A 57671-nucleotide genomic window follows, 5' to 3' on the forward strand; every position below is an offset into this window, starting at 1 on the left:
TCACCTTGGACGGCATGTCGGGTTCGGCCAGCAGGGCGATATCGTCATGGGCGTGGGCGTCGATGAAGCCGGGCGCCACGATGCAGCCGGTGGCGTCTATTTCCACCTGCCCGCGTTGGCCGGCGAGATCGCCAATGGCCGCGACCCGGTCGCCGTCCACGGCCACATCGGCCCGGAAGCGCTTGGCGCCGGTGCCGTCGATGACATGACCATGGCGGATGAGGATATCGTGCGGCATGCTGGTGCTCCCGGTTGTGTCGTATTCTATCAAGTCTGTGGCGACTTGTCTCAAGCCCATCAGGTTTGGTATCAGCACTTCTAGCGGATCACGATGGAATTGGAATCCCCTTAAGATGAATAGCCTCACCAAGCGTCAGCAGAACATCCGGCGCCTCTTGAAGCCGCGCCATGTGTGCATCATCGGCGGCCAGGCGATGGCGGACTCGATCCGCCGCTGCGCGCAGGCGGGTTTTGCGGGCGAGGTTTGGGTGGTCAATCCGAAGTATGAGGAGCTGGGCGGGCGCAAATGCTATCCCTCGGTGGCGGCCTTGCCGGAAGCGCCGGATGCGACCTTCATCGCCGTGCCGCGCGAAGCGACCATCGAGATGCTGAAGGAGCTGAATGCGCGCGGTGCTGGTGGCGCCATCTGCTATGCCGCGGGCTTTGCCGAAGTGGGCGGCGAGGGTGTCGGGCTGCAGAAGCAGCTGATCGAGGCGGCGGGCGATCTCGCCGTCGTGGGACCCAATTGCTACGGCATCCTCAATTATCTCGACGGCATCGTGTTGTGGCCGACAGGCCATAACGGGAGCCGCGTGGAGACCGGCTGCGCGCTGGTGGCCCAGAGCGGCAACATCGCCCTCAACCTCACCTGCAACGACCGTTCCGTGCCGTTCGCCTATGTCATCACCTCGGGCAACCAGGTCGTGCTCAACGTCGCCGATTTCGTCGATGCCCTGGCCGACGATCCCAAGGTGAGCGCGATCGGCCTCTATATCGAGGCGATCAGCGACATCTCAGCCTTCAGCCGCGCCGCCGCCAAGGCGCTTGCCAACGGCAAGCCGCTCGTCGCCTTGAAGGCCGGGAAGTCGGAGCTGGGCAGCCAACTCGCCATGAGCCATACCTCGTCGCTGGCCGGCAGCGACCGCATGTACGACGCCTTGTTCGAGCGCCTTGGCGTCATCCGCGTGCAGTCGATCCCGGACCTTCTGGAGACGATGAAGCTCATCTCCATCGCCGGCCTGCCCAGGGGCAAGAGCCTCGCGGTCTTCACCTGCTCGGGCGGTGACGGGCTGATGACGGCGGATCTGGCGGAAGAACTGGGCGTGCCGCTCAACCCGCACAGCCCCGACCAGGTGGCGGACCTCAAGCAGCAGCTGCCGAACTTCGCAAGCGTCACCAATCCGCTCGATTACAACACATCGCTGTGGAGCCATGAGGATCTGCTGACCAGATGTTTCGGCACGGTGATGCGCGGCGACTACGATGCCGGAATGCTGATCCTGGATTACGCGACGGATGGCGAGGCCAGCGAGAAAGCCTGCGACGCCTCGGTCAATGCCATCATGGCGGCCTGCGAGGCGCATGGAAAGATGCCGATCGTGACGGCGACGCTGCCCGAGCTGCTGCCGGCACGGGTACGCGACCGCATGGCCGCAAAGCATGCCGCACCCATGCAGGGCCTGCCTGAGGCGATGCGCGCTTTTGCTGCGGCCGCCTGCTTTGCCGACCGGCGCGATCACCTGTCCGCTGGCTCGGCCGATGGCCTCGTCATGCCGAAGACGCCGGTCCTGGACGGTCCGACGCGCATCATGTCCGAGAACGACGCCAAGCTGGCCCTGGCCAAATATGGCCTCCAGGCACCCGCCAGCCGTGTCGTGGCGCCGGAAGATGCGGCCAAGGCCGCAGCGGGCCTGGGTTTCCCGGTGGTGGTCAAAGTGGCGGCGCCGGTTATCGCCCACAAGACGGAAGCGGGCGCTGTCGCGGTCAATCTGAAGTCGGCGGAAGAGGTCGGGGCGGCGGTCGCGCGCATGCAGGCATCGGTTGCCGGCTACAAGCCGGGCCTAAGTATCGAAAAGGTGCTGGTCGAGGCGATGGTGCGCGACGTGGTGGCGGAACTTATCGTCGGTGTGAAGCGCGATCCGCAATTCGGCCTGGCCCTGATCGTGGGTGCCGGCGGCATCCTGGTCGAGATGGTCGAGGATTCGGCGCTGCTGCTCCTGCCCACGGATCGCAAGACCGTCGAGAAAGCCATCCATGGGCTCAAGATCGCCAAGCTGCTGCGTGGCTATCGCGGCAAGCCGGCCGGCGATATCGGAGCCGTTGTAAACGCTGTCATGGCGGTCGCGGCCTATGCCGAGGAACACCGCGGCGATCTCATCGAGCTCGACGTCAACCCGTTGATGGTGCTTCCCAATGGCGCGGTTGCCGTGGACGCACTAATTATCCAGTCGGACAAGTAACAAGTCGCACACCACTTTCTCGCGGATGTCGGCGTTCGGTCATTGATCGGCGTCGTTTTCGGGCCAGCCGGCATGTCGCCGGCGCTTCACGCTGCCCCCCACGACAAGCATCAACAGCAGGGCAGTGCGATGACTTACCAGTCCGGGCGGCAGTTTCTACAGATTCCGGGACCGACCAATATTCCCGAGCGTGTGCTGCGCGCCATCGCTGCGCCCGTGCTCGATCATCGCGGTCCGGAATTCGCGCGGCTGGCGGCGGAAGTCCTCGCGCGCATCAAGCCGATTTTCAAGACGTCGCAGCCGGTGCTGATCTTCCCGGCCTCCGGCACCGGCGCCTGGGAGGCGGCGCTTGTGAACACGCTGTCTCCCGGCGATAAGGTGCTGGGCTTCGACAGCGGACAGTTCGCGCTGCTGTGGACGAACATGGCCAGGAAGCTGGGTCTCGAGGTCGAGACGCTGGCGACCGATTGGCGCCGCGCGCCGGATCCGGCGCTTATCGAAGCGGCCCTCGCGGAAGATCGCGAAAAGAAAATCAAGGCGGTGCTGCTGGTCCACAACGAAACCGCCAATGGCTGCATGACGCGGGTGGCCGAGATCCGCCAGGCAATGGATCGCGTGCGCCATCCGGCCCTGCTGCTGGTCGATACCATCTCCTCGCTCGGCAGTGCCGATTTCCGCATGGATGAATGGGGAGTCGATGTCGCCATCGGCGGTTCGCAGAAGGGCTTGATGCTGCCGGCGGGCCTTGCCTTCTGCGCCGTGAGCGAGAAGGCGCTGGCCGCCTCGAAGCAAGCGAAGCTGCCGCGCAGCTATTGGGATTGGGACGCGTATATGGGCAGCAACTTCCCCTATACGCCGGCCTGCAATCTGCTCTTCGGACTGAAGGAGGCGCTTAACCTCATCAATGCCGAGGGTCTGGAGAACATCTTCGTCCGCCACGCCCGCCATGCCGAGGCGACGCGCCGCGCCATAATCGGCTGGGGCCTGGAGATCGTCTGCGCCGAACCGAAGGATTACAGCCGGTCGATCACGGCAGCCTTCATGCCGGAAGGCCATTCCGCCGATGCGTTCCGCAAGCAGGTGTTCGAGCGCTTCAACATGCCGCTGGGCGGCGGGCTGGGGCGTCTTGCCGACAAGGCTTTCCGCATCGGGCATCTTGGCGATACCAACGACCTGATGCTGGGCGGCGCGCTCTTCGGCGTCGAGATGGGCCTTGCCGCCGCGAAGATCCCGCACAAATCCGGCGGGGTGCAGGCGGCCCTCAATTATCTGGCCGATCAATCGGGAAGTGCGACGCGCCTCGCGGCCGAATAGCACTTGCCATCCTGACGCGACCCGGCCGATGCTGCGACCCCGAAGATCGCAGTCAAAGGCCGGGTCATGCAGGTATTCTTCTCCGACATCCAGTTGCATCACGCGCCGCGCGAATTCCTGGTGCGTGGGCAATGGAAACCCTGTCCGGAACAGCCGGGCCGCGCCACGGCGTTGAAATTGGCGCTGGCGGAAGCGGGGCACGGAATCAGCCTGCCTCCGGCCGGCGACAGGGCCGCCATCGCCGCCGTGCATGATGCGCGCTATCTCAGCTTTCTGAAGACCGCCTACCAGCGTTGGCGGGCCCTGCCGGCGGCATCGGAATCGATCGTTCCCAACATCCATCCCAATGGACGCGGCCTGGGCTATCCGCAATCGGTCGTGGGCCAGGCCGGCTTTCACATGGCCGATACGGCTTGCCCGATCGACGGCGACAGCTGGCCTTCGATTCTCGCCAGTGCCGATTGTGCCATCGCCGCGACGAAGGCGGTGCTGGGTGGTATGGGGTCGGCATATGCACTGTGCCGCCCGCCCGGACATCACGCTTTCAGCGATATGGCCGGCGGCTTCTGCTTTCTCAACAACAGCGCCATCGCCGCGGAGATGCTGCGCGGCGCATATGGCAAGGTCGCCATCGTCGATGTCGATCTGCATCACGGCAACGGCACGCAGGGTATCTTCTATGAACGCGGCGATGTGCTGACCGTCTCGGTTCACGCCGATCCGAGCAATTTCTATCCCTTCTTCTGGGGCTATGCCGACGAGGTGGGGGCAGGCGCCGGGAAGGGTGCCAACCTCAACCTGCCGCTGCCGCTGGGCAGTGGCGACGACGTTTTCCTGGCCGCACTCGATACGGGCCTTGCCAAGGTGCGCGGCTTCGGTGCCGAGGCGCTGGTAGTTGCCCTTGGTCTCGATGCTTTTGCCGGCGATCCCTTTGCCGGCCTTGCGGTGACGGAGGATGGCTTCCGTCGTATCGCGGCAAGGCTCGCCACGTTGCGGCTGCCCAGCGTGCTGGTGCAGGAAGGCGGCTATCTGTGCCCGGAACTGGGCCGCAACCTGGTGGCATTCCTGGATGGATTTGCGGCGTAGGCAGCCTCAGCGCAACCGGCTCGCCGGCAGATGCAGTCCGACCTTGGTGCCATAATCGGGTTGGCTCGCCAGGGTGAGGCGGCCGCCATGGAGTTCGGCGAGGCGTCTGGCGAGAGCGAGGCCCAGTCCGGTGCCGCCATAGCGGCGGGCGCGGTGGGATTCAACCTGGACAAAAGGTTCCAGAACGCGGTCGATATCCTTTTCCGGAATGCCGATGCCATTGTCATCGACCTCCAAGACAAGATCGCCCTCCGGCGCCAGGAATGCGCGCAAGACGATCTTGCCGCCTGCCGGCGTAAACTTCACCGCATTGGACAGCAGGTTGCCGAGGATCTGGCGCATCAGGCGCTGATCGACCAGAACCAGCGGCAATCCGTCGGGGATGTCGCGTTCCAACGTCAGTTCCGCGGCGCAGGCTCGATCCTGCAACAGGCGCAGGACCGGATCGCACAGCATCGGCACCGATATCTCTTCCTCGTTGAGGACGAGGCGCCCGGATTCGATCTTCGACAGGTCGAGTATGTCGTTGATCATGGCCAGGAGAGCGCTGGCGCTGGTCTGGATATCATCCGCATATTCGACCGCGCGGCCCTTGGCCGGCAGTTCGGCGATCTGGCGCGCCAGCAGGTCGGCAAAGCCGATGATCGAATTGAGCGGCGTGCGCAGCTCGTGACTCATGTTGGCAAGGAAGTCCGACTTGGCGCGGTTGGCGATCTCGGCCGCATCCTTGGCCAGGATCAGCGAATGCTCGCGTCGGACCAGATCGGTGATATCGTTTGCCGTGCCGCGAAACCCGGTATGAGCGCCAGTCGCGTGCGAAAATGTCGGCACGCCCGACAGGAGGAAGAGGCGTGTCTCGCCGGTTTTGGTCTGCGCCTCCAGCCGATGATCGCGGAAGGGTGTCATGGCGGCGAAACGATGGTGCAAGGCAAGGGTGCCGGCTTCGCTGTCGGCCAGGATGCCGAGCGGCTGGCCGATCAATTCCCGCGGCAGGAATCCCAGGACCTTGGTCACCCGGTCCGAGAGCATGGTGACATTGAGGGCGCTGTCGATTTCCCACACCCAATCGGAGGTGAGGCGGACGATATCGTCGAAGCGCTCCTGGGCGACGGCCAGGTCCGCCGCAAGCTGCGCTGAATTGTCGATCGGTTCGATGAGGCCGGCCAGGCCTGTCTGTTCCCCTTCCTTGCCGGCCAGCGGCACATGGTGGACATGCAGGACCTGGTTCTGTCCGTCGATGGAAACCGCCACGTCACGCCGGATGACACGATCCTGAGCGCCGCCCTCGGCCAGAAGCGCCGTCATGGGCAGCAGTTCGACAATCCCGTCGCGCAGCGCCAGGCGCTCGGCGAGCTGCCGATAGGGCAGGTTGCACCAGGTGAGGTGACCGGTCTTATCGACCAGATAGAGCGGCGAGGCGAAGTCGAACAGCCTTTGCGCGAAAATCTGCTTGATATGTTCGGCGCTTGGATCGCGGGCAGCAGCCGGTTCAGGTTTGACCAGGCGCAGTTTGTCCCGCATCCGGGTCACCGCGGCTGGTTTTCCAGCCGCCGGATGGATTTCAGGAAGAACGGATTTATCTTCCAGCGTTCGACCACCTTGCGCGCCGTATCCGGCTTCAGGCGGTCGAACATCTCCATCGATCGCGACAGCTGATAGGGATTGTTGGCAAGTTCGCTCGGCCGCGCCCTCTGCAGCATCAGGAACAAGGCGGTGAAATCGGTGCGGTTGATGTTGCAGGCCCGGCAGCCGATGACGAGGCCTTCGCCGCCATCTTCGTAGATAAGCTTGCGCGCCACCTGCGGCCGGAGGCCGATCATCTGGGCCAGCATGGCTTCGAACAAGGCGATCTCGCCGCGGCGCAGGGTCTTGACCAGCATGTCGGCGGTGAGTTCGGAGCGCTTGGCCAACTGCTCGGCAAGTGCCATCGCCGCATCCTCGGCGCGGTTCGCCGCATCGGGATCGTGATCCACGATGTCGTCGGCGATCGTTGCCACGGTCAGGTCCAGTTCCGCTTTGTCGACCGGGTAATGCTCGACGATGTACTGGCGCAACGCCGCCGAGACCCACACATACATCTTCTTGGTTAGGTCGACGGGCAGGTCCTTGCGGCGCAGCAGCGGCTCCTGGAATTCGTCGACGCTCTCGGACTGCTGGACGAGGTAGGTCATGGTGGCATCGCTGATCTGCGCGCCGTGGTTCTCCAGCAGCGTCTTGATCACGTCGACCGAGGAGGTGCCGACCAGCGCGTCGCTCACCAGCGTGCTGACGCTGCGGCGCATGGCGATGGCGAGGCGATGGCTGAGCGTGCGGTGGCGCACGATCTCGACCAGATCCTCGTCACCGAGAAGATCGCTCTTCAGCAGGACCGGCGAAGCGATGTCGAACTCGTCGTTGGCGAGCAGGTTGACGATCTCGTGCGGGGCATTGGGCGATTGCGAAAGCTTCTCGGCCAACGCCTTGCGGATGGGGCGCGCGACGTCCTGAATGAGCTTTTTCAGGATATCGTTCATCAGCGCCTTTTCCTGCAGGGTCAGGATGCGGCCGGAATCGTCCATCAGGTCGCCGATGGCGGTGACAAGGCTGGAACGCCCCTGACTCGATTTGTCACGGGCCAGATCGACCAGCATGCGAACGTCGGTGGCGATCACTGTTTTGTCTCGTAAACGTGTTGCGGTGATGTTGCGTTTGGGCGTCGAACGGCAGCAGCGGAGAGTTTCTTTTGATCTGAAAACGATAGGGCTGTGATCGTTACTAGAATGTTAAATTGGGACCCTCCCGGTCGCACGATAGTGTGCGCATATCGGTGCGAAATAGTCTGCTCCGAGGGCGGCTATTGGCTTAATTTTAGGCAATATTTCAAATAGTTGCTGGTAGGCTTAGAGCGCTTCGACAGCATTCCGTGCCATGCGCACTTCTTCCCAAGGCGGGCTTTTTTTCGACCGGTCGGATAAATCGTCCCAGGGTATCTGGAACGAATGCTCAGAGACCCCAGGCGTAGCTGCTCATGCTGAGGCTGCCGAAGGTGAAGCTGCGGTGGATCCGCTCACCCACGGCCTTGTCGGCCGAGCCCGCCGCGGCGCCTAGTGCGACGAACAAGGGCAGGATATGATCCTCGCTGGGGTGCGCGATGTTCGCATGGGGCGCTTGGGCGCGGTAGTCGCTGAGCGCTGCGATGTCGCCGGCCGCGATCCGGTCGGTGAGCCACTGCTCGAACGCACCGGCCCAGTCGGAAATGCCGCTGTCGGAGACGCCGCTGCGATTGTTCCAATCCAGGGCGCGCAGATTGTGGACGGCGCCGCCCGAGGCGAGAATGAGTATCCCTTCGTCGCGCAAGGGTGCCAGCAGGCGGCCCAAGGCGACATGGTCCGCCGGCCCCCGGTGATGCATCAGGGACAGCTGCACCACCGGGATGCCGGATTGCGGGTAGGTCAGGATGAGCGGCGACCAGACGCCGTGGTCGAGCCCGCGATCGCTGTTGATCATCGCGTTATGGCCGCCATCCTCCAGCAGCCTGACCACGCGCGCGGCCAGCGTCGGATCGCCCGGCGCGTCATAGCGCAGATCGTAGAGCGCCTGCGGAAAGCCGTAGAAATCGTGGATCGTGCTGGGCGCGTCGGATCCGGTCACCGAGGGGATCGCGGCTTCCCAATGCGCCGAAATGCACAGGATCGCCTTTGGGCGCGGCAGCTTTGCCGCCAGCCGCACCAGGAAATCGCGCGCCGGCACATCGTCGAAGGCGAGGGTCGGGCTGCCATGCGAGATGAAGACGACGGGCATGCGCATGGCTTTTTCGGCAGTGCTCAAGATCTCGGTTCCTTCAGGATCGGCGCTTCTTGGGAGCGTCGAGATAGCCCATCGAGCGCAAGCTGGCATGGCCCTTGCGGCCGATGATGAGGTGATCGTGGACCTGGATGCCGACCTGATCCAGCGCCAGCTGGACGGCATGGGTCATCTCGATATCGTCGCGCGAGGGTGCCGGGTCGCCGGTCGGGTGATTGTGCACCATGACGATCGAGCTGGCACCCAGCATCAGGCAGCGTTTCACCACCTCGCGCACATAGACCGGCGCGTGGTTGACGGTGCCGCGGCTCTGCACTTCGTCGGCGATGAGGGCATTCTTGCCGTCGAGGAAAAGCAGGCGGAACTGCTCGTTCTGCTCATGCGCCATGACCGAATGGCAATATTCCAGCACTGCCTTCCAGGAGCCGAGGATGGGCTTGTCGAGCACCTGCTGCTTCTGCATCAAAAGGGCCGCAGCCTGGACGGTCTTGATGGCGACGGCACTGTTCTCCTTGATCCCCGGAATTTCCATCAGATGTGCGGGCTCCGCGGCCATGACGGCGGCGAAGCTGCCGAAACGTTGGATCAAGTCCTTGGCGAGCGGCTTCACGTCCCGCTGCGGAATGGCAAGATAGAGCAGCAGTTCAAGGAGTTCGTAATCGGCCAGCGCCGCTGCGCCGCCGGCCAGGAAGCGTTCGCGCAGCCGCTGGCGATGGCCGTGATAATGCGGCTTTTCTGTCTCGGTCCCGGTGGCGTCCTTAGGCGGCATAGGGCGGACGGTCGAGCCCCGCGGGTGAGGTGGTGAAAATCTCGACGCCCGCTTCCGTGACACCCACCGTATGCTCGAACTGGGCGGAGAGCTTTTTGTCGCGCGTGACCGCAGTCCAGCCGTCATCGAGGATCTTCACCTGCCAGGTGCCGGCATTGATCATCGGTTCGACGGTGAAGAACATGCCCGGCTTGATTTCCGGGCCGGTATTCCTGCGGCCAAAATGCAGCACCGAGGGCGAATCGTGAAACACCTTGCCGATGCCGTGGCCGCAGAAATCGCGTACCACGGAATAACGCTGCTTCTCGGCAAAGCTCTGGATGGCATGGCCGACATCGCCCAGGGTGGCGCCGGGCCTGGCGGCCTCGATGCCGCGCATCATGGCCTCGTAGGTCACATCGACCAGGCGCTGCGCCTGCACGCCGACCTTGCCGACATTGTACATGCGGCTGGTATCGCCGTGCCAGCCGTCGAGGATCACGGTGACGTCGATATTGATGGTGTCGCCGTCCTGCAGCTTCTTGGGCCCCGGAATGCCGTGGCAGACGACATGATTGATCGAGGTGCAGATCGATTTCGGGAAACCGCGATAGTTGAGCGGCGCGGGGATGGCGTTCCGTTCGACGATGAAATCGTGGCACAGCTTGTCGAGCGCCTCGGTGGTAATGCCGGGCACGACATGGGGGGTGACGAAATCGAGCGTCTCGGCGGCAAGGCGCCCGGCCTTGCGCATGGCGGCGAAATCGGCCGGCTTGTGCAGCTTGATCTTCTCGCCCTCGTCGATCCAGTCGCTCTCCACGTCCTTCTTCTGCATCGCCTACGCCGCCATCCTCGAAAATTCGAACCCATCAGCCTAGATACGCTGCGGCCCCTTTCCGTGCAACCCCCAGCAGCGCATGGCACCCTTTGCCCGGATGCAAGCAAACCAATTGGATTTGCAGGAAAAATGCCGCAGGTGGGTGCCCTTTCTTGCATCCGGGCGGCATTCGGGCCAAGTTACCGCCACCTTCGGCTTAGGATCTGCATCATGCGCCGCTTTCTTCCGCTCGCACTCCTTCTTTCCCTTCTGGCCGGCTGCTCCTATTTCGACCGCGGCGGCGCCTGGACGCAGCCGGGCGCCACTGCCGATCAGGCGCGCAGCGACCTCGATGCCTGCGAAGCCGAAGCGCGCGCCCAGACCAAGGTCGACCGCGGCATCGATCAGGATATCGCGGCCACGCAAGGCGGCGGCGCGTTCGGCGATCCGCTGGCCGACAGCGGCATGTCCGGCTATCAATCGGGCAAGCGCTACGACGATATCGTCGACGAATGCATGCGCGCCTTCGGCTATGTCCGGCAATAGAGGCTGCAGATGAGCGCCGCGAAGATCGTCACCGCAGCGGTGATCGTCATCGGTAACGAGATTCTCTCGGGTCGCACGAAGGACCTCAATCTCGGTTACATCGCCACCGGCCTGACCGGCATCGGCATCCGCCTCACCGAAGGCCGCTTCATCCCGGATGTGGAAGCCGTCATCGTCGCCAACGTGAACGAACTGCGCGCCCGGCACGATTATGTCTTCACCACGGGCGGCATCGGGCCGACGCATGACGATATCACCGCCGCCTCGGTCGCCAAGGCGTTCAACGTGCCGCTGATCCTGCATCCGGTGGCGGCAAGGCTCCTCACCGACCATTACGGGCCGGAGAATCTGACCGAGGCGCGCATGCGCATGGCGCACACGCCGGAAGGGGCGACACTCATCGACAATCCGGTCTCGATCGCGCCCGGCTTCCGCATCGGCAATGTCTTCGTCCTGGCCGGAGTTCCGCGCATCTGCCAGGCGATGTTCGATGGCTTGAAGGGCAGCCTTGCGGGCGGCGACCCGGTCCTGTCGCGCACCGTTTCCGGCTATATCGGCGAAGGCGTCATCGCCAGGGATCTGGGCCTGCTGCAGGACCGCCACCCGGCCCTCGAGATCGGCTCCTATCCCTTCTTCCGGCAAGGGAAGTTCGGCGCCAGCTTCGTCATTCGCGGCATCGACAAGGCCGAGATCGACGCGGCCGCCGTGGAACTCCATACCATCATCCGCCATCTCGGCGCCGAGCCGATTGATGGCGAACCCGCAATGTGAGCGATCTGGGGAGTTGCCCGCCCGCAAACAGCTATTTGGCTTGGCAATGTCCGCCCCAAGGCCCGCTTGGTGGAATTGGTAGACACACAGGACTTAAAAAGATGAGGGTCTTGAGGGCCCACTAGCTCACTGATTTTTCTCTATGTGCTTTTGTGAGAAAAATGAGAATTCCCTTTTCACAGAGGCGCTTGTCTTCTACTAATCCGATGTGTGGAGCTGCCAGTTTGTTATTATACTGGAAGCGCTTCAGATCACGATTGTGTTGGTTCAACTATGCAGTCGTGAGGATAGTTGCTGAGCTTCCGGCGTTTGTTGCGGAAGCTTACTGCGGCCGAGTAAAAAGTTGACAAGCGGGCGTGGCGGAACTGGTATACGCACACGACTTAAAATCGTGAGCCGCTAGGCATACGGGTTCGACTCCCGTCGCCCGCACCAACTCAATGCAATCGCTGCAGTGCGCGAAGAATACGAGATGAAAAAATATTGGCCCTTCTCGTGATTTCAATGGCCGTCGTAGTAATTGGTATGTGGCTGGTAATCGTTGTTCTGCCAGTTTGGCTTGGCATTCTGACTGAGAAGTCCGGCAAATTTCTGTCTCGTTGGGGTTACATCATCCAGACTTGCGTGATGTCCGCGTTACTTGTCGCGGTATTGGGAGTAGCTGGGCGCATTGAAGCGATCAGAGAGCAAGATTAGATATTTGGTGTAGTCAGCTCTTTGATCATCATGGGTAGCATCCTTTACGCAACGAGGCTTTCTGTTCGGCGTCTTCGTGGCGCCAAGAGATCGGAGCGGAGGGCCTGGCTACTTGCGATCCCAATCGTCGGTATCCTCGCATACTGTAGTATTGCGGCCTCACCGCCGTCGCGTTTGACTTGATTGCCGCTCTTGCCCTGGCGATACCCTGCAATACCGCTGTCGAAAATCTTTGGTGCAGCACGCGCGCTAAAATGTTGCGGATATTGATGCGGTGTTGCGGAAGATCCGCAACAATTCACTCCGCTCCGCTTTGAACAATCAGCAAATTCCGTGTTGCTTGCAGACTTAGAATCCTGAGAGGTGAAAACCTCGTGCCGGTTCGAGTCCGGCAGCGGCAGCCAATCTACGTGCAAATGCGCTCGCATACGCTGAATTGACCGGCAGATGCGTCCCCCGCCAGGACAAGTTTCGCGGGACTGCGCCTTTTTTCGTTTCGGCACATGCGGCTTTCCCCGTTTATTTGGGTGGCCTTATCCTCGACGCTGCAATGCAGGCGCCGGCAATGATCGTCGTCCTTCCCTTGCGGCGTCGAGCCACCCATCGTTCTGTCCGCCCCTCTACCAAGTGGCTCGCAACGACTGGCGATCATCATTGTGCGGGCGAGAATGTTGAGCATCACCTATGCCTCCAGTGCCGCTGGGTCCTCCCGGCGTTTTCTCAGGCTGGCGAGCGTCAGACCGTAGATGCACGCCACGACGATCATCAACGCCACAACCTGATAGGTAGCGATAGCATCGCCAAGGAATGGCACGGCGAGAACCATCGTCAGTGCAGGCCATGGCGTGGTGATCGAGCTGGCCAGCGACACGTCGATATGGCGCACCGCGTAGAACCAGACGATCAGTTCAAGGAAATAGACCAGGCCCATGATCGCCGACATCATTTGGAAGATTGCACCGACCCCCGAAGCAATTCCTGACGGGACCACGACAGCCAGAACGACCAAAAGGAAAAGCGTCGAGATCGCGACCCGGAAGAACGTCACCTGCGCAGGCGTGACGGGCGTGTTGCTCAGCTCCTCCTTGATGATGACATGCGCGATGCTCCACAGCAGGGGCACCCCGAGCGATGCCAGGAACCACGGGGACAGGCCCGACATCATGAGCGTGCCGCCGGTGCCGAGATAGTAGAGCGAGCCGATCAGCACGGCGGTCAGGGCCAGTTCAAAAGCGGTCTTGCGGCGCTTGAGAAACAGGGATTCCCATAGGATCGCGAACAACGGATAGGCCTGGATCGCGATAGCCGCGTTCGCCGCCCCGGCCTTTTCGACGCCGAGGACGTAGAGATAGGTCGAGAGACCGAACAGTGCCCCCGTGAACAGCGCAATGAGGATCATCCGGCCCCGTTCGCGGCGGGACAGATCAAGGCCGAAAATCCCCTTGGTTCCGCTTCGCATCTCCCAACCGAACAGAGGCGCTGCGAACACGACCTGCCACACGGAGAGCGCAAAGGCGAAGCTGAGCGCCCCCACATCGGCGCCGCGAAGGTTCGAAATGATCGGCATGATACCGAGCAGGATGAGGCTGACGAGAGAGAGGGCGATGCCTTTCCCGGCTGACGGAGAGAAAAGTGCCATAACGGGAATCCATAAATTGCGTTGACGAATACAGGAATTGCATCCACATACATATCAGTGCAATAGAAAGATTGATCTGATGGCAATTTGGGTGCCCGACCTGTCGAACCGAGACGGCCCGAAATATCTCCGGATCGTGGAGGCCATGGCGGAAGACATTGCGGCCGGCCGGTTGCCCGCCGGGACACGCCTTCCGCCGCACCGCGAGTTGGCATATCAGCTCGCCATATCGCCAAACACGACCAGCCGGGCTTACGCCGAGGCCGCGAAACGGGCGCTCCTGAAAGGCGAGGTTGGCCGTGGGACGTTCGTGCGGTCGACCGACACCGACCCAGCGCAGGCCGAACCGGAGACACTGCGCCGGACCGACAGCGGGCCGATTGACCTGTCCCGAAACCTGCCGATGCCGGGGTTTTCCGAGCCGCACATTCGTCGCGTAATGTCAGACATCGCGCGTGACGCAGGCTTGCGGTCCCTGCTGGACTACCAGACCGATGCGGACCTCGTGCATCACCGCGAGGCCGGTCAGATGTGGCTTGCGACCTGCGGTGTGGATGCAGATCTTGAATGCGTCATCCCTGTCATCGGTGGGCAGCATGGCATTCTGAGCATCTTGATGGCACTGTTGCAGCCCGGCGATCTGTTGCTGGCCGAGGCTCTGACCTACACGCCGGTTCTCGCCATGGCGGCGCGTCTCCACCTGCAAACGGGGGCCGTTGCGATGGACGCCGATGGCGTGGTGCCGGAGTCGTTCGAGGCATGGTGCCGGAAGGCAAACCCGAAGGCCTTCTACCTGACCCCGACCTTGCAGGCTCCCACGACGATCACGCTATCCGAGGCGCGACGGACGAGGATCGCGGAAATCGCCGACCGATACGGCGTATTATTGATCGAAGACGACGTGTTCGGGCCGCTCAAGCGCGACAAGCCGGCACCGCTCGCGCAGGCGGCACCGGACACGACCATCTACGTGACCAGTCTGTCCAAGACGGTCGCGCCCGGATTGCGGGTGGGTTTCCTGAAGGCCCCTGGAAAGGTCGCGCCCGCACTGCATCATTCGGTCAACTTGAGCGTGTGGATGACGCCCCCGATGACCCTGGAGGTGGCCAGTCGGTTGATCGAGGACGGCACGGCAGCTAGGCTCACCGAACATCAGCAGCGCACCGCAATGCACCGCCAGCAGATTGTACAGCGCGTCCTGGGGGCCGACGCGATCCCGGACGTTTCAGAAGGCTTTCACGTCTGGATGCCGCTGCCGGAGGGATGGCGTGCCGATGTATTCAGCGCGGAGTGCGCGCGCCTGGGCGTTCGGGTCAGTGAGGGTCGCAGCTTCGCGATGAATGTGGGGGATGCACCGGAAGCCATCCGCATCTGCGTCAGTCACGAGGCGAACGAAGACCGGCTTAAACGCGGCCTCGCAACCATATCCGGCGTGTTGCAGCAAAAGCCGAGCGGAACGTCACTGGTGATCTGAACAGCGATTGGCGTTGGTGTCAAAGCAACCGTTCATTCACCGCGCCGCATTCGACACTTTGGGCCCGTTCCGGGCTTTCGGGGCACCCTGCACAAAGGCCCGGTTCGGCCCCAAGGGTATTTCATCTGCCAAAAAGGAAGATCATTGGGGGCTTTTCATAAGGCAAGGGAGCGCGCGGGCCGGCGTTTCATCTCTACGCTCGTGTCTGCTCCGGAATCCCCATGTCGTCCATGAGCACCTTCATTTCTGCCGGAGGCGACACGCACAAGGTTCTAAAAGCTTCCAGGAACCCCACCAGAATCCGGTGATGTGAACAGCGCCCGTGAGTGTGCCATGGCGGGGTCGCAATGGCACTTGGATGCCGCGTCCTGCTATTACCTTGCTATTTCGAAGAGCGCGGCTCTATATTGATAAGCTAAACTTGATTTCGGCGTCGCCCGACGATCTCTTTCGAGAGCCAACCGGTCATATCCGTGGTCCCGTTCAGAACCGCCGCGCGGCTTTCGCCCGGCGGCAATTTTCTATTCTAAAGGTAAACTATGTCCGTTGGAAAAGTTAAGTGGTTCAATGCTCAAAAGGGTTTCGGCTTCATTCAGCCCAATGATGGCGGCAATGATGTGTTCGTGCACATTTCCGCCGTCGAGCGCGCTGGCATGGGCTCGCTCAATGAAGGCCAGGAAATCAGCTACGACGTTCAGATGGATCGCGGCAAGTCTTCCGCCTGCAATCTGAAGTCGGCTTGAGAGTGAGGGGGGCGACCTGAGCCGCCCCCCTGCATTTTCACCGCATGCCGGCCGGTCCCAAAGCCAATGGAGGATTATTGCGATGCTGAGACCCCTGTTTTCCAAGCAAGTTGAAGAATCGCAACGTGTCGCCAAGGAAAACCGCGACCGCGACCGTCAGCGCGAGCAGGAAGTTCTGAAAGAGCGGGCAAAGGCGAACGCCGTCGTCGCCGAAAAGACGGCGAAGCTGCGCGCCCTGCGCCTCGCCAAGGAAGCCGCCGAGCGCGAAGAACTGGCCAAGGCCCCGCCCGCTGAAAAGCCACGCAAGCGCAAGAAGACGTCAGCCGACAGCACCGCAGCTACCGCGTCGGACTGATCCGAACCCCAACCCCTCCACCTTGAGGGAGGGGCCTTCGACCGAGTTCAATCGATCGACCTCGCTATAGGACCCTGATAGGGGCAGGGTGCGGGTGGTTGGTTCAGGCGAGGCGGCTGTGCTTGCCGGCGTCCTGGGTGACGGCGGTTTCGACATAGCGGACCAGGTCCGTCACCGCGGCCACCTGCGACGCCGCCGAGGTATCGATCACCAGATCGGCCGCCGGCGGTGCCTCATACGGGGCATCGATGCCGGTGAAGTTGCGAATCTCGCCGGCACGTGCCCGGGCATAGAGACCCTTCGGGTCGCGCGCTTCGCAGGTCGCGAGGTCCGCCTTCACATAGACCTCGCGGAAATTGGCGCCGACGATATTGCGCGCCTTCGCCCGCTCGGCCGCGTAAGGCGAGATGAGCGACGTGATGACGATGAGGCCGGCATCGGCGAATAGCCTTGCTACTTCCGCCGTGCGCCGGATGTTTTCGACGCGCTGTTCGGGCCCGAAGCCCAGATCGTTGTTGAGGCCCGAACGCAAGGCGTCGCCATCCAGCACATAGACCTGACGGCCCTTGGCGAAAAGTTCGCGCTCCAGTGCCATGGCCAGGGTCGATTTGCCGGAACCCGAGAGACCGGTAAGCCAGATGACGGCGCCCTGATGGCCGTTGGCGGCGGCACGAGCCTTGTTGGTCACCAGATGGTCCGGGCTGAACAGCAGGCGCGGCTCCTCCGCGAGCTTCGCTTCCGCGGCCCTGCCCAGGATGACGGCGCCGCCGACGATATCGCCGGCGCGTACCAGCACGGCTCGACCGGTCTTGGTCAGTTCGTCGACCAGGTCGATCGCCATCAGCGACCGGCTGCGCACCAGTACTTCGGCGATGCCGTTCTGGCCGACGCGGTCGGCGACCTGCCGCTCCAAGGAATCGACATCGATGACCGCGCGGATGCCTTCGACGGCGACCGGATATTCCGAGGTCGCGACCTTCAGGCCGATGCGGTCGCCCGGTTCCAGCGGCTGGGTGTCGAGCCAGAACAGGCGTAGCACTGCTTCATGCGTCAAGTGCGGCTGGCGTTCCGGATGGCTCGCCACCATGCCGCGTTCGATGAAAAGTTCGTCGTCCAGCGTCAGTGCCACCGACTGGCCGGCGCCGGCCGCAATCTGTGGCGCCGCGTTCCAGGCTTCGATGCTGGCGACCTTGGCCGACTTGCCGGTCGGCGCGAAGGTCAATGTGTCGCCGACTTTGACGCGGCCGCTTTCGATACGGCCCACGACCAGGCGGCGGTGGTCGAATTTGAACACGTCCTGAACCGGCAGGCGCAGCGGCAATTCAGTGGCCGGTCGCGCTGCCTCGAAACCATCGAGCAGTTCGACCACGGTTTCGCCCCGATACCATGGCGTCTGCGATGAACGCGCCACGACATTGTCGCCATGCCGCGCCGAGATCGGCACGATGGCCTTCGGCGTCAGACCCAGTTCGGCAAGGAACGCCGTAATCTCGTCGGCGACGATCTGGAAACGCTTGGGATCGAAATCGATAAGATCGATCTTGTTGACGATGACCGCCACCTGACGCAGTCCCAGCAATTGCAGGATCAGCGCATGGCGGCGCGATTGTTCGCGGACACCTTCGGCGGCATCGATCACCAGCAACGCGGCCTGGGCCTGGGCCACGCCGGAAACGGCGTTCTTCAGGAATTCCTTGTGCCCCGGCGCGTCGATGATGACATAGGGCCGCCTGGCCGTGTGGAAGAAGATCTGCGTCGTGTCGATGGTGATACCCTGGTCGCGCTCCGCCTGGAAGGAATCCAGCAGGAACGACCATTCCAGCGTGCCGCCGCGCTTGTCGCTGGCGGCCTGCAGTTCGGCGAGCTTGCCCTCGGGCAGGCTGCCCGTGTCGTGCAGCAGGCGGCCGATCAGGGTCGACTTGCCATGGTCGACATGGCCGACGATGGCGAACGGAAAACGCGCCTGTCCCGGCGCCGCATCGTCATTGGCTGTTGGCACGACGGCCTTCGGTGTTTTCAAGGGCAGAACGGTCATGATCGGCATCCCCTTACATATATCCGGAAGCGCGCAGGCGCTCGAACGCATCCTCGCGCTCATGGTCCATGGCGCGGCCGGCGCGCTCGGAGGTCTTGGTCGAACGCAACTCGGCGATGATCTCGTCGAGGCTGGCGGCCTCGGAGGCAACGGGCGCGGTGATGTCCTGGTCGCCCAACGAGCGATAGCGCCTGCCGTCGCGTGCGAAGTAGAGCGGCACCAGCGGAATGTTCTCGCGCTGCACATAGCGCCAGATATCGAGTTCGGTCCAGGACAGCAGCGGATGGATGCGCATATGCGCGCCGTCCGGCAGGCCGGCATTGAAATGGTCCCAGAATTCCGCCGGCTGGTCGCGGAAATCCCAGGTGCCGCCATCGGCGCGCGGGGAAAAGACGCGTTCCTTGGCGCGCGTCGCCTGCTCATCGCGGCGGATGCCGGCGATGACGCCCTTGAAGCCGAACTCGTCGATGACGCGCTTCAGGCCGGTCGTCTTCCTGGCCGCGGAACGCGCGGCCGGCGGCAGGCTCGGGTCGATCTCCTCGACTGGCGGGCAATCGCGCACGATGAGGTTGAGGTTCCATTCCTTGGCATAGCGGTCGCGGAAATCGTACATCTCCGCGAACTTCTTGCCGGTATCGACATGCGTCACGGGGAAGGGCACATGGCCCAGAAACGCCTTCTTGGCCAGCCATAGCATGACGTTGGAATCCTTGCCCAGCGACCACAGCATGGTGATGGGCTTCAGGCGGCTATAGGCCTCGCGCAGGATGAAGATGCTCTGCGCTTCCAACTGGTCGAGATCGGTGGGGCTGTTCGGAACCTGGGTCATCTTCTTCTTGTCTTTCAATTGCGGTGAATGCCGCATTCGGTCTTCTCTAATCCGGCCCAGCGGCCGGAACGGGCATCGGCGCCATCGGCGACACGGATGGTACAGGGCTTGCAGCCGATCGATTTGAACCCGTCATAGACAAGCGGATGCTGCGGCAGCTTGAACTGCTTGAAGGCCGCTTCGATATCGGCGGCGTCGAGGCGCGCCAGCGGGTTGACTTTCACGCGGCCAGCCAGGGTTTCAAAGACCGGCAGCGCGGCGCGGGCGCGGCTCTGATACCGCTTGCGTCCGGTGATCCAGGCGTCGAAGGGTTCGAGCGCGCGCTCCAGCGGATCGACCTTGCGCAGCTGGCAGCAGAGGTCCGGATCGGTCGACCACAAGGAACCGTCCGGGTCATGCTTGGCGATCGCCGCCATATCGGGCTCGACCGAGCGCAGGTCGGTGAAATCGAAACGACCGGCGAGAATGTCGCGGTACATCAGCGTCTCGTCGAAATGCTTGCCGGTATCGAGGAAAAGGATCGGCGTCGTCCTGTCCACTTCGGCCAGCAGGTGCAGCAGCAGTGCGGATTCCGCGCCGAAGGACGAAACCAGCGCGACGCGCTTGGGGAAAATGTCGTGCAAGGCGGCTTCGAGAATCTCGATGGGCGTCGATTCCGCAAAACGCTCATTGAGCGCGCGCACGAGCGCCGTCTGATCCGGATGGGATTCAAGCGGCGTGGCGATGGCGTCGGCGGTGATCGGGTCGAGTTGCATCGGCGTGATCCAGCTCTTCATGATATACGCATGAAGGAACGTTAAATAATCTACGGTGTGTGAAAATATTTAGCACGCGCAGTCGAGGCGTCAATTGAATTATTCGCATCTTATGTGATACTAAAAATAACATATCTATTGTAAGTGTGAAATATGTGAAGACTGCTGGAAACATTAATGGGAATAATATGTTAAGTGAACAGACGTATAATTCCTCGCCAACTCGTTGGGTCTGGCGTTTTGGGATAATTCCTGAATGAATCACGTATTGTCGTATTTGCTGCAACGGTGAAAATAAACAATTTGAGTGTGAAATATAGTTTAGCCAAGTTGTTCAGCCGCGCACGGCGGAGACGAGGCGTCCGCTATAGATGCGGCGTCCGGTCGGTTTGCCGCCCGGGGCGCCGCCGCTGGATTCGACCGTGATGACAATCGATGCGCCCGGCGCCAGCCATTGCCGAATGCGTCCGCGCAGCGTTACCGCTGCAGCGCGCGTTCCTTCCATGAGGCCCGCGGAATGCGTGCTGCCATCGTCGCCGACGATCCATAGCTCATAGATCCTGCCGGCCGGCAGTTCGGGGAGATCGTCGCTGAGTGCGACGGTGCCAGTGTCATCGACCGTGACGGCAAACGTGTCGGGAATACGGATCGCATCGGATCCGCGGGCCGCGATCCAGACGAGGGAAACAAGGATCGCCGCCAGGACGATCGCCAGAAAGTACGTCGGATTCAGTGTTTTCATGCCCTTCCTACGCCTCGATGGCGCTGCCGGTTCACCGAGGGCTTGTCGTATTTCCTGTGGGTATTGTCGAGAATCGTCATCCAACCTCATGGGCGCCGCCTATGCAGATGGGATCGTTCGTGCATCGAGGGAGTTGAGGACATGACGGAAGCAGTGAAAGTCGAGCGGCGCGGCGCGGTGCTGGAAATCACGCTCGACCGGCCCAAGGTCAATGCGATCGATATCGAAACGTCGCGCAAGCTGGGGCATGCCTTTTGCCTGCTGCGCGACGATCCAGACCTGCGCGTCGGCATCGTTACGGCAGCCGGCGAGAAGATCTTTTCCGCCGGCTGGGATCTGAAAGCGGCGGCCGCGCAGAACCTGGTCGGCAAATGGTGGAAGCACGATTACGGCCCCGGCAGCTTCGCCGGCCTCACCGAACTCTGGGACCTCAACAAGCCCGTCATCGCGGCGGTCAACGGCCTTTGCATCGGCGGCGGCTGGGAACTGGTGCTGGCCTGCGATCTCGTCATCGCCGCCGAGCATGTCGAGTTTTCGCTGCCCGAACTGCCGCTTGGCATCGTGCCGGATTCCGGCGGCGTGCAGCGCCTGCCCAAACGCCTGCCGCACAACATCGCCATGGAAATCCTGCTGCTCGGCCGTCGCATGCCGGCGCTGGAGGCGGCGCATTACGGCTTCGTCAACAAGATCGTGCCGGGGGAAAAACTGCTGGAAGCGGCGCGCGAATGGGCCGATCTGATCGCCACCGGCGCCCCGCTCACGGTCCAGGCGTTGAAGGAATGCCTGCGCCACATGGAAGCGATTTCGGTCGAGGACAGCTTCAAGCTGATCCGGTCGGGCACGATGAAGACCTATGAGGCGGCGGATTCGTCGGCCGATGCCAAGGAGGGCGTCAAGGCTTTCGCCGAGAAGCGGAAGGCCGATTTCAGGGGGAATTAAGCCGCCGGAGAGGGGCCTGAACGGGGTCGCCGACGATACCTTTTTCGCCCCTTCGCGGCGGCCCTCACACGATAATCTGCGCCATCTGGTTGCTGACTTCGACCACCGCCTGATGCACCCCGTCATTGAAGGTGTAGGTGGTGAAGTCGTCGCCATGGTCGGTGGCCGTCCAGCCGTCGCCGGTCAGCGTCAGGCTGTCGCCCTTCTGGCCGAGGATGGTGAGGTGATGGTTTCCCTCGGTCATGTCGAGCACGTCGTCGATGGAAATCGAGATGTCGTTATGGCCGGCGCCCCTGGCGTCGATGACTTCGACATTGTCCAGCATTCTGGCGTGGCCGTGGCCGAAGCTCATATTGTCTTGGCCCAACTGCACGGTGTCGTGGCCGGCGCCCAGGTCGTGGTACTGGCCGATTTCCTGGACGTCGAGATGCAGCAGATCGTCCGAACTGTGGCTGAATTCGATCGCCACCGTGCTGACATTCGAGTGCTGGCTGTCCGCGTCGGTGACTTCATAGCTGATCTCGCGGCTGCTCTCGTCCGTGCTCGTGGTCGAGAAATAGACGTGGTTGATGAAATCCTCGAACGCCTCGATCGTTTCGACGCCGGCCTTGGCTGCAATCGTGATGGTCAGATCGTCGCCGTCATGGGTGACCGATACGTCGAATAGCGGATTGTCGGGGACGTTGAGATTGTCGCCAGGCTGGAAGCCGTCGGTCGTGATCACGGCGCCGGCCAGATGCGTGCTGTCGGCGTCGTTGAGATCGACCGAGGGCTGGGTCACGGTCTGGGTGAGCTTGTTGATATTGTAGCTGCCCATATCGACGCTGATGACCACGTCCTGATAGTCGCGGTCGCCACCGCCGGCGAGATCCTCGAAACCGACATAGAGCTTGCCGTCATTGGGCGTGGCGGTGCCGGAGAGCGTGTGCTCGATGTCGTTGCTGTTGCCGTCGGTGTTGAGCGACTTGTCGTGGGTGAAATAGATGTTGCCGGCGAGCGGCTTGCCGTCGACCAGAATCCGGCCGTTGCCCTTGGCGTCCATCGCGAAGCTCAGATGCTGGTTGATCGCCGCGAGATCGTCGTCGTAATTGTCGGCCTTGTCATTGTCGGCGATGGAACCCAGCAGCTTCTGATTGTTCTTGTTGCTGGCGCCGTCGGCGACGATGAAGAAACCGAGCCTGGTATCGGCGGCGACATTGCCGAGCGATATTTCCGACGGCTGCGAATTGCCCAGGAAATCCTTGCCCAAGGCACCGCCCGCGACGCCCTGCTTGACCTGGCTGGCATCGAGCCAGACCAGCTTGACGCTGTCCGGGACGATGTTGCCATTGGCATCGAAGGCATAGACACCGACCATCGACTTGTACCCGGCACCCTCGGACACGAAGCCCAGCTTCACTTCGGCCGATTGGGCCAGGGTGAGGTTGCGGCTGTCGACACCGTTCACCATGGCAGGGTCGATCGCCTTGCCTTCGCTGCCGCCCTTGGTGAGATAGTCGCCGACCTTTAGATCGCCGAGCGGGTTCTGTTTTCCGGTCGTGACGGTGGTATGGTATTCGACCTTGCCGCCTTCGGCGGTAACCTCGGGCGCGAGATAGGCCGCCTCGTTGGCAAGGACTGTCTGCAAGGGGGCGATATCGTCCTCGAGCACATCCGCGCGGCGCGATTGCGTGTCGAGATCAGGGGTGGAAGGCTGGTCCGTCTGCTGCAGGCCCCCGACCGACGCCAATCCGCCGATACCGTGTGCATCTTCGAACACGGCAAAGCGACCGCCGCCGCTATCGGCTTCGGTGGGTTGATCCGCGCCCGGTCCACCCGCTGCGGTCTGGAAATTGGCGAGGTCTTCCGGATCGCCGGCCAGCAGCTCGGTGAACTGATCGACTGGCATTGTGGTGCCGTCGGGCAGAGTCAGCTGCGTCGCCTGGGCGAGATCCTGCGGGCGGCCTTGCGGATTGCCGGTGGTGTCGAAGAAGGCAAGATGAGTGCCGTCGATTTCGACAAGAAACTTACCGAGCTTGACAAGCTGCGCCATGGCGGGTGGTCTTCCTCAAAATCCCTTGCTGGAAAGATGTGCGCAGCCGGGTCTTTTGAGCAGGGGCGAGGCGTCCGAATATGCATATCCTTGTGTGCATATAAGATCGAAATCGTGCAACAGGCCCAGGCAGCTCAACGAATTAACTTCTCGATAACTTTTTGCGGCGAATGCGCAGCAAGTTTTAGACCTTGTTTACAAAGTTGCAGGACGTAGGGATAAATGTACTGCGTCGACCGCCTGGAAGGTTTGCTGACCGATGACCGATACCGCAATCAAAGCGCTGTCCGCCATTGCCAAAAGGACGTCCAGGAAGTCGGCGAAGATTGCCAGGAAGGCGCCTAAGGATGGTGCCGCGAAGCCGGTCCTCCTCGCGGGCGGCAATCCTCAGGTCGCGAAGGCGGAGGGCGACGCGCCCGTGCGGGCCTATATCGCGGCCATGCCGGGCTGGAAACGCGATGTCGGGCGCCGCCTGGACATGCTCATCGCGCGCCGTTCCCGGCGTGCACAAGGCGGTGAAGTGGAACTCGCCCCTTTATGGCATTGAGGGGCAGGGCTGGTTCCTCGGTTTTCATTGCCTAACGAAATACATCAAGGTGGCCTTCTTCCGCGGCGCGTCGCTGCGCCCTGCTCCCCCTGGCGAGTCAAGGAACAGGGACACGCGCTATCTCGATATCTACGAGGGCGACGAGTTCGATGAGGCTCAACTGGTCGCGTGGGTGAAACAGGCCAGTAAATTACCCGGCGAACGAATGTGAGAGGCGAATGAAAACAGCGATGAAGAAGGCGCCGGCAATCGTGAAGGCGAGGACGGGCGGCTCGAAGGAAGAGAAGGGCGAAACATCTCCCTCTCAGCTGATAGACGCGAGAATCGCGGAGCTGGGCGACTGGCGGGGCAAGATGCTCAGCCGCCTGCGTGCCTTGATAAAGGAGGCGGATCCCGGAATCGTCGAGGAATGGAAGTGGCGGGGCGTTCCGGTGTGGTCGCATGGTGGGTTGATCTGCACAGGCGAGACATACAAGAACGCCGTCAAGATGACCTTCGCCAAAGGGGCGGCCTTGAAAGACCCCTCGCGCCTCTTCAACGCCAGCCTTGAGGGGAACACAAGGCGCGCCATCGACCTACACGAAGGCGAGGAGATCGACGGGGATGCGTTGAAGGCGCTCATTCGCGCTGCCGTGGCCCTGAACAAGTCCAAGACCAAGTAGCATAGGAAAATGCAACAGCGGTTCTGGGAGAAGCATGCCTTCGTCATGCCCGGGTCAGCTCCAGGCCAATCGCATGTGGCATTCTTTAGGCTGATCCCCGGACTTGACCCGGGGATCAGCCTGCAACAGAAGACCAGAGCCCGGTCAATCCTGATGCCCGGGTCAAGCTCGGGCATGACGCATCTGGGTCAATGCGATTGAATTGCGCTTCCGGAGAGGTGCGGTTGGGGGAGAATTCTAACTTTCGAACGGCCGCAGCAAGGCGCGCGAGATGATGTGGCGCTGGATTTCCGACGTACCGTCCCAGATGCGCTCGACGCGCGCGTCGCGCCAGAAGCGTTCGATGCCGGTTTCTTCCATCAGGCCCATGCCGCCGAAAATCTGCACGGCCTGGTCGGTGACGCGGGCCAGCATCTCGGTCGAGAACAGCTTGGCGATGGCATAATCCTGGTCCTGGACGGTGCGCTCGACGGTCTTCCATGCGGCCTGGAGGACGAGGAGGTTGGCGGCCTCGATCTCGGTCGCCATGTCGGCAAGCTTGAAGGAGACGCCCTGGAACTTGCCGATGGTCTGGCCAAACTGCTTGCGGGTGGCGGCCCAATCGACCGCCATTTCCATGGCGCGCTGGGCGCGCCCGACGCATTGCGCGGCCACGGTGAGGCGGGTGGCGCCGAGCCAGGTGTTGGCCACGTCGAAGCCGTGATGGACCTCGCCCAGCACCTGGCGCTTGTGCACCCGGCAATTGTCGAAGACCAGTTCGCAATGATGGAAGCCGCGATGGCTGACCGACCGTGATCCCATGCGAACCTCAAGGCCTGGCGTATCCTTGTCGACAAGGAAGCTGGTGATCAGCTTCTTCGGCCCGCGCTTGGTGTCTTCGATGCCCGAGGCCGTGAACAGGATGATGTAATCGGCGACATCGGCATAGGAAATGAAATGCTTGGTGCCGTTGATGACAAAGTCATCGCCCTCGATTGTCGCGCGCGTCTTCATCGACCGCACATCCGAGCCCGCGTCGGGTTCGGTGATGGCAAGGCATTCGATGCGCTCGCCCCGGATGGTCGGCAGCAGATAGCGTTCCTTCTGCTCGTCGTTGCAGGCCCGCAGGATGTTGCTCGGGCGATGCACGGCATATTGCAGGGCAAAGCTGGTACGGCCCAGTTCGCGCTCAAGCAGTGTGAGGGCGAGATGGTCGAGACCGCCGCCGCCCAGCTCTTCCGGCATATTGGCGGCGTAGAAGCCGGCCTTGATGGCGCGCTCGTGAATCTGGTGGATGAGTTCCGGGCGGACCTTGTCGGTCTTTTCGACTTCGTTCTCGTAGGGCACGAGTTCGGCTTCGACGAAGGCACGGGTCGCCTCGACGAGCATCTGCTGCTCGCTGGTCAATCCGAAGTTCATGGTCCTCACCCCTTCCTAGGCGGTAGTGCAATCGCCCGACCGGACTGAATGGGTCGCGGCAGTTTCGCATGCTCGGCGGCGATTTTCTCGATCGCGGCCAGGACATCCGACTGGAACGGCGCCACGCGGGGGCCGGTCATGTCCATGGAAAGCTGCATCTGCTCGTTGGTCGCCACCGGTTCCGTCTCGTCGCCGCGATACATGGTGTGGAAGATATGCAGACGCTTGGCGTCAAAACCCAAGAACATCGTCTCGACGCGGACTTCCGTATCTACCTTCACCTCTTTCAGATAGTTGAGGTGCAGTTCGGCGGTGAACAGAGAATGCTTGCCGCGCTCCCGCCCCGCCGCATCGAGCCCGATCTGGTCCATCATCGCGTCCGTCGCGTGACTGAAGATAACCAGATAGAAGGCGTCGTTGAGGTGGTTGTTGTAGTCGACCCATTCGGGCCGGACCACCTCGCGATGCGGGTGGAGACCGATCGGGCGGAGCGGGGCGCTCATCGCATTAATCCTCGTACTTCCATCCGTGTTTGGCCTTGGCATCGGTGATCGCGTTGATGACCGAGATGATGCAATCGTCGCGCAGGCGCTCGAGATCCTTGATCGAATGCTTACCGGCCTGCGCTTCGGTCCCTTCGACGATCTTGTCGATGAGGTCATCGGTCAGCGGCGGTGCCTTCAGATGCGTCCATGGGAGGTCCAAGGCCGGCCCGAACTGCTCCAGGAAGTGCTTCATGCCCGCTTCGCCGCCGGCCATGTGATAGATCATGTACATGCCGAAGAACGACCAGCGAATGCCGAAGCCGAAGCGGATGGCGTCGTCGAGTTCGCCGGTGGTGCAGTAGCCGTCCTTAATCATATGGAGGCCTTCGCGCCACACTGCTTCCAGCAGGCGGTCGGCAAGGAAGCCCGGGACTTCCTTGCGCACATGAAGCGGGCGCATGCCGAGGCTCTTGTAGAATTCGATCGCCGCGTGGACGGCTTCGGGTGAGGTCCATTTGCTGGGGCAGACTTCGACCAGCGGCAGCAGGTAGACCGGATTGAAGGGGTGGCCGACCATGCAGCGTTCCGGATTCTTGGCGTCCTTATAGAAGTCCGAGGGCAGCAGGCCGGAGGTCGAGGAGCCGATCATGGCATCCGGCTTGGCCGCGGCCGTGATCTGGGCATGAAGCTTCAGTTTCAGGTCTTCGCGCTCGGGCGCAGATTCCTGGATGAAATCGGCATCCTTCACCGCTTCCTCGACGGTGGCGACGAAGGTGAGGCGGTTCTGCGAGGCGCCTGGCTTCAGGCCGACCTTTTCCAGCGCCGGCCAGGCATTGGCGACATTGGCGCGCAGCTGCGCCTCGGAACCTTGGCCCGGATCCCAGGCGACGACGTCGAGACCGGCTGCCAGAAAACGTGCGGCCCAGCCGGAGCCGATGACGCCGGTGCCGATGACGGCGGCTTTCTTGATGTTGGTGATCATTTACAATTCCTTCCTAACAGTTCACTGCGGCCAGAGTGGATGCCCGGGTCAAGCCCGGGCATGACGAATTAATAAGGACCGTCATTGCCGGGCTTGACCCGGCAATCCACTGCTGGCCACAAATCCTTACCCACGGGCCTTGAGGCCGAGCTTCTTGCGGCCTTCGGCCGGGGTGAGCGGGCGGGCGCCCAAGCGCGTGACGATCTCGCAGGCGCGCTCGGTGAGGGAACCGTTCGAGGCGTGGACGCCCTTGTCGAGCCAGATATTATCTTCGAGGCCGACGCGGACATGGCCGCCAAGCAGCAGCGCCTGCGCCAGCATCGGCATCTGCATGCGGCCGATACCGAAGCCGGCCCAAATGGCGCCTGCCGGCAGATTGTCGACCATGGCCTTCATCGTCGTGGTATCGGCGGGGGCGCCCCAGGGAATACCCAGGCACAGCTGGAACATCGGGCTGTCGCCGAGCAGGCCTTCCTTCTGCATCTGCTTGGCGAACCAGAGATGGCCGGTGTCGAAGATTTCAAGTTCCGGCTTCACGCCCAGTTCCTGCACCTTCCTGGCGCCGGCGCGCAACATGTTCGGGGTCGAGATGTAGGTATAGTCGCCGTCGCCGAAATTGAGCGTGCCGCAATCGAGCGTGCAGATTTCCGGCAGCAGGGCTTCGACATGGGCGAGGCGGGTGAGGGGGCCGACCAGGTCGGTCGCCTTGCCGAACTTGAAGGGATCCTCGCCAGCGCCGATTTCCAGGTCACCGCCCATGCCGGCGGTGAGGTTGATGATGACATCGGTGCCCGAGGAGCGGATGCGGTCGACCACTTCGCGGTAGAGGTTGACGTCGCGGCTGCCCTTGCCGGTCTCCGGATCACGCACATGGCAATGGGCGACCGTGGCGCCGGCCTTGGCGGCTTCGATCGCGGCATCGGCGATCTGCTTGGGCGTCACCGGAATGGCGGGGTGCTTGCCCACGGTATCGCCGGCACCCGTGACGGCGCAGGTGACGATCACTTCGTAATTCATGGCTGGCTCTCTCTTTGCGGCATGAAGATTCTTGAGATGGCAGGGATGCTGGCTTGGCGGCCTGTTTTCGGGTTGACGCATTCCGACAAGCGATTGATGAATACCGACTTGAGCCGAACTCTCGCATCAGCGAAGGGCGGGCATGATTCCGAGGGCGGGGCGGCGGCGCTCGGCGCTTGGCGCCTTGCCGGCCCAGGCGTGATAGGAGCGGGAAAAATGCGCGGCGGAACCGAAACCGCAGGCCACCGCCACCTCGACGATGGACATGTCGGTATATTGCAGCATGGACCGCGCCCGCTGCAGGCGCAGATCCAGGTAATAGCGGCGCGGCGACATGCCGAAATAGCGGTCGAAGAGCCGTTCCAATTGGCGCAATGACATGCCGGCCGCCTTGGCCAGCGCCGCGCTCATGACCGGTTCCTCCAGGCGCGATTCCATCAGCTGAATGACGCGCGAGAGGCCGGCATGATTGATACCCTGGCGCTCCTTGGGCTCCATGCGCTGGCGATCGCCGGGGCCGCGGATTTCGGGATGGATGAACTGTTCCGAGACGGCGGCGGCGATGCGGTGGCCATGCTGGCGGCGGATCATGTGCAGCATCAGGTCGAGCGAGGCGGTGCCGCCGGCGCAGCTCCAGCGGTTGCGGTCGATGACATAGAGGGCGTTCTCGACCTCGACCTTTGGAAAGGCTTCGGCGAAACTGTCGAGGCTTTCCCAATGCGTGGTGGCTCGGTAGCCGTCGAGGAGGCCGGCACGCGCCAGCAGAAAGGCGCCGGTATCCATGGCTCCCAGCTCGACGCCCGCCGCGTTCTGGCGCTGCAGCCATTGCTTCAAGGCGGCATCGAAATGGCGCAAGGGATTGAAGCTGGCGCAGATGGCAACCATCGGATAGGGCGGATGCCTGGCGATGGAATGGTCGGCGGCCAGCGACATGTTGTTGGACGCCGTCACCGGATTGCCGTCGCGCGAGAGCACTTCCCAGCGATAGAGCTGGCGGTCCGCCATGCGGTTGGCGACGCGCAGCGGCTCGATCGCCGAGACGAAGGCCATCATCGAGAAGAGCGGCATCAGCAGGAAGCCAATCGTCATGGTCTGGTCGTTGGCGGGCGCTGGATTCATGTTCGTCAGGGTTCGCGTTGCGGCTGCGGTCGATTTCGGTTGTGGGGCGCGATGATGCAGTGTCGAATGCGCCCTGCGCAAGGATCAGCAAATCTTGGCGGGAGTCCAGATGGGAAGCGGGATAAAGCCGGCCGACGCGCTGGTGGCGGCCTTCATCGAAGATACGGACGGCGTTTTCACGGCGCAATACGATGCCCTGCCGATGGCCGAGCAGCGCCGGATCTATGATGCCTATTGGCAGCGGTATCATGCGCCGCATCCGGCTGGGGTCAGCGTGGAGACGGTGATGGTGCCAGCCGGCAACGGCGCGCGCCGCGCCTTGCTCTATCGGCCGGCCGGCGCCGGCGCCGCGTCGCTGCCGGTCGTGGTCTATTTCCATGGCGGCGGATGGATGCTGGGATCGCCGGAGAGCCACGATCTGGCGACGGCGCGCATCTGCGCGGGAGCGGGCGTCGCGGTACTGTCGGTCGATTACCGGCTGTCGCCCGAGCATGTCTTTCCCGATGCGCTCATGGACTGCCTGGCCGCCGTCACCTGGGTGGCGCGCGAAGGGCGGGAACAGGGGCTCGACCCGGCGCGCCTGGCCGTCGCGGGGGACAGCGCCGGCGCCAACCTGGCGGCCGGGCTCTGCCTCTGGATCCGGGACCATGGCGGGCCTTCCATCCGCCTGCAGGCATTGATTTATCCGGCCCTGAGCGTGGGTGTGGCGCCGGGCAGTTCGGGCGGGGTGTCGGCGGCCGCCATGAGCCATTACGTCACGTCTTATTTCGGCGGGCAGAGCCTTGCCGGCAACGCCTATGCGATGCCGCTTTCCGCCAAGTCTTTTGCCGGACTGCCGCCGGCCTTCATCGCCACCGCGGAAATGGACCCGATCCGACCGCATGGCGAAATGCTGGCCGAACGTCTTCGTCATGCTGGCATACCGTGCGATTATACTTGTGGTTCCGGGCTTCCGCACACTTATCTGAGGCTGGTCCATCTGTCGCCCGCGGCAGCGGGGGAACTTGCGCGCTGCTGCGATGCGATCAGGGCCGCCCTTGCGGTGCAGTAGATGCGCGCAGCGTGAGAAAATGCAGCACGATCCGGTGATTGTGTCGCATAGCAATGGCCGCATGTCGTAATTCATCAAGAATTCTTGCCGCGCTGCCCTAATGATGGCTTAACTAGAAGAAACCGAGAAGCCGGTGCGCGGAGCAACAATCTGACAGCATCGGTCGTGCAACAGGGTTAGCCGCCGGTCGGCATGGGGTCGGTCGGTTCGGCCGTTAGGGAGAGACCAGAATGAATCAATGGGAAGAGTTGCAGCAGGCCGCTTTCGCCAAGCGCGTCTCGCGGCGTGATTTCATGCGCCGCGCGGCGGCGCTGGGCGTTTCGACGGCCCTGGCCACCGGCGTGCTGAGCCGCGCCGGCTATGCGCAGGAACCGAAGAAGGGCGGCACGTTCAAGATCGGCCTGGGCCATGGCGCCACGACGGATTCGCTGGATCCCGCGACCTATCCGGACCAGATGACCGGCACCGTGGGCTGGGGCGCCACCGGCAACAGCCTGACCGAGATGGATACGGCCGGCAACATCGTCGGCGACCTGGCCGAGAGCTTCGAGCCGTCGGAAGGCGCCAAGAAGTGGGCGTTCAAGCTCAGGAAGGGCGCCACCTTCCACAACGGCAAGGCCGTGACGGTGGAAGACGTGGTTGCCTCCTACAAGCACCATATGGGCCCGGATTCGAAATCGGCGGCGAAGTCGGTTGTCGACACGATCGAGGAGATCAAGGCGGATGGTGACAACATCATCATCACCCTGAAGGGCGCCAATGCCGACTTCCCCTTCTATGCCAGCGACTATCACCTGAAGACCATGCCGGCCAAGGCCGACGGCAAGGTCGATTGGGAATCGGGCATCGGCACCGGTCCCTACATGATCGAGAAATTCGATCCGGGCGTCGGCGCCAAGCTGAAGCGTAACGACAATTTCTATGGCAAGGCCTATTTCGACGATGTCGAGATCAAAGTCATCGCCGACGTGGCGGCGCGCACCAATGCGCTGACCTCGGGCGAAATCCACTTCATGGACCGTTGCGACCTCAAGACCGTCAACCTCCTGAAGAAGAACCCGGATATCAACGTCACGGAAGTAACCGGCTATGGCCATTACATCTTCGTGATGAACGTGACCGCGGCGCCGTTCGACAATCCGGATGTTCGCAATGCGCTGAAGAACGCCATCGATCGCGAGGAAATCGCCAAGAAGGTGTTCCACGGCTATGCGACCGCCGGCAACGACAATCCGATTGCGCCGTCGGTGCAGTATGCGATCAACCCGGAACCGGTGCACACCTTCAACCCGGACCTGGTGAAGGAATTGCTGAAAAAGGCGGGCAAGGAAGGCCTCACGGTCGATCTGTCCGTTTCCGACGCGGCCTTCTCGGGCGCCGTCGATGCAGCGACGCTTTTCAAGGAGAGTGCTGCCAAGGCCGGCATCAACATCAACGTCATCCGCGAAGCGGCGGACAGCTATTGGGACGCGGTGTGGCTGAAGAAGCCGTTCTGCGCCTCCTACTGGAACGGCCGTCCGACCTGCGACTGGATGTTCACGACCGCCTACGCGGCCGAGGCACCGTGGAACGATACCTTCTGGAAGAACCCGCGCTTCAACGAGTTGCTGGTTGCCGCCCGTTCGGAAACCAATTCCGATACCCGCGCCAAGCAGTATGCCGAAATGCAGCAGCTGCTGCATGACGATGGCGGTCTCATCAACATCGTCTTCAACAACTATGTCTCGGCCCATTCCAAGGCGGTCGCCCACGGCGACCTGCTGTCGAACTGGGATGTCGACGGGATGAAGATCTGCTCGCGCTGGTGGATGGCCTAAGCTTCCGGTAGGGGACGCGATCGGGCTGCTGCCGAAAGGCGGCGGCCCGATCTTTCCCTTTTGGGGACTTTCTCGCGAAATCGCAGTTCGACTTAACCAGGGGACATCGCTGGGTGCGGTGGGAACGTGATGCATCCAATCACACGAACGATCCTGCAGCGATTGGGGCTGGGTCTGATGACCCTGTTCATCGTGTCGATCGTCATCTTCTCGCTGGTCGAATGGCTGCCGGGCGATTTCACCAAGGCCATTCTCGGGCAGGCCTGGACGCCAGAGACAGGTGCCGCCTTCGAACGCGAGATCGGTCTCGATAAGCCGCCGGTCACACGCTATGTCAATTGGGTCGTCGACGTGGTGCAGGGTGATTTCGGCGAATCCTTCGCCAGCCGTGTCGATTACCGCCGCACGGTGGCCGAACTTATCGCGCCTCGCCTCGCCAACACTCTGTTCCTGGCTAGCCTCACGGCGCTTATCGCCGTACCGCTGGCGCTGGGGCTCGGAATCCTCGCCGCCCTCTATCGCAACTCGCCTTTCGACCGGATCGTGAACGCCCTGACGCTGACGACGATCTCGATGCCGGAATTCTTCATGGCCTATCTGCTGATGCTGTTCCTGTCCGTGAAACTGCACTGGTTCCCGAGCCTGGCATCGGTCGATGCGGACACGGCGTTGGGCGAAAGGCTGCTGCGCTGCGCCCTGCCGGCGCTGACACTGACGCTGGTGATCGTCGCGCACATGATGCGCATGACGCGTGCCGCCATCATCAACCTGCTGGCCAGCCCCTATATCGAGATGGCGCGGCTGAAGGGTCTCAGCAAAGGCCGTGTGATCCTGCATCACGCCCTGCCCAATGCCTGGGCACCGATCGTCAATGTGATCGCCTTCAACCTGGCCTATCTGGTGGTCGGCGTCGTGGTGGTCGAAGTGGTATTCACCTATCCCGGCATCGGCCAGCTGATGGTCGATGCGGTGACATCCCGCGACATCCCGGTGGTGCAGGCATGTGCGCTTATTTTCGCCGCCACCTACATCCTCTTGAACCTGACGGCGGACATCATCTCGATCGCGACGAACCCCCGCCTGCTGCATCCGCGCTGAGGGGAAGAGGACACAAGGAATGGCTGAAGCTGTGACAACCAAGGTACCCAGGGCCCGGCGCTCGAAGCGGGCAACGGCGCTAAGGGAACTTAAGAAAGCGCCATGGAGCGCCTGGTTCGGCTTGGTCGTGCTCTTCGGTTATGTCGTGGTGGCGCTGTTCGCCCCCTATATCGCCCCGTTCAAGGAAGCCGAGGTCGTGGGCGATTCCTATCTACCCTGGGCGGCGCCTTATTACCTGGGCACCGACCAGCTCGGCCGCGACATGCTTTCGCGCATGATCTTCGCCGCGCGCAATTCCATGGGCATCGCCTTCGCCGCCACGATGTTCTCGTTCCTGACCGGCGGTTTGCTCGGCATCATGGCCGCGATCCTGCGCGGCTGGTTCGACCAGGCGGTGAGCCGCTTCGTCGATGCCTTGATGGCCATCCCCAGCCTGATCTTCGCGCTGATGATGCTGTCCATCCTGGGGCCAACGGCGATCAACCTCATCATCGTCATCGGCGTGGTCGATGCGACCCGCGTCTTCCGCCTGACGCGCGCCGTTTCGATGAATGTCGTATCACTCGATTTCGTCGAGGCAGCACGCCTGCGCGGCGAGGGGGTGGGCTGGGTTGTGCTGCGCGAAATCGTGCCCAACATCATGCCGCCGCTGGTGACCGAGTTCGGCCTGCGTTACTGCTTCGTGTTCCTGACCATCAGCTCATTGTCCTTCCTGGGCCTGGGCCTGCAGCCGCCGACCGCCGATTGGGGCCTGATGGTGAAGGAGAATGCGACGCTGATCATCTATGGCGATATCACCCCGCTGCTGCCGGCCGGCGCCATCGCGCTGCTGACGGTCGCGATCAACTTCATCGTCGATTGGTTCTTGCACAAGACAAGCGGGTTGCGCGATGGGCAATGACAATTTGAAGCAACCGGGGCGTACCAAGGGAGATGTTCTCCTGGAAATGCGCGGCGTGATGATCGAGGGCGAGAGCGACGATGTCTGGCATCAGATCGTCAAGGGCATCGACCTGACGCTGCGCCGCGGCGAGGTGCTGGGCCTGATAGGCGAATCGGGTGCCGGCAAATCGACCCTGGGCATCGCCGCGATGGGCTTTGCGCGCCCGGGTTGCCGTTTCAACGGTGGCACGGTTACCTTCGACGGTATGGACCTGCTGAAGGCCACGGACGAAGAACGCCGCAGGCTGCGCGGTTCCCGCATCGCCTATGTGGCGCAGAGCGCCTCAGCCTCGTTCAACCCGGCACACCGGCTGATCGACCAGACGATCGAGACCGAAACCCAGCACGGCATCCGCGAGACTGCAGCGGCGGTGGCCGACGCCAAGGATCTTTACGGCAGGTTGCGTCTGCCGGATCCGAACAATATCGGCTCGCGCTATCCGCACCAGGTTTCGGGCGGGCAGCTGCAGCGCGTGATGACGGCGATGGCAATGACCTGCCGGCCGGATCTGATCATCTTCGACGAGCCGACCACGGCATTGGACGTCACCACCCAGGTCGAGGTACTCGCCTCGATCCGTGCCATCGTGGAGGAGTTCCATACAGCGGCGATCTACATCACCCATGACCTGGCGGTCGTGGCGCAGATGGCGCACCGCATTATGGTGCTGCGGCACGGTAAGCTGGTCGAGGAAGCGCCGACGCGCGAGATGCTGGCGGCGCCGAAGGAAGCCTATACACGCTCGCTCTGGGCCGTGCGCGGCCTCGCCAAGCAGGAAACGACTACCGAGGACCTGATCCTGAAGGTCGAGAATGTTGATGCCGCCTATGGCAATGCGGTGAAGATTCTGGACAATGTTTCGGTCTCGGTGCCGCGTGGCCGGACAGTCGCCGTGGTGGGTGAGTCCGGCTCAGGCAAATCGACGCTGGCCCGCGTCGTCACCGGTCTGCTGCCACCCAGCAAGGGTTCGGTCAAGTTCAACGGCGCCGACCTGCCGCCGGCTCTTGCCCAGCGGGACAAGGAGAGCCTGCGCCGCATCCAAATGATCTATCAGAGCCCGGACACAGCACTCAATCCGCGGCACCGGGTTTATGACATCATCGGGCGGCCGCTGACTTTTTATCATAATCTTCGCGGCAACACGCTGGAGGCTCGGATCGTCGAGCTGCTGAAGATGATCGAGCTCGACGAGAGCTATATCGACCGGCTGCCGGCCGAAATGTCGGGCGGCCAGAAGCAGCGTATCTGCATCGCCCGCGCCCTGGCGGCGGAACCCGATCTCATCATCTGCGACGAGGTTACGTCGGCACTGGATCAGATCGTGCAGGAGGAAATCCTCAAGCTGCTGCTGCGCCTGCAGGCCGAGTTCGACATTTCCTACCTTTTCATCACGCACGATATCGCGACGGTGCGCGCCATCGCCGACGAGATTGTGGTCATGAACCAGGGTAAAGTGGTACAACAGGGCCTCAAGACCAAGGTTCTGTCGCCACCTCATCCGGCCTATACCGAATTGCTGCTGTCATCCGTCCCGGAAATGGATCCGGACTGGTTGACCAATCTGCTGCAGAAACGGCAGGCCAAAGCCAAGTGAGTGCCCCTTCATGGCCGAAGCCGTCGATCTGCCGCTGGATTTCCGCGTTACCGAACATCTCTGGATCACACTGAAGGACGGTTGCCGCCTGGCGGCCAGGCTGTGGCTGCCTGAAGGTGCCGATAATAAGCCGGTTCCGGCGATCCTTGAGTACATTCCTTATCGCAAGCGAGACGGTACGCGCGCACGTGACGAGCCGATGCATTCCTATTTCGCTGGCCATGGCTATGCTGTCCTGCGCGTCGATATGCGCGGCTCCGGCGAGAGCGACGGATTGCTGTGGGACGAATATATCCAGCAGGAACAGGATGACGCGCTTGAGGTCATCGACTGGATGGCGGCGCAGAACTGGTGCGACGGCCAGATCGGGATGATGGGGAAATCCTGGGGCGGGTTCAACTGCCTGCAGGTCGCAGCCCGCCGGCCGAAGGCATTGAAGGCCGTGCTGTCGGTCTGTTCGACCGATGACCGCTATGCCGACGATATCCATTACATGGGCGGCTGCCTGCTCAACGACAATCTGTGGTGGGGCACGATCATGCTGGCCTATCAGGGCCGGCCTGCGGATCCGGAACTTGTCGGCGCCGGATGGCGCGACCAATGGCGGGAGCGGCTGGAGAACATGCCGTTCTGGCCGGCCCTGTGGCTTAAGCACCAGCGCCGCGATGCTTACTGGCAGCATGGTTCCGTCTGCGAGGACTGGGATGCGATCCAGGTCCCCGTCTATCTTGTCGGCGGTTGGGTCGATTCCTACACCAATGCCGTGCCGCGCATGCTGCAGCACCTCAAGGTGCCGCGGAAAGGCGTCATCGGCCCATGGGCGCATATCTATCCGCAGGACGGCACGCCGGGGCCGGCGATCGGCTTCCTGCAGGACGCCGTTGCCTGGTGGGATCGCTGGCTGAAAGGCAAGCAGAACGACGCCGATAGGGGCCCGATGCTGCGTGCCTGGATGCAGGATTACACGCCGCCGGAAACAACGCGGCTGTCCCATCCCGGCCATTGGGTGGCGGAGGACAGCTATCCCTCGACCGGTATCGCGCCGGAGGTTTTCTACCTGAACAAGGATGGTCTATCGCCGATCGGTGGGACGGAGGAGAGCCTGCCGCTCTGCTCGCCCCAGCATGTCGGCATGGTCGGCGGCGAATGGATGGGGGCTGGATGCGTCGGCGAACTGCCGGGCGATCAGCGTCTCGACGATGTCGGTGCGCTCGTTTTCGACAGCGCGCCGCTCAAGGAAGCGATGCAGGTTCTGGGCGCACCGGAACTCGATCTGGAATTCACCAGCGACAAGCCTGTGGCGCAGCTCTGCGCGCGTCTCTCGGACGTGGCGCCGGATGGGAAGGCGCTGCGCGTCAGCTTCCAGGTGATCAACCTGACGCATCGCGACTCCCATGCCAATCCGACCGCGCTGGAACCGGGCAGACGCTATCGCTTCAAGCTGGTGATGAATGCCTGTGGCCATCGCTTCGCCGCCGGTCACCGCCTGCGCATTTCGTTGACCAGCGCCTATTGGCCACTGATCTGGCCGGCACCGGAAGTCGTAACACTCGGTATCGTCGCCGGGGTAAGCCGCCTCAGCCTGCCACACCGCCGCCCGCAATCGAATGACGGCGTGGAACCGTTTGAGAAGCCCGTGGCGGGAGCGGCGACACCGATGACGCAGATAAGTGCCGGCAGCGTCAAGCGCGAGGTCGTCTACGACCTTGTGTCCGGCAGCGTCACCAACATAACCGATACGGAAGGCGTCTTTGGTGAAGGGCGGCTGCGCTTCGACGAGATCGGCACAGAGGTGCTGCACAATATCCGCCGCGAGCTGAAGATTGCGCCGCACGATCCCCTTTGCGCGTCCTACACCTGCAAACAGACCTATGTGCAGTCTCGGCCGGGCTGGGACATCCGTATCGATGTCACCTGCCGGATGAGTTCGACCCATGACGATTTTGTCATGACGGCGGAACTCGACGCCTTCGAAAACGGCGAGCGCTTCGCCAGCCGAAACTGGCGCGAAGTGGTGAAGCGGGATTTACTTTGAAAGGATTCTCCGCATTCGCGGAAAGTCCTCGATCTGAGTTACGGCTCGACTGGCGTTTCGCCGGGCAGGCCCCATTCCGCCCATGAGCCGTCATAGACGGCAACGTCGCGGTGCCCGATCAGGCTGAGTCCCAGTGCCAGAACGCAGGCGGTGATGCCGGAGCCGCAGGAGGTCACGACCGGCTTCCTGAGGTCGATGCCGGCAGCGGTGAACCTGGCCTTCAACGTATCGGCATCGTGAAAGGTCTGGTCCGGCTTCAGCAACTGCGTGTAAGGCAGGTTCCTGGCGCCCGGAATGTGGCCGGAGCGGCGGCCGGGCCAGAGTTCGGGCTCGGCTGCATTGAAGCGGCCGCTGGCGCGGGCATCCAAAGCCTGTTCGCGCCTGCTGCCGATGTTGGCCAGCATCTGCGCCTTGCTGCGCACCTGTGTGTTGTCGAGGCGCGCGCTGAAGTGGCGCTCACGCGGATTTGGCAGCAGATCGTCCACCGGGCGTCCTTCCGACAGCCATTTCGGCAGGCCGCCATCGAGGACAGAAACTTCCTTGGCGCCGAAGATCCTGAACATCCACCACACGCGTGCCGCACTCATCATGCCGGTGCCGTCATAGACGACGATGCGGTTGCCGTCGCCGATGCCGAGCCTGCGGACGCGCGAGGCGAATTTCTCGGGTGCCGGCAGCATATGCGGCAGGTCGACATTCTTGTCGGCGATATCGTCGATATCGAAGAAGACGGCGCCCGGAATATGCCGCTCGTCATACTCGGCGCGGGCATTCCTGTTCTGCATCGGCAGATAATAGGTGGCGTCCACAACGCGCAAGTCAGGCTGGTTCAGATTGGCCTGCAGCCAGTCGGTCGAAACAAGGTATTGCGGATTGGCGAAGCTGTTGGTCATGAAGAGCCCGTGCCTATTTGAATGCGATATTGATGCGCTTGTTCATCTTGCCCTTATTCTCGATCTTCGTGATCTCGACCGGGCCGATTTCCGAACTGTTCCGGACATGAGTGCCGCCGCAAGGCTGGAGGTCGACGCCCGCGATATCGAGCAGGCGGACCTTGCCCTGGCCGCTTGGCGGCTTCACGGACATGGTGCGTACAAGCTCCGGTCGGGCCGCCAGTTCCTCGTCCGAAATCCAGCGCGGCGTCACGTCGTGATTGCCGGCGATGAGTGCATTCAACGCACCGGTCAGTGCTTCTTTGTCGAGAACCGTTTCCGGCGCCAGGTTGAAGTCGAGCCTTCCCTTGCCGTCGCCGATCTGGCCGCCAGTGACATCGCCTTTGACGAGGGAACAAAGAAGATGAAGGCAGGTGTGCATGCGCATCAGGCGGTGGCGCCGGTCCCAATCGATCTCGGCGGTTACTTCCGCGCCAGGCGTGGGCGGAACACTACCATCCGCTGGAACATGCAGCACCTCGCCCGGGGCTGCACCCTTGCGCGTGTCGACGATTTCGATACTGGTTCCGTCGGCGAGCCGAAGCCGGCCCGTATCGCCGGGCTGACCGCCACCGGTCGGATAAAAGACCGTGCGGTCAAGGCTGATGCCTTCGGGGCTGCTGGCAATGATGACGGCCGTGCAGCTCCGCAGATAGGAATCCTGGCGAAATAGTTCTTCCATCCCGATCGACGCTTCTTGTTGTTAGGCGCCGATCATAATGGGCGTGGATAGGCGTTACAACTACAGCCAGCCCGGTGTTGGCAGGCCTTTCGAGAGCAAAAAGGCCGGATTGAACAGTTTTGACTGATACCGCGTCCCAAAGTCGCACAGGATCGTGACGATGGTGTGGCCCGGACCAAGCTCCTTGGCGAGGCGGATGGCACCGGCGACATTGATGCCGCTGGAACCGCCGAGACACAGGCCTTCTTCGCGCAGGAGGTCGAAGACGATCGGCAGCGCTTCGGCATCGGGGATCTGGTAGGGGATGTCGATCGGTGCCCCTTCGATATTCTTGGTAATGCGGCCCTGCCCGATGCCCTCGGTGATCGAGGAACCGGAGGATTTGAGTTCGCCCGTCTTGTAGTAGCTGTAGAGCGCGGCGCCTTCCGGATCAGCGAGGCCGATCTTGATCTTTGGATTCCGCTCCTTGAGGAACATGGAGATTCCGGCAAGCGTCCCGCCGGTGCCGACGGCGCAGATGAAGCCGTCAACCTTGCCATCCGTCTGTTTCCAGATCTCGGGGCCCGTGGTGCGGTAATGGCCCAGGCGGTTGGCCACATTGTCGAACTGGTTGGCCCAGATGACGCCGTTGGGGTTGCTTTCCTTCAACTCCTCGGCGACGCTTTCGGAAACACGCACGTAATTACCGGGATCCTTGTAGGGAAGCGCCGGCACTTCGCGGAGTTCGGCACCGGCAAGACGCAGCATGTCTTTCTTTTCCTGACTCTGCGTCTCGGGAATGATGATCAGCGTCTTGTAGCCGCGCGCATTACCGACGAGGGCAAGGCCGATGCCGGTATTGCCGGCAGTGCCTTCGACGATCAGGCCGCCCTTGCGGATCAGCCCCCTTTCCTCGGCATCCTGAATGATGGCCAAGGCCGCGCGGTCCTTCACCGACCCGCCGGGATTGAGAAACTCCGCCTTGCCAAGGATGGTGCATCCGGTGAGTTCGGACGCTTTCTTCAGCTTGATAAGCGGCGTGTTGCCGATCGTGTCGACGAAGCCTTGCCGGATATCCATCATATTCCTCGTAGAATTCACCAGTTAGTGTGAAATCTAGGTTGTTTGCCTGATGCGATCAAGGGCCAGAAAGCGTGGACTCGCTGCGCCAGCCGGCAAATCGTCAGGCGGCAAATTGTTAGGCGGCAAGCAGCTCAAACTTGTCCACATCCACGAGGCCCAGATCCGTGATTTTGAGGTGTGGAATGACCGGCAGGGGCAGGAAGGCCATCTGCAGGAAGGGTTCGGCCAGCGGGCAGCCCAGGTCGCGCACCGCGGATCGCAAGGCTTTGATTTCATGCGCGACACTGCGAAAATCCCGGTCGCTCATCAGGCCGGCGAGCGGCAGCGGCATATCGGCAAGAACTTTGCCATTCGCCGCCAGGACAAAGCCGCCGCCAAGATCTATCAGCCGGTTGACGGCTAGCGCCATGTCGGCGTCCGCGGCGCCGACGACGCATATATTATGGCTGTCATGCCCGATGGAGGAGGCGATGGCGCCGCCCGGCAGCTTAAGGCCTTTGACGAAGCCGCGGCCGACCGATCCTCTTTTGCCATGGCGCTCCAGCACGCAGACCTTGATGACGTCGTTGGCGAGATCGACCAGCCGTTCGCCATCGCGATAGGGCAGGCTCATGGTGAGGAAGTCGGTCAGCACCTGCCCCTCGCGCAGGCCGATGACAGGGCCGGTCGGTCCGCTGGCAGGCACGCGGAAGAGAGAGGCATCTACCTTGGCGCGCTTGATGGAATTGTAGCCGACGGGGCCGGGCATGTTCCGCACCTCGAAGATGCCGTCGTCGATCATTCTGCCGCCGGCGATGACATCGGCGACATCGCATGTCTGCAGATCGTTGAGCAATACAATGTCAGCGCGCTGACCAGGTGCTATCAGGCCTCGGTCGGTGAGGCCGAAGCCGCGCGCCGCCGACCAGGAAGCCAGGCGATAGACATCGGCCATCGGAGCACCGGCCTTGATGGCGCCGCGGATGAGATGGTCGATATGGCCTTCCTCGGCGATGTCGAGCGGATTGCGGTCGTCAGTGCAGAAACCCAGGAATGGCGCCGTCGTGGTACTGATGATGCCGGAAAGGGCCGCCAGATCCTTGCAGGCGCTGCCCTCGCGGATGAAGACCTGCATGCCCTTGCGCAATTTCTCCCAGGCCTCAGGCTCACTGGTCGTTTCATGGCAGTTGCGGATGCCGCAGGAAAGATAGGCGTTGAGCTCGTAGCCTTTCATGAGCGGTGCATGGCCGTCGATATGCTCACCCCAGAAAGCCTCGATCTTGTCCATCACCTCCGGCACCTTGTGGAAGATGCCAGGCGCATTCATGAACTCGGCCAGCCCGATGACCTTCGAATGGTGGCGATAGGGCAACAGGTCGGCGGCGGTGAGGCGTCCGCCGGCGGTCTCCAGATGCGTCGCCGGAACGCAGGAGGAGAGTTGGACTCGCAGATCCATGGCCGTGCGTTCGGCGCTGCGCAGGAAGAATTCGAGGCCCTCCTTGCCCAGCACGTTGCACATTTCATGCGGATCGCAGATGGCTGTTGTGGTGCCGCGCGGCAACGCGCAGCGATCGAATTCGGCAGGGCCGACGAGGCTCGATTCGACATGCAGATGGCAATCGACGAAACCGGGCACCGCGGTGAAATCGCGACCGTCGATCTCGCGCTTGCCGCGATAGCTTTCATAGGTGCCGACGATGCGCTCGCCGCAGATCGCGATATCGCCCTTGGCCACCTCGCCGGTGACGACGTTGAGGAAGCGGATATTCTTGATAACCAGATCGGCCGGTTCACGCCCCAGGCCCTGATCGATCCCGCTCTCGATACGATGTCGCAATTCCGTCATGCCACGCTCCTGTGGCGGAGAAGCCTAGCATGTGCATCCGGCAGTAGCCAATGGCGGCGGAATCGCCCAAACTGGCGGCATGAGAAGCCTTATTGTCTTGCTGTTCCTGCTGCTGACGGCAATTCCGGCCGCCGCGGAGCCGGCATTTTCCCTGCCTGCGGCGTGCGAACTGGGGCGAGACTGTTTCGTCCAGAATTATGTCGACGCGGATGCCACCGAAGGGGCGAGGGATTTCACCTGCGGCTCGCTTACCTACGACCAGCACAAAGGCACGGATATCAGGTTGCGCAACTATATTGACATGGAAAGGGGCGTTGACGTTCTTGCGGCTGCACCAGGCACGGTCCTGCGCCTGCGCGACGGCATGGACGATGTAAGCGTGAAAGAGATCGGCCTCGACGCGGTCAAGGACCGGATGGCCGGCAACAGCGTCATCGTCGATCATGGTGACGGCTGGGTCACGCAATACGCCCATATGAAAAAAGGCAGCGTGGCGGTGATGCCGGGGCAGAAGGTGGCGGCAGGAGATGTACTCGGCCAGATCGGCCTGTCCGGCAATACCGAGTTTCCGCATCTCCATTTTGAAGTGCGCCACAATGACGAAGTGGTCGATCCCTTCACTGGCGGCGCAATGGGGGCTGGCTGCAACGGCAATCCGCATGCCTTGTGGCAAGCCGGCGGCAGTCAGAATTTCGCCTATCTGGCCACAGGATTGCTGAACAGCGGCTTTGCCACCGTGAAACCTGAGCCGGATGCGGCGCGGCACGGCGTCTATGCGGGCGTTGCCCTGGAAAATGGAAGCCCTGCGCTCGTCTATTGGGTTGATATCTTCGGCCTGCAGAAGGGCGACCGCCTCATATTGGAGCTTGCCGGGCCATATGGCCGCCTCGCCGAGAGCGACGATGTGATCCCGCGTGCCAAGGCGCTTTATTTCGCCTTCACCGGGATCAAGCAGCCGGCGGAAGGCTGGGACCCGGGCACCTACAAAGCATCGCTGCATATTGAGCGCGAAGGTGTCATCGTTGCCGAAAGCGCGGCGGAGATAACCTTGCCGTAATGCCGGCTCACACCTTGCGGTGTTTCTCGCGGTTGCGGGCCAGGAAGACGGAGGCTTCGGCGGCGGGGAGGGGCTTGGAATAGAGATACCCCTGGCCGAACTGGATGCCGAGACGCGTGAGTTCGGCCGCCTGTTCCTCAGTCTCGACACCTTCGGCGACGACGTCGCGTTCCAGGATGTGCGCGAGGCTGGCGATGACGCGCACGATTTCCAGGCCTTCACGGCTGTCGTTGATACGCATCACGAAGGAGCGGTCGACTTTCAACGTGTGGAAAGGGAAGCGGTGCAGGTGACTCAAGGATGAATAGCCGGTGCCGAAATCGTCGATCGAAACCTTGCAGCCGAGCGCGATGATCCGGCGCAGCACCTCGTTGGTGCGCTCCGGATTGTCCATGATGAGGCTTTCGGTGATTTCAAGCTTCAGCGCATGTGATGGAATGCCCGCGACTTTGAGGGCGCGCTCGATATCCTCGACAAGACCGATGGCCGCGAACTGCTTGCCGGAAACATTGACCGCGATCTGCGGCGGATCGCCTTCGGCGGGCATCCAAGCCGCGATCTGGCGCGCGGCATCCATGATCGACTTGCGACCGATTTCGATGATCATGTCGGTGTCTTCGGCCAGCGGAATGAAATCGACCGGCGAGATCAGGCCACGCTCGGGGTGACGCCAACGGATCAGCGCCTCGAATCCATGGACGTGCCCGTCCTTGAGATCGATGATCGGCTGGTAGAACAGTTCGAACTGGTCGCCTTCCGAGATAGCGCGCTTCATGTCTGCTTCCAGCCCAAAGCGCTTCATCGCCGACTGATGCATGCTGGGTTCGAAGCGGACGATCTGACCGCGACCTTGCGCCTTGGCGCGATAGAGGGCGAGATTGGCATCGCGCAGCAGTTCGTCACCGGCGGCGCCAGCGGCTTGGGACGCAAGGACGAAACCGATCGATGCCTCGATTTCAACCGGCCGGCCGCCGATTTCCATGTGCTGTGCCAGGACCGTCTTCAGCGCGACGATCAGTTCCTCGACACCTTGTTCGACGTTGCCGGCGATAAAGCGCGTGATTGCATATTCATCCTCGCCGAGATGGGCGAGCGTATCCTCGGGCCGCATCATCTCTTCGAGATTGCGGGCAAGCGTTATCAGAATGTCGTCGCCGACCTTCTGTCCGAGCGTCTCGTTGTAGTGGCCGAAACGATCGATATCCAGGATGGCCAGCACCACATCGGCCTGTGGATCCTTGGCCCAGAGCTGCAGCGCCTGGTCGGTGCGCTCGACCAGCAGAGCGCGGTTGGGGAGGCGCGTGAGATGCGAATGAAAAGCGTTGAAGAGCAGATCCTGCTCGGCTTTCTTGCGCGCCGTGATATCGGTCATGGAGCCGGCGAAACGCGTCGGCGTACCGCTCCCGTCACGCACGGCCATGCCGCGGACGGCTACCCAGCGATCATTGCCTTCGCCATGGCGCATGCGCATTTCCTGCTCGAAATGCGTGGAGCTGCCGCTCAAATGCGCGTCGATGGCGGCGCGCATCATGTCAATGTCGTCGCGATGGACCCGGTCGAACCAATCGCCTGGCTGGCGCGACATGCGCTCGGCCCGCAGGCCTAGCATCTGCTGCCAGCGGGCCGAGGTGAAGAAGGTGTTGTTGACGAGATCCCAATCCCACAGGCCGTCATTGGCGCCGCGGGCCGCAAGGGCGTAGCGTTCCTCGCTTTCGCGCAGGCTTTGTTCGGCCCGGCGGCGCTGGCGCTCCTCTTTGACGCTGCGCAGGATGGCTTGCGTCACTGTGTTCAGCACGATCGAAAGTACCGGATAAAGGAGTGCGATCCATATTCCGCCAGGAAAGAGGGCGAAATAGGTGAGGGCGCACCAGCCCGATGCCAGCGCTGCATTGCAGGCAATGCCGATGCCGACCGGCAAGTGGCGGGCGAGCAGCGCACTGAGGCCGCCCAACAGGAGGACGGCGAGGAGGGAGGCATAGAATGTCCAGCCCGGCCGCGCGAGATTGCCGCCATGGATCAAGCGCTCCGCGACCATCGCATTGCGGACGACGCCGGGGAGTTCGGTGTCGAAGGGCGAACGCACGAAATCGCTGCCGCCCTGATAATTCGTGCCGAAGAGAACCAGCTTGTCACTGAAGGTCCCGGCTTCGAACCGACCTGCTATGACATCGGCAAAGGAAATCGTAGGAATGACCCGCGCATCGCCGAAATAGTTGACGATGATGCTGTTGTCGCGATCGATAGGGATCACGCGATCCTTCGTAAGATGGACTGCCCAGCCGAGATCGATCTGCACATTCTGCCAATCGAGACTTAGATAATGCGTGGTGGCGGCAAGCGCCATCGACGGGAAGCAATCCTCGTCGAAATAGGTCGCGAGATATTCGGCGCGGGGCGAGCCGTCGACATCGAGATTGATATTGACGTTGCCGCCGGCCACGGCTGCAGCGGCCAGGGAAGGAATCGGCGCCTGGATTCCGCTGCCAAATTGGGCGGCGAGGTCGGGCGTACAAGCCGGCTTGGTGCGTGCAAAGGCCCAGGATGCTATCTCGGCCGGTGTTTCCCGACTGCCGCTGTCGGGCGCGTATGAGAAGGGCAGCAGGACATTGCCAGCCCTGCTCAGGGCGTCGGCCAGGATGGTGTCGGCCGTGCTTGTTTCCGCCAGCGCTAAAGCGCGCTGGGCCATCCCTTCATTGGGCAGGGCCTTGGCCAGATCCTGGAGCTGTCCCCGGATGTCCTGGGGCAGGTCGAGTTCCGGCTCCAGCCAGAGATAGTCCATGGCGATGGTCCGGGCGCCACCCGCAGCGACCCGATCGATGGCCTGCGCGATGACGCGCCGACTTATCGGCCAGCGGCCGAGTGCACGGCTGGAAGCTTCATCATAGCCGACAACGATCACATCGCCACTTGGCAGTTCTGGGCCCCGGAGCAGGAACCGCGAGTTCAAAGTCAGCCGCTCGATACGCTCCAGCTGGTCCGGAGCGACCCAGTTCAGGAGCAGCACGGCGAGCGTGGCGAGCGCAAAGGCAATCAGGCCGCCGCTTTTCCAGTTGGCCTGGCGCTGCACATTGGGCTGCCGCGGGTCCGGCCGAGGGGCTAAAGCCTGCGATTTCTCAGTCAACTCGACCGATTCCTGCTGCAATTGTCTGAGAACAATGGGCTTGGTTGGGGGCAGAATTCAACTCGAAGCATTGAGCATTTGTCTCAAAATCAACATCAGCTCACATTTTTAGGGTATGGTTAAGGAATAGTTTACTTCCGTGAATGGTAATTATTATAGCATAAAAACAATATGTTATATATGAATTCTTATGTAATTTATGAGGAAAAACAAGGCAGTAAGAATTCGGTACTGGGGATTGCGGGATGGAATCGATTCGATTAGCTTTTATGTAGTATTTTAGCGTTTGCAGCGCAAAGGGATGAGCGCAGCCATGAGTGACACCGAGACCAACAGTCAGAGCATTGAGACGGCCGACGCCGCCATTGGGGGCCAATTTACCCTCAATCTGGCAGATTTGCTGCCGGATGCTAATGGCGAGATCGTCATCCTTAACGAAGGCGACGATCCCTGCCTGAACATCGTCACGGACCTGCGGCTGCTTGAAAGCGGGATTGCCGACCAGCATGTGACGGACGGCGGCATTGAAGTGAAGGGCCTGCAATACTGGGTCTTTGAGGACGGAACCAAGCTCTATTACTCGCCCGGCCTCAGCATTTCCGTCGAGCACCAGATCGTTTGAAATCGCGTCGGGCCGATTGAATATCCGGCGCTAGGGCCCGGTCAGGGAAGTTCCTGTTCATCTTCGTCGCCACTGTCGAGCAGTTCCGTAATGGGGCTGAGCGACGAGCGAAGGCGTTTTCGGCGCATGAGCTTGTCTTGTGCGGCCGGGGGAAAATCGGTGAGCATGACCACATTCTTGCTGAGGAGAATGTCGGTCAGATCCTCATAAACACGAATCATATCGAGGTCGGATTGCAGCATCGCGGGCTTGTCGCTGTGCGACAGGCCGGCCGCAGCCGTGTTGTTCTGAAGAAATTCCTGAACGGCCGGATGGGTCGGAGGCAGGTACTCTTCTGCACCAGAAGACTGTTCGCGGTAGATGGCCACAATCTGGCCATTCCCATCCCGCATCACAAAAGGCATAACCGACCCCCCAAACAGAAAGTTTCGCTATTCTAGCCAGTTGCACGGCTTGGCTGAAAGCGGAAATGAGACACTAGCCAGCGGCCCCCAAAATGTGTCACACTGTCGTGTGTGTTCGATGTGGGGGAGCGGCGCGCGCGATTCTGAGCTTACCGCTTGCACGCCACAGTTCTGTCACAGCCCAAATGGCCGGTAAACGAGGGGTTGCTGCGTTATGGAGTTGCAACGTGAATCGACGGCGGCATTGGCGAAGTCGCTGCCGGATCCGAAACTGGTACATCGCGTCGTTCAATATCGCGGCCGGCGCTATTCACTAAAGCTCGATCAAGCGTCCTGGGCCGCTCTGGAACAAGCAGCGGCGCGGCGGCGCATGCGGCTCAATCAGCTTGTCGACGAACTCTCGACGGCGACCAATCATGAAGGCAATTTTTCCGCGACCGTCCGGGCGCAATGCCTGGCGGAGTTGAAGCAGCAGATATCGGATCTCGAAGACCGCGTGCGCCAGCAATCCATGTCGGGACAGGGCGTCTCGGCGTCGCTGATAGCCGATGCCTGTCCTGTGCCGGCATTCGTCGCCAATGGCCAGAGCGTGATGCTGAAAGCCAACGGTGCCGCGCAGAAGTGGTTGGGCCTGGGCGAATCCGCACTTGTTGGTAAGCCGCTGGATCAGTACTTCCAGGTAAAATCCTCGCTGCCCCTGGTGCAGATTGTCGAGCAGTTCGCGCAGGGCAGAAATCAGATCTATCCGGCGCGGATCGTGTGCCTGCGCCCTGGGCGATTGATCATGGCCAAGGCGAATATCTGTCCGATTCTGCGGCGGGCCGAGGGCGACCTAGCTTACGTCTTGATGATTGAAATTGCTTAGCTTTTTGCTGCCACGCAATCACCCGACTCACGGGAATATGTCCCTATTTTTCCGTGATCGTGACAAAGCGGTATAATTAGCAGCCAAAATTATTCCAAAATTTTCCAAAAAACAAACTCGTGCACACTATCGTATATGGAATCTTAAGTAGCGGGCGTTGAGTGCGACCGGGCTGGCTCTTATTGTCGGAACATCAATAGCGGGCCCGGGATTATTCCGCCTTTAACGAGAAACTTTTTCCGCGGCCTCGCCTCCTAGTAACCGACCGATTGGAGCGAGCTATGGCCACCGACACGACTGTCACCCAGAACGCCTCTACCATTCACGAGAGCGATATCGATCAGGTTCACCTGACGCAGTCCGGGACACCGGTGCAGGTTCAGGTGCCGCAGGGCGAGAACGTGGTACGGGTCCAGGTGACGCCGGGCGAGACGGTGGAATTGCCGTTCCCCGCGGACGGCCTCGTTGCCCGCCTGGGCGACAATGGCAACCTGGCGGTGAAGGTTGGCGACATCACAGTTATTCTGGTTGGCTATGCCGATGCGGTCGGGCAGGGCGAAGTCAACATCGTCGGCAACGATGGCAAGTCGGTCGACGTGGCCGCCGTGCTCGCGGCGACCGACCCCAATCTAGACATCCAGACGGCGGCGGGTCCCGGCGCCGGCGACCAGGGGGCCGGGCCCGACAACAATGGCGGCAATTTCAGCCCGTTCGACCCCAATGCCGGCATCGGCGGTCTCAATGCAGTCGGCGGCCTCAACCCGACGGCCCTCAACTACAACCTCATCCAACGCGAATTCATCGAGATCGACGAGGCGGACGAGGAGGATACGACACCGGTGCTGATCGGCATCAAGCAAGGTCCAGTTGTCAATGAGGATGATTTTGGGCGTGCGCCGATCGTTGAGGAGCAAGCAAATGATCGCAGCGAATCGCTTTCGGCCCAAGGGCTGAGCGGCAGCTGGGAGACCCCTGCCAACGGTTACGAAATCATGGCGCGCCTCAATGGCGGCGAGGGCAATGAAGGGTCCGTGCTGCCGAACGCTTGGTGCGCGACGTTCGGAACCCATAAGGTCGGTAACGATCCTTTCGATACACAAGACCACGAAGAAGGTTCGCAGACCGGTGGTGCCTATCAGGACGACAATAACGGCGATACCGAAGGTGGCATCGACCAGGATCGTGAACCGCTATCCTCGACTGCTGTGATTGAAGCTCAGTTCTTTGCCGATCTGCCGGGCAAGGTGACTTTCGACACTGATGGGGACGGCATCGACACCGGCGACACGCCGGTTATCCAGCAACTGCTCGACAAGGGCCTGACCTCGCACGGTCACGAATTGGCCTATGTGCTATTGCCGGCGGTTGACGGCGTCTCCGGTCAGATGGTCGTCGCCTACTACATGGACGATGCCTGCAACTGCGGTTACCAGGAGGTGTCCAGAGAGGGCGGTCGCGTTCAAGTTCCGGTCATCGTCTTCACTTTGTCGATCGACGACGATGCGGCGACGGCCGATGAACTGAATGTCGCCGGTAATTCCGAAATTCCGCTGACCTTCACCATTTATGGCGTGATCGATAACGTGCCCGGCGTGGCGGACAATGCCAACGACATTGATCCTTCGGGCAACATCACCGATATTCTGGATATCGAAGTTCCCTTCTTCCTGCGCGACGGTGACGGCTCCGTCACCCCGGTTCCCGGTACGGAACTGGTGTTCCACGATGTCGACGACCATCCCGAACTCGGTCATGTCCGTTACGGCTGCTGGAATAATATTCCCTACGAAATCGTCGATGCGAACCTGACCATCGGTCACGATGAATCGAAGGGCGTTCAGCACACGGAATATGATTCGAATCTCCCGGCCGGCAGCGAGCAGAACACCGACGATGTCGGCAAGGGCGCGCACCATATCGAGCATAAGATCGAAAACATGCTCGAAGACATCACCACGGGCACTGCCAGCGGCGAAGATGTCGATATCTCCTATCAGCAGGGTATTCTCGCCAAGCTGGCGCCGGAGTTTCTGAGCGACGGCTGCTTCCATGCCGATGCGCTTGGCGTCGCGAAGACCTACCTTGGCTATAATCCGTTTACCCACGAAAGCGGCGTCAGCTTCGGCGCCGATGGCAAAGCCGGCGGTGATGATTTCTGGGGCACCAAAGGCGGCAATGACCAGGCTGGCCTGACTAAGTTCCAGCACGACAATGATGCCGGCGTCGGCACCGACAATTCGAACTTCAACTATGATGCCGATGGCAATCTGCTTCCCAGCGAAGCGGGCACGGATAAGCAAGCCTTCGAACTGTTCATGAAGACCAGCCACGTCCTCGGCGAGGGTGAGAGCGCCACCACTGAAGCCTCGCTTGCCGACAGCGCAGCGACCAATTGGACGATTGACTACGAACTGCCGGACGGCACCGTCGTTCAGCTCACCGTTTATGCCTATCAGCTCGACGCCAATACCATTATCGGCATGGCGACCCCGCCGGAGCTGGGCGGTGGTGGCGGCAACGATTACAGTGAATCTCTGGTTGCGGGAGCACCGGCGGGTACCGATATTCCCGTCTTTGTCCTGCGTCTCGACCCGGATTCGGGCGAGCTGGTGTTTGTGCAGTATCACCAGATCCACAACCCCGAGGGCGGCGACGTCAATGGCGAGAACAACGCCGCCAATGACGGCATCCATCTTTACAACCAGGACGGCAGCCCGCTGGTCTACTTCGAAGCGACCGATTTCGACGGCGACACGGTTGAGGCCCAGCTTGAAGTGACCGTGGTTGACGATGCGCCGAAGACTTGGGACGTTTGCTACTACTCTGACGAAGACGCGCTGCCCAATGGCATTGGCGACAACGTTTCTCCGGGCGACGACAATGGTGGTGTGATCATCAATGGTGCGTTCGGTGTGAAGTTCGGCGTCGACCAGCCAGGCTCGATCGACTTCGCCGGCCTCGAAGGCAATAACGCTTCTGCCCGGAACAGTGCTGGTGGCGTCATTGCGCTCACCTTGCTCGGCGCGCAAGTCGTCTATCATTGGGACGAAGCAACGCACACGCTGACCGGCGTGGCCGGCGACCGCGAGGTGTTCTCCCTGGTTGTTGAGACCGTCAACGGCCATGCCACGGGCAACTTCACCTTCACGCTCCTCGACCAGCTCGATCATCCTTTCGACAACGGTGCCAACGAAGCCGGCGACACCGGCTCGGGCTTCGAGGACAATCTCGTTCTCGACCTGGTCTACAAGGCGACGGATTCCGATGGCGACTTCGCCAACGGTTCGGTCATCATCAAAGTCGATGACGATATGCCGGTGTTCAGCGGCTGCACCTGCGACAATCTGCTGATCAACGGCAGCTTCGAATCGCCCGATGTCGCCAACGGCGCTTACGGTATCTTCGGCAGCATTCCGGGCTGGTATTCGACCTCCGGCGCCGGCATCGAGATACAGGATCATGCCGCGGGCAATCCGCAGGATGGCCAGCAATTGGTGGAGCTCGACTCCAACAACAACTCGAACATGGTCCAGGACGTCACGACCGAGGACGGCAACCTCTACGACCTCAGCGTTTGGTACACGCCGCGCGTCGGCAATACCGCGACCGACGGCATCGAAGTCTGGTTCGATGGCAAGCTGATCGCGACCCTCGATGGCAGTGGTCAAACTCCTGGTCAGTGGTTGAAGTTCACCTATCAGGTTCAAGCTGGCGAAAGCGATGGTACGCCGGATCTGTCGAAGCTTGAGTTCCGCGCTGTCGGCTCCAGCGACAGCCTGGGCGGCTACATCGACAATGTCTCGCTGTGCAAGGTCAACACGCTCAACGAAGACGACCTCGCCAATGGCAGCGACAATTCGAAGGAAAGCCTCACGGTTTCGGGTGCCACCGGCGTCGATTTCGGTGCCGATGAAGGCGCCGGCTTCAGCAATCTCAGCCTCGGCGTTGCGCTGAAGTCGATGGGCTTCGACGTGGTTCTTGGCCAGCCGGACGCCGATGGCGTGGCCATGGCCACCTCCAGCGATGGCCGTGATATCTTCAAGGTCGAATTTACGAAGATGGCCGGCGAGTATGACGGCAACTTCAAGCTGACCTTGATCGATCAGCTCGACCACCCGGCCGGCAATGGTGAGAACACGACTGAGATCGTCGTGAACTTCACCGCCTCCGACAAGGATGGCGACAGCGTCAATGGCCACTTGTCGGTGACAGTCATCGACGATCTGCCCTGCGCCTGGATCAGCGAGTGCCACACAGACAACGTCACCGTCGACGAGACGAAGTGGCTGCAGAACGACGATCAGTGGAACTTCCTTGCGCCGCAGGCGTTCAAGGATCTGGGGTCGATCATCGCCTGGGGCGAATCCGGCAATGCAGTCGTGACCTTCGGCGGCGACGCCAATGCCGACGAACCGGCCACGATCGCCCTCACGCTTGCGACCACCAACGGCGCTGACTCTGGCATCACCGATCTTAGCGGCACGGCAATCCTGCTCTATAACGAGAACGGCCTCGTTGTCGGCCATGTCGGCAATCAGGCCGGCCCGGTCGCCTTCGCGCTGTCTATCGATCAGGACGGCGAAGTTTCGGTTGCGCAGTACATCCCGCTGAAGCACCCGGATACGAACAGCAACGACGAAGGCATCAGCATCAATGACGGCGCCCTGCAGGCGGTCGTCACGGTGACTGACTTCGACCAGGATGTGGCGTCGAAATCGGTGGATATCGGCAGCAAGGTGACCTTCGAGGATGACGGCCCCAAGGTCGAATGCGTCGAATACACCAGCTACTTCAAGTTCTTCGGTCATGACGTCGGCTATGGTTCGCCGGTTGCCATCGTTGACGAAGATTGGATCAACAAGGGCAACCAGGATGCCGACGGCTCATGGCCGGCCAACGGCGATCTCGTCGGCCTCAGCTACGCGACCGGCAAGGTCAATGTCGATTTCGGTGCGGACGGCAATGGCGGCTTCGCGATCAAGTTGCTGGCCCAGGACATGGCGGCAGGCGTACTGCGCTCTTCCGATAATGCCACGGTATTCCTCCATCAGAACAGCGCCGGCGGAGTGGTGGGTTATGTCGGTGGCGATCCGAGCGACCCGGCCAACATCGTGTTCAAGCTTACGCTAAACACCGCGACTGGTGACTTCCGCTTCGACCTCTATCAGGCTCTCGAGCACGGCCACCCCGGCAACGAGAACAACGACAACGCCCAGGATATCGACCTCGGCTTCACCATCGGCGCCAAGGATGGCGACGGCGACGAAGTCACCGCCGGTATCGTGGTCCGCGTCGATGACGACAGCCCCGACGGCTTCGAAGTGAAATTCTACAACAAGCCGGGCGACGACAACGAAGTGAAGGAATCGGGCATTGCCAGCGATAGCGGCGACGACACCACCTTCTATCTCGATTTCGGCGCCTTCGGTGGCGTCGGCGCCGATCAGCCCGGCATTGTTACGCTGAGCCTCGACACCGTCATCACCAACCTCAGCGGCGAAGCCATCGTCCTGGTTGACAATGGCGCCGGCGGTTACAACGGCGTCAACACCAACAACCATGCCGACGTCTATTTCACCGTCGTCAAGAATGGCAACGGCTCGTTCACCTTCGACATGGTGCAGTCAATCAAACACAACGGTGCCGGCAGCGACACCAAGACCGTCGACTTCACCGCGACCGTGACGGACTCCGACGGTGACAAGTCGAGCGACAGCTTCTCGATCAAGATCAAGGACGACGTTCCCTCGGACATCGAGGTCCGCGGCAACAATGCCAAGGTCGACGAGGACTTCCTGACCACGGCGACCAACTTTGCCAACGGTCAGCAGGACAATGACACCAACCCGGACAACACCGAGAACGCCGCCAGCAATGGCGACGGTCCGAACGGCACGACGATCGGCGGCTCGCTGGCGGTCAATTTCGGGGCCGATGGCGGTTCGCTGTCCCTCACCAACGTTTCGGTGAAGAACAGCAAGGACCAGACCGTAAATCTCAACGACCTCAAGACCGCCGATGGCGTCAAGGTCGATGTGACGGTGAGCAATGGGCAGATCGTCGGCGTTCGCCACGATAACCCGAACGTCAAGGTGTTCGACCTGGTCTTGACCCCCACCGCCGGTGGCGCTGACTGGACCTTCACGCTCTATCAGGCGCTGAAGCACCCGTTCAACGATGCCGATGGCAGCAACAACGGTCCGGAAACCCGCTACGAAGACAATCTGAACTTCGAATTCGGCGTCAAAGCGACCGACGGCGACGGCGACACCAAGACCGCGACCATCAAGGTCACGGTCGATGACGACGCCCCGACCGCCTGCTGTGTCGAAGGCGATATCGATGAGCCGTCGGAAACGGCGATCGTCGAAGCCGGCAGCGTGACTGTCAACCCGGGCAACTATCCGGCCCAGTCGAACCTGATCGAGATCCGCGTTTCGGCGCCGGGCGATGCGGGTGCGACGCTGAACGAGAACCAGAACCTGCCGGGTGTGCCGGGCTTCGGCGTCACCTCGTCGGTCGATGGTGGCGACGGTGGCCGCTACAACGAAATCAACTATATGGGCAACGGCGAAGCCGGCGACACGACCTCCGAAGTCATGATCTTCGAGCTGCAGAACAATGCAGGCGAGGCGGCTGAGGGCAAATGGGCGGTCTCGGCCGATGTCGAGATCAACGTCTTCTACTCGACCGAAGGCTCGGTCGGTAACGAAGTGGGCAGCTACAGCCTGTACAAGGACGGCGTCCTCGTGGCGGGCCCGACCAACTTCGTGGCGACCAGCACCAGCGGCAATTTCAACTTGCACATCGACGGCCCGGCCGGTGGCTTCGACGAGATCCGCTTTGCGGCGCTCCCGGGCACCACGGACGGCAACGGCAACCAGTCCGGCGACAGCTCCGACTATAACGTCAAGCAGGTCACCCTGAACCTTGTCGAGGAAGTCCTCGTGCCGACCGAGATCACTGGCACCATCTGCGCCGATTTCGGTGCCGACGGCCCCGGTGACATCGCCTTCACCAGCACGGGCGACAGCGGCTACGATCATAACGGTGTCAGCATCATCAACTCGCTGGCCGATGGCGGCAACACCATCGTCGGCAAGGCCGGGGATGAGGTGATCTGGAAGATCACGCTCAACGACGCGACCAAGCAGTATGAGTTCGAGCTCTACGGCAAGATCGACGGCAACCAGGATGCCCAGCTGCACTTCAACACCAAAGTGACCGACGCCGACGGCGACTATGTCACCGGCTGTGTCGACATCACGGTCGACAGCAATGATGTGCCGACGCTGACCATCAACTACAGCCAGACGGCCCAGGCCGGTTATGGCCTGGTGGACGAGGACTTCCTCGCCGCCGGCAACCAGGATCTGCCGGTTCCGTCGGTTGGCGACGATCTCGGTGGCAACAGCGCCAGCTGCTCGGGCACCTACAACGCCGACTTCCTCGGCGATGCCCCGGGCTCGGTCACCCTGGCCGCTGGCGAAGGTTCCGACACGGGCCTCAACAACCTGGCCGGTCAGAACATCCTGTGGCACGTCGTCAGCCCGACCTCGATCGTCGGTTACCTGCAGGGCAGCGACCCGGCCAACCCGGCCAATCAGTACTTCACGCTGACCCTGTCCGGTCCGAACCCCAGCAACGACGGTGACGGGACCTGGACCTTCACCCTGCTGAAGCCGCTCCAGCATTCCTCGGTCGATACCGAAGACAATCTGGGCCTCAGCATTCCGGTGCTGGCGACCGACAGCAACAACGACCACGCCTCGGCCTTTATCAACGTCCAGATCGACGACGATCTGCCGGTGGCGGCTGACGACGGCGTCACTGCGGTGCCGACCTTCTCGCAAGGCGGCGGTGCGGAACTGGTGGTTGCTGCCCCGGGTCTGCTAGCGAACGATCATCTTGGCGCCGATGGCGGCAAGATCACCTCGGTGACCTTCGATGGCCAGGAGCACAATCTGAGCAATGGCTCGGTGACTGTCTCGACGCCGCACGGCGACCTGACCGTCAACGAGAATGGTTCCTGGAGCTTTAATCAGACGTCGCAGGATGTCGATCCGCACACCTACAACTTCTCCTACAAGGTGACGGACGGCGACGGCGACACGGACAGTGCTGATTTCTCGATCAGCATGCATCAGGAAGCCGACATCGCGCCGATTAACTACAACGACGCGAACTCGGGCGATGAGAACGGTGCCCAGCAGAACAACGTCATGATCATCCTCGACCGGTCGGGTTCGATGGATAACGACATCGGCGGTGGCGTGACGCGTCTCGACCTGGCCAAGGCGGCGATCCAGAACCTGCTCAACAAGTACGACCAGCTCGGCGACGTGAAGGTCTTGATTGTGCAGTTCGCGTCGGACGGCCAGCGCATGGACTTCTGGGGCACGCCTGCGGAGGCGATGAACTACATCAACAGCAACGACCCGGCGGGCCAGTACACCAGCTATGAGGACGCCGTGTCCTTCGGTGGTGCGGGCCTTGCCGACAATGACGGCAAGATCCCCGGCGCGCCGGTCACGGTCTACTTCCTCTCGGACGGTACACCGACCATCGATGGTGACGGGGGCAACAACAA

The 57671-nt window shown here is 61.8% G+C and carries 44 protein-coding genes and 2 tRNA genes (2 of these 46 cut by a window edge); 23 read left to right on the forward strand and 23 right to left on the reverse strand.

All coding sequences use genetic code 11. The features are described 5' to 3' along the window. Positions 1 to 238, reverse strand: partial view of an amidohydrolase family protein gene (locus ACE3TY_RS09375; protein ID WP_374652764.1) — the beginning only. The gene continues 1250 nt to the left of window position 1, outside the view; 238 of the gene's 1488 nt are visible here — the first part of the coding sequence; the start codon lies at positions 236 to 238; its stop codon lies beyond the left edge, outside the window. Positions 239 to 353: 115 nt separating this feature from the next. Between ACE3TY_RS09375 and ACE3TY_RS09380 the strand changes: the two genes are divergently transcribed. From ACE3TY_RS09380 to ACE3TY_RS09390, 3 genes are all read left to right on the forward strand, one after another. Continuing rightward, positions 354 to 2459, forward strand: coding sequence for an acetate--CoA ligase family protein (locus ACE3TY_RS09380; protein ID WP_374652765.1), 2106 nt, complete (start codon positions 354 to 356; stop codon positions 2457 to 2459). A gap of 129 nt (positions 2460 to 2588) precedes the next feature. Further along, a complete protein-coding gene (locus ACE3TY_RS09385) occupies positions 2589 to 3773 on the forward strand; it encodes an alanine--glyoxylate aminotransferase family protein (protein ID WP_374652766.1) in 1185 nt (394 codons plus the stop codon). Between the two features lie 66 nt (positions 3774 to 3839). Next, complete coding sequence (locus ACE3TY_RS09390) at positions 3840 to 4859, forward strand: histone deacetylase family protein (RefSeq protein ID WP_374652767.1); 1020 nt, start codon at positions 3840 to 3842, stop codon at positions 4857 to 4859. A 6-nt stretch (positions 4860 to 4865) separates the two neighbouring features. Here ACE3TY_RS09390 and ACE3TY_RS09395 read toward each other — a convergent pair whose 3' ends face one another. The 5 genes from ACE3TY_RS09395 to map all read right to left on the reverse strand — a co-directional run bounded on the left by ACE3TY_RS09395 (position 4866) and on the right by map (position 10225). Further along, the gene (locus tag ACE3TY_RS09395) at positions 4866 to 6380 is read right to left on the reverse strand and encodes an ATP-binding protein (protein WP_374652850.1); all 1515 of its coding nucleotides are present in this window, start codon (positions 6378 to 6380) and stop codon (positions 4866 to 4868) included. A 5-nt stretch (positions 6381 to 6385) separates the two neighbouring features. Then, entirely contained in the window at positions 6386 to 7510 is a 1125-nt protein-coding gene (locus ACE3TY_RS09400; RefSeq protein WP_374652768.1) for a DUF2336 domain-containing protein, read from the reverse strand. A gap of 331 nt (positions 7511 to 7841) precedes the next feature. Beyond that, the gene (locus tag ACE3TY_RS09405; protein ID WP_374652769.1) at positions 7842 to 8666 is read right to left on the reverse strand and encodes a class III extradiol ring-cleavage dioxygenase; all 825 of its coding nucleotides are present in this window, start codon (positions 8664 to 8666) and stop codon (positions 7842 to 7844) included. A 13-nt stretch (positions 8667 to 8679) separates the two neighbouring features. Beyond that, positions 8680 to 9411, reverse strand: a complete 732-nt coding sequence (gene radC / locus ACE3TY_RS09410; protein WP_374652770.1) for a DNA repair protein RadC — start codon at positions 9409 to 9411, stop codon at positions 8680 to 8682. Then, positions 9401 to 10225: a type I methionyl aminopeptidase gene (gene map / locus ACE3TY_RS09415; protein ID WP_374652771.1), complete on the reverse strand. Its 825-nt coding sequence runs from the start codon at positions 10223 to 10225 to the stop codon at positions 9401 to 9403. Before map ends, radC begins: the two co-directional genes overlap by 11 nt. Positions 10226 to 10438: 213 nt before the next feature. Between map and ACE3TY_RS09420 the strand changes: the two genes are divergently transcribed. From ACE3TY_RS09420 to ACE3TY_RS09435, 4 genes are all read left to right on the forward strand, one after another. After that, positions 10439 to 10753: a hypothetical protein gene (locus tag ACE3TY_RS09420; protein WP_374652772.1), complete on the forward strand. Its 315-nt coding sequence runs from the start codon at positions 10439 to 10441 to the stop codon at positions 10751 to 10753. Positions 10754 to 10762: 9 nt separating this feature from the next. Then, complete coding sequence (locus tag ACE3TY_RS09425) at positions 10763 to 11524, forward strand: competence/damage-inducible protein A (protein WP_374652773.1); 762 nt, start codon at positions 10763 to 10765, stop codon at positions 11522 to 11524. Positions 11525 to 11874: 350 nt separating this feature from the next. Beyond that, positions 11875 to 11959, forward strand: a tRNA-Leu gene (locus tag ACE3TY_RS09430). A 567-nt stretch (positions 11960 to 12526) separates the two neighbouring features. Further along, positions 12527 to 12624: transfer RNA gene (locus ACE3TY_RS09435), tRNA-Leu, on the forward strand. A 278-nt stretch (positions 12625 to 12902) separates the two neighbouring features. Here ACE3TY_RS09435 and ACE3TY_RS09440 read toward each other — a convergent pair. After that, positions 12903 to 13859, reverse strand: coding sequence for an EamA family transporter (locus ACE3TY_RS09440; protein ID WP_374652774.1), 957 nt, complete (start codon positions 13857 to 13859; stop codon positions 12903 to 12905). A gap of 79 nt (positions 13860 to 13938) precedes the next feature. On the opposite strand from ACE3TY_RS09440, the gene ACE3TY_RS09445 reads away from it, so the two are divergent. The 3 genes from ACE3TY_RS09445 (at position 13939) to ACE3TY_RS09455 (ending at position 16431) form a co-directional block, all read left to right on the forward strand. Continuing rightward, on the forward strand, positions 13939 to 15333 hold the full coding sequence (locus tag ACE3TY_RS09445; protein ID WP_374652775.1) for a PLP-dependent aminotransferase family protein: 1395 nt from the start codon (positions 13939 to 13941) through the stop codon (positions 15331 to 15333). 539 nt (positions 15334 to 15872) lie between these two features. After that, positions 15873 to 16076 carry a cold-shock protein gene (locus ACE3TY_RS09450; protein WP_374652776.1) on the forward strand — a complete coding sequence of 68 codons (204 nt, stop codon included), beginning with the start codon at positions 15873 to 15875 and terminating at the stop codon, positions 16074 to 16076. Between the two features lie 82 nt (positions 16077 to 16158). Then, entirely contained in the window at positions 16159 to 16431 is a 273-nt protein-coding gene (locus ACE3TY_RS09455) for a hypothetical protein (protein ID WP_374652777.1), read from the forward strand. 103 nt (positions 16432 to 16534) lie between these two features. On the opposite strand, the gene cysC is transcribed toward ACE3TY_RS09455, so the two are convergent. From cysC to ACE3TY_RS09475, 4 genes are all read right to left on the reverse strand, one after another. Beyond that, the gene (gene cysC, locus ACE3TY_RS09460) at positions 16535 to 18466 is read right to left on the reverse strand and encodes an adenylyl-sulfate kinase (RefSeq protein WP_374652778.1); all 1932 of its coding nucleotides are present in this window, start codon (positions 18464 to 18466) and stop codon (positions 16535 to 16537) included. Positions 18467 to 18479: 13 nt separating this feature from the next. Beyond that, positions 18480 to 19295, reverse strand: a complete 816-nt coding sequence (gene cysD / locus ACE3TY_RS09465; RefSeq protein ID WP_374652851.1) for a sulfate adenylyltransferase subunit CysD — start codon at positions 19293 to 19295, stop codon at positions 18480 to 18482. Positions 19296 to 19309: 14 nt separating this feature from the next. Continuing rightward, on the reverse strand, positions 19310 to 20071 hold the full coding sequence (locus tag ACE3TY_RS09470; RefSeq protein ID WP_374652779.1) for a phosphoadenylyl-sulfate reductase: 762 nt from the start codon (positions 20069 to 20071) through the stop codon (positions 19310 to 19312). Between the two features lie 313 nt (positions 20072 to 20384). After that, on the reverse strand, positions 20385 to 20792 hold the full coding sequence (locus tag ACE3TY_RS09475) for an anti-sigma factor domain-containing protein (RefSeq protein ID WP_374652780.1): 408 nt from the start codon (positions 20790 to 20792) through the stop codon (positions 20385 to 20387). Between the two features lie 141 nt (positions 20793 to 20933). Here ACE3TY_RS09475 and ACE3TY_RS09480 point away from each other — a divergent pair, with 141 nt between their 5' ends. Beyond that, complete coding sequence (locus ACE3TY_RS09480; protein ID WP_374652781.1) at positions 20934 to 21731, forward strand: enoyl-CoA hydratase-related protein; 798 nt, start codon at positions 20934 to 20936, stop codon at positions 21729 to 21731. 64 nt (positions 21732 to 21795) lie between these two features. Here ACE3TY_RS09480 and ACE3TY_RS09485 read toward each other — a convergent pair whose 3' ends face one another. Next, positions 21796 to 23763: a DUF4114 domain-containing protein gene (locus tag ACE3TY_RS09485; protein WP_374652782.1), complete on the reverse strand. Its 1968-nt coding sequence runs from the start codon at positions 23761 to 23763 to the stop codon at positions 21796 to 21798. 458 nt (positions 23764 to 24221) lie between these two features. On the opposite strand from ACE3TY_RS09485, the gene ACE3TY_RS09490 reads away from it, so the two are divergent. After that, positions 24222 to 24521 (forward strand): DUF1801 domain-containing protein, encoded by a 300-nt coding sequence (locus tag ACE3TY_RS09490; protein ID WP_374652783.1) that lies wholly within the window; start codon positions 24222 to 24224, stop codon positions 24519 to 24521. A gap of 7 nt (positions 24522 to 24528) precedes the next feature. After that, positions 24529 to 24972 carry a DUF1801 domain-containing protein gene (locus ACE3TY_RS09495; protein ID WP_374652784.1) on the forward strand — a complete coding sequence of 148 codons (444 nt, stop codon included), beginning with the start codon at positions 24529 to 24531 and terminating at the stop codon, positions 24970 to 24972. A 237-nt stretch (positions 24973 to 25209) separates the two neighbouring features. Here the strand turns inward: ACE3TY_RS09495 and ACE3TY_RS09500 are convergent, their stop codons facing one another. The 5 genes from ACE3TY_RS09500 to ACE3TY_RS09520 form a co-directional block, all read right to left on the reverse strand. Continuing rightward, positions 25210 to 26370, reverse strand: a complete 1161-nt coding sequence (locus tag ACE3TY_RS09500) for an acyl-CoA dehydrogenase family protein (RefSeq protein ID WP_374652785.1) — start codon at positions 26368 to 26370, stop codon at positions 25210 to 25212. A 5-nt stretch (positions 26371 to 26375) separates the two neighbouring features. Beyond that, complete coding sequence (locus ACE3TY_RS09505; RefSeq protein WP_374652786.1) at positions 26376 to 26873, reverse strand: thioesterase family protein; 498 nt, start codon at positions 26871 to 26873, stop codon at positions 26376 to 26378. Positions 26874 to 26877: 4 nt separating this feature from the next. Beyond that, positions 26878 to 27837: an L-carnitine dehydrogenase gene (locus tag ACE3TY_RS09510; RefSeq protein WP_374652787.1), complete on the reverse strand. Its 960-nt coding sequence runs from the start codon at positions 27835 to 27837 to the stop codon at positions 26878 to 26880. Positions 27838 to 27963: 126 nt separating this feature from the next. Continuing rightward, entirely contained in the window at positions 27964 to 28854 is an 891-nt protein-coding gene (locus ACE3TY_RS09515) for a 3-keto-5-aminohexanoate cleavage protein (RefSeq protein ID WP_374652788.1), read from the reverse strand. A gap of 126 nt (positions 28855 to 28980) precedes the next feature. After that, positions 28981 to 29973 (reverse strand): GlxA family transcriptional regulator, encoded by a 993-nt coding sequence (locus ACE3TY_RS09520; RefSeq protein WP_374652789.1) that lies wholly within the window; start codon positions 29971 to 29973, stop codon positions 28981 to 28983. Positions 29974 to 30082: 109 nt separating this feature from the next. On the opposite strand from ACE3TY_RS09520, the gene ACE3TY_RS09525 reads away from it, so the two are divergent. The 6 genes from ACE3TY_RS09525 to ACE3TY_RS09550 all read left to right on the forward strand — a co-directional run bounded on the left by ACE3TY_RS09525 (position 30083) and on the right by ACE3TY_RS09550 (position 38511). Next, positions 30083 to 31024: an alpha/beta hydrolase gene (locus ACE3TY_RS09525; RefSeq protein ID WP_374652790.1), complete on the forward strand. Its 942-nt coding sequence runs from the start codon at positions 30083 to 30085 to the stop codon at positions 31022 to 31024. Positions 31025 to 31254: 230 nt separating this feature from the next. Further along, positions 31255 to 32841, forward strand: a complete 1587-nt coding sequence (locus ACE3TY_RS09530; protein WP_374652791.1) for an ABC transporter substrate-binding protein — start codon at positions 31255 to 31257, stop codon at positions 32839 to 32841. A gap of 129 nt (positions 32842 to 32970) precedes the next feature. Further along, positions 32971 to 33939, forward strand: a complete 969-nt coding sequence (locus ACE3TY_RS09535) for an ABC transporter permease (RefSeq protein WP_374652792.1) — start codon at positions 32971 to 32973, stop codon at positions 33937 to 33939. A 19-nt stretch (positions 33940 to 33958) separates the two neighbouring features. Beyond that, complete coding sequence (locus ACE3TY_RS09540; RefSeq protein WP_374652793.1) at positions 33959 to 34840, forward strand: ABC transporter permease; 882 nt, start codon at positions 33959 to 33961, stop codon at positions 34838 to 34840. Next, complete coding sequence (locus ACE3TY_RS09545) at positions 34830 to 36476, forward strand: ABC transporter ATP-binding protein (protein WP_374652794.1); 1647 nt, start codon at positions 34830 to 34832, stop codon at positions 36474 to 36476. Before ACE3TY_RS09540 ends, ACE3TY_RS09545 begins: the two co-directional genes overlap by 11 nt. Before the next feature lie 10 nt (positions 36477 to 36486). Next, complete coding sequence (locus tag ACE3TY_RS09550; protein ID WP_374652795.1) at positions 36487 to 38511, forward strand: CocE/NonD family hydrolase; 2025 nt, start codon at positions 36487 to 36489, stop codon at positions 38509 to 38511. Between the two features lie 38 nt (positions 38512 to 38549). Here the strand turns inward: ACE3TY_RS09550 and sseA are convergent, their stop codons facing one another. The 4 genes from sseA to ade form a co-directional block, all read right to left on the reverse strand. Then, positions 38550 to 39404: a 3-mercaptopyruvate sulfurtransferase gene (gene sseA / locus ACE3TY_RS09555; RefSeq protein ID WP_374652796.1), complete on the reverse strand. Its 855-nt coding sequence runs from the start codon at positions 39402 to 39404 to the stop codon at positions 38550 to 38552. A 13-nt stretch (positions 39405 to 39417) separates the two neighbouring features. Further along, complete coding sequence (locus ACE3TY_RS09560; RefSeq protein WP_374652797.1) at positions 39418 to 40125, reverse strand: alanyl-tRNA editing protein; 708 nt, start codon at positions 40123 to 40125, stop codon at positions 39418 to 39420. A 60-nt stretch (positions 40126 to 40185) separates the two neighbouring features. Beyond that, positions 40186 to 41184, reverse strand: a complete 999-nt coding sequence (locus ACE3TY_RS09565; protein WP_374652852.1) for a cysteine synthase A — start codon at positions 41182 to 41184, stop codon at positions 40186 to 40188. Between the two features lie 118 nt (positions 41185 to 41302). Beyond that, positions 41303 to 43012, reverse strand: coding sequence for an adenine deaminase (gene ade, locus ACE3TY_RS09570; protein ID WP_374652798.1), 1710 nt, complete (start codon positions 43010 to 43012; stop codon positions 41303 to 41305). Positions 43013 to 43091: 79 nt separating this feature from the next. Between ade and ACE3TY_RS09575 the strand changes: the two genes are divergently transcribed. Next, positions 43092 to 44069 (forward strand): M23 family metallopeptidase, encoded by a 978-nt coding sequence (locus tag ACE3TY_RS09575; protein ID WP_374652799.1) that lies wholly within the window; start codon positions 43092 to 43094, stop codon positions 44067 to 44069. A 7-nt stretch (positions 44070 to 44076) separates the two neighbouring features. Here the strand turns inward: ACE3TY_RS09575 and ACE3TY_RS09580 are convergent, their stop codons facing one another. Then, positions 44077 to 47190: an EAL domain-containing protein gene (locus ACE3TY_RS09580; protein WP_374652800.1), complete on the reverse strand. Its 3114-nt coding sequence runs from the start codon at positions 47188 to 47190 to the stop codon at positions 44077 to 44079. Between the two features lie 313 nt (positions 47191 to 47503). Here ACE3TY_RS09580 and ACE3TY_RS09585 point away from each other — a divergent pair, with 313 nt between their 5' ends. Beyond that, positions 47504 to 47812 (forward strand): hypothetical protein, encoded by a 309-nt coding sequence (locus tag ACE3TY_RS09585; protein ID WP_374652801.1) that lies wholly within the window; start codon positions 47504 to 47506, stop codon positions 47810 to 47812. Between the two features lie 41 nt (positions 47813 to 47853). Here the strand turns inward: ACE3TY_RS09585 and ACE3TY_RS09590 are convergent, their stop codons facing one another. Beyond that, the gene (locus ACE3TY_RS09590) at positions 47854 to 48180 is read right to left on the reverse strand and encodes a hypothetical protein (protein ID WP_374652802.1); all 327 of its coding nucleotides are present in this window, start codon (positions 48178 to 48180) and stop codon (positions 47854 to 47856) included. Positions 48181 to 48430: 250 nt separating this feature from the next. Here ACE3TY_RS09590 and ACE3TY_RS09595 point away from each other — a divergent pair, with 250 nt between their 5' ends. Both ACE3TY_RS09595 and ACE3TY_RS09600 read left to right on the forward strand, forming a co-directional pair. Next, positions 48431 to 49081 (forward strand): ribbon-helix-helix domain-containing protein, encoded by a 651-nt coding sequence (locus ACE3TY_RS09595; RefSeq protein ID WP_374652803.1) that lies wholly within the window; start codon positions 48431 to 48433, stop codon positions 49079 to 49081. Between the two features lie 281 nt (positions 49082 to 49362). Further along, a protein-coding gene (locus ACE3TY_RS09600) for a DUF5801 repeats-in-toxin domain-containing protein (protein WP_374652804.1) crosses the window boundary here: on the forward strand, positions 49363 to 57671 show its 5' portion. Its footprint extends 1933 nt past the window's final position; only the first 8309 of its 10242 coding nucleotides appear in the window; the start codon lies at positions 49363 to 49365; its stop codon lies off the right edge, out of view.

Source organism: Dongia sp. (assembly GCF_041918875.1).
Classification (GTDB): Bacteria; Pseudomonadota; Alphaproteobacteria; order Dongiales; family Dongiaceae; genus Dongia.

Excerpts from the sequence above, each read along its gene's own strand:
- ACE3TY_RS09380 (WP_374652765.1), top strand. The coding sequence starts at position 354 with ATGAATAGCCTCACCAAGCGTCAGCAGAACATCCGGCGCCTCTTGAAG.
- ACE3TY_RS09385 (WP_374652766.1), top strand. The coding sequence starts at position 2,589 with ATGACTTACCAGTCCGGGCGGCAGTTTCTACAGATTCCGGGACCGACC.
- ACE3TY_RS09390 (WP_374652767.1), top strand. The coding sequence starts at position 3,840 with ATGCAGGTATTCTTCTCCGACATCCAGTTGCATCACGCGCCGCGCGAA.
- ACE3TY_RS09395 (WP_374652850.1), bottom strand. The coding sequence starts at position 6,380 with ATGCGGGACAAACTGCGCCTGGTCAAACCTGAACCGGCTGCTGCCCGC.
- radC (WP_374652770.1), bottom strand. The coding sequence starts at position 9,411 with ATGCCGCCTAAGGACGCCACCGGGACCGAGACAGAAAAGCCGCATTAT.
- map (WP_374652771.1), bottom strand. The coding sequence starts at position 10,225 with ATGCAGAAGAAGGACGTGGAGAGCGACTGGATCGACGAGGGCGAGAAG.
- ACE3TY_RS09420 (WP_374652772.1), top strand. The coding sequence starts at position 10,439 with ATGCGCCGCTTTCTTCCGCTCGCACTCCTTCTTTCCCTTCTGGCCGGC.
- ACE3TY_RS09425 (WP_374652773.1), top strand. The coding sequence starts at position 10,763 with ATGAGCGCCGCGAAGATCGTCACCGCAGCGGTGATCGTCATCGGTAAC.
- ACE3TY_RS09440 (WP_374652774.1), bottom strand. The coding sequence starts at position 13,859 with ATGGCACTTTTCTCTCCGTCAGCCGGGAAAGGCATCGCCCTCTCTCTC.
- ACE3TY_RS09445 (WP_374652775.1), top strand. The coding sequence starts at position 13,939 with ATGGCAATTTGGGTGCCCGACCTGTCGAACCGAGACGGCCCGAAATAT.
- ACE3TY_RS09450 (WP_374652776.1), top strand. The coding sequence starts at position 15,873 with ATGTCCGTTGGAAAAGTTAAGTGGTTCAATGCTCAAAAGGGTTTCGGC.
- ACE3TY_RS09455 (WP_374652777.1), top strand. The coding sequence starts at position 16,159 with ATGCTGAGACCCCTGTTTTCCAAGCAAGTTGAAGAATCGCAACGTGTC.
- cysC (WP_374652778.1), bottom strand. The coding sequence starts at position 18,466 with ATGACCGTTCTGCCCTTGAAAACACCGAAGGCCGTCGTGCCAACAGCC.
- cysD (WP_374652851.1), bottom strand. The coding sequence starts at position 19,295 with ATGACCCAGGTTCCGAACAGCCCCACCGATCTCGACCAGTTGGAAGCG.
- ACE3TY_RS09470 (WP_374652779.1), bottom strand. The coding sequence starts at position 20,071 with ATGAAGAGCTGGATCACGCCGATGCAACTCGACCCGATCACCGCCGAC.
- ACE3TY_RS09475 (WP_374652780.1), bottom strand. The coding sequence starts at position 20,792 with ATGAAAACACTGAATCCGACGTACTTTCTGGCGATCGTCCTGGCGGCG.
- ACE3TY_RS09480 (WP_374652781.1), top strand. The coding sequence starts at position 20,934 with ATGACGGAAGCAGTGAAAGTCGAGCGGCGCGGCGCGGTGCTGGAAATC.
- ACE3TY_RS09485 (WP_374652782.1), bottom strand. The coding sequence starts at position 23,763 with ATGGCGCAGCTTGTCAAGCTCGGTAAGTTTCTTGTCGAAATCGACGGC.
- ACE3TY_RS09490 (WP_374652783.1), top strand. The coding sequence starts at position 24,222 with ATGTCGGGCGCCGCCTGGACATGCTCATCGCGCGCCGTTCCCGGCGTG.
- ACE3TY_RS09495 (WP_374652784.1), top strand. The coding sequence starts at position 24,529 with ATGAAAACAGCGATGAAGAAGGCGCCGGCAATCGTGAAGGCGAGGACG.
- ACE3TY_RS09500 (WP_374652785.1), bottom strand. The coding sequence starts at position 26,370 with ATGAACTTCGGATTGACCAGCGAGCAGCAGATGCTCGTCGAGGCGACC.
- ACE3TY_RS09505 (WP_374652786.1), bottom strand. The coding sequence starts at position 26,873 with ATGAGCGCCCCGCTCCGCCCGATCGGTCTCCACCCGCATCGCGAGGTG.
- ACE3TY_RS09510 (WP_374652787.1), bottom strand. The coding sequence starts at position 27,837 with ATGATCACCAACATCAAGAAAGCCGCCGTCATCGGCACCGGCGTCATC.
- ACE3TY_RS09515 (WP_374652788.1), bottom strand. The coding sequence starts at position 28,854 with ATGAATTACGAAGTGATCGTCACCTGCGCCGTCACGGGTGCCGGCGAT.
- ACE3TY_RS09520 (WP_374652789.1), bottom strand. The coding sequence starts at position 29,973 with ATGAATCCAGCGCCCGCCAACGACCAGACCATGACGATTGGCTTCCTG.
- ACE3TY_RS09525 (WP_374652790.1), top strand. The coding sequence starts at position 30,083 with ATGGGAAGCGGGATAAAGCCGGCCGACGCGCTGGTGGCGGCCTTCATC.
- ACE3TY_RS09530 (WP_374652791.1), top strand. The coding sequence starts at position 31,255 with ATGAATCAATGGGAAGAGTTGCAGCAGGCCGCTTTCGCCAAGCGCGTC.
- ACE3TY_RS09535 (WP_374652792.1), top strand. The coding sequence starts at position 32,971 with ATGCATCCAATCACACGAACGATCCTGCAGCGATTGGGGCTGGGTCTG.
- ACE3TY_RS09540 (WP_374652793.1), top strand. The coding sequence starts at position 33,959 with ATGGCTGAAGCTGTGACAACCAAGGTACCCAGGGCCCGGCGCTCGAAG.
- ACE3TY_RS09545 (WP_374652794.1), top strand. The coding sequence starts at position 34,830 with ATGGGCAATGACAATTTGAAGCAACCGGGGCGTACCAAGGGAGATGTT.
- ACE3TY_RS09550 (WP_374652795.1), top strand. The coding sequence starts at position 36,487 with ATGGCCGAAGCCGTCGATCTGCCGCTGGATTTCCGCGTTACCGAACAT.
- sseA (WP_374652796.1), bottom strand. The coding sequence starts at position 39,404 with ATGACCAACAGCTTCGCCAATCCGCAATACCTTGTTTCGACCGACTGG.
- ACE3TY_RS09560 (WP_374652797.1), bottom strand. The coding sequence starts at position 40,125 with ATGGAAGAACTATTTCGCCAGGATTCCTATCTGCGGAGCTGCACGGCC.
- ACE3TY_RS09565 (WP_374652852.1), bottom strand. The coding sequence starts at position 41,184 with ATGGATATCCGGCAAGGCTTCGTCGACACGATCGGCAACACGCCGCTT.
- ade (WP_374652798.1), bottom strand. The coding sequence starts at position 43,012 with ATGACGGAATTGCGACATCGTATCGAGAGCGGGATCGATCAGGGCCTG.
- ACE3TY_RS09575 (WP_374652799.1), top strand. The coding sequence starts at position 43,092 with ATGAGAAGCCTTATTGTCTTGCTGTTCCTGCTGCTGACGGCAATTCCG.
- ACE3TY_RS09585 (WP_374652801.1), top strand. The coding sequence starts at position 47,504 with ATGAGTGACACCGAGACCAACAGTCAGAGCATTGAGACGGCCGACGCC.
- ACE3TY_RS09595 (WP_374652803.1), top strand. The coding sequence starts at position 48,431 with ATGGAGTTGCAACGTGAATCGACGGCGGCATTGGCGAAGTCGCTGCCG.